Below are 54760 nucleotides of genomic sequence, written 5' to 3'. Positions count from 1 at the left end.
GCCCCGCACGGTGCTCGGCGTCCTGGTCGGGATGGCGCTCGCGGTGGCGGGCTCGCTCATGCAGGCGATCACCCGCAACCCGGTCGCGGAACCCGGCCTGCTCGGCATCAACCACGGCGCCGCCGTCGCGATCGTGCTCGGCTCCGCGGTGTTCTCGGTGACTTCGCCCGGCGAGTACGTCTGGTTCGCCTTCGCCGGGGCGCTCGCGGGAACCGCGCTGGTCTCGGTGATCGGCGGGACGCGCGGCGCCACGAGCCCGCTGCGGCTGGTGCTGGCAGGCGTCGCCGTCCAGGCGGTGTTCGTCGGGATCAACCAGGGCATGCAGATGGTCAACACGCACAACCTGCAGGCCATGCGGTTCTGGCTGGTCGGCTCGCTGGTGAACCGGAACGCCGACCAGCTGACCGTGCTGCTGCCGTTCTTCGTCGCGGGAGTCGTGATCGCGATCGTGCTGGCCCGCGCGCTGAACGCGCTGGCGCTGGGCGAGGACACGGCTCGCGGCCTCGGCGCGAATCCGGCGCTCGTCCGCGTCGCCGGGATGGTCGCCGTCGGGCTGCTGTCGGCGTCGGCGACCGCGGCCTGCGGACCGATCGCCTTCGTCGGCCTGATGATCCCGCATGTCGTCCGGACGCTGATCGGCCAGGACGAACGCTGGGTGATGCCGATTTCGGCGTTGCTCGGGCCGGTGCTGCTGCTCGGCTGCGACGTCCTCGGCCGTCTGCTCGGCTCGCCGGGGGAGATCCAGGTCGGCGTGATGACCGACGTCGTCGGCGGGATCGCGTTCGTGATCGTGGCAAGGAAACTCAGGGCGGTGCGCCGATGACCGCGCTCGTCCGTCGTGAGTCCGGTTTGGACAGACGATCGCTGGTCGTCGTCGCCGCGCTCGCCCTGGTGACACTGACGCTCGTCGTGCTTTCGGTCGGCACCGGCGACTACGAGATGAGCCCCGGCGAAGTGCTCACCACCCTGGCCGGCCAGGGTACGAAAGCGCAGTACCTGGTGGTCATGGGGCGGCTTCCGCGCGTGCTGGTCGCGATCCTCGTCGGTGCCGCGCTGGCGCTGGCGGGGGCGGTGTTCCAGACGATCACCCGCAATCCGCTCGGCAGTCCGGACATCATCGGCTTCACCACCGGTTCGGCGACCGGCGGTATCGCGACCCTGCTGCTCATCGGCTCCGGCCCTGGCCTCGTCTCGCTCGGCGCGCTGGCGGGCGGGCTGCTGACCGCGCTGGTCGTGATGGCGTTGTGCGCGCCGCACGGCCTGCTGAGTTCGCGGCTGGTGCTGCTCGGGATAGCCGTCAGCGCGGTGCTGGTCGGCGTGAACTCGTACCTGCTGGTGAAGGCGAACCTCGAAGCCGCCTCACAGGCCGTCGGCTGGCTGGTCGGTGACCTTTCCGGGCGCGACTGGGCTTACTTCGTGCCGCTGGCGGTCGCGATGGCGGTGTTCGTCCCGATCATGTTCGCGCACGGCCGCGCGCTGCGCATGCTGGAGATGGGCGACGACACCGCCACGGGTATCGGCGTCGACGTCCACCGGGTGCGGCTGACCCTGGTGCTGGTCGCGGTCGCGCTGGTCGCCGCCGCCACCGCCGCGACCGGGCCGCTGCCGTTCATCGCCCTCGCCGCGCCCCAGCTGGCGCGCCGGATGACGCGCCTGCCGGGGCCCAACCTGCTCGCGTCGGCGTTCGTCGGGGCGACGCTGGTCGTCGCTGCGGACTATCTCGGCCAGCGTCTGCTGGAGTCGTCGCTGCTGCCCGCGGGCGTCGTCGCGGCGGCCCTCGGCGGCGCGTACCTGCTCTGGCTGTTGCTCCGGCGACGCGCCTAGGTGAGCCGGGTCAGCTGCACCGAAACGTCCAAAGTGGACTGACCGCCACCGGTGAAGATGCCCTTGAGCGGCGGCACGTCGGCGTAGTCGCGGCCGTACGCGACCCAGACGTGCCGCGGCCCGACCGGGATCGCGTTCGTCGGGTCGTAGGCCCACCAGCCGCCGGTCCAGACGTCGACCCAGGCGTGGCTCTCGCCCTCGACCGTCTCGCCGAGCTTCGCCTCCGGTTTCGTGTGCAGATACCCGGAGACGTAGCGCGCCGGGACGCCGATCGCGCGCAGCATCACCAGCGTGACATGCGCGAAGTCCTGGCAGACCCCTTCGCGCGCACGCCACGCGTCGGTCGCCGTGCTGTGCACGCCGGTCGTCCCCGGCTGGTACTTGAGCTGCTGGTTGACCCATTCGCAGATCGCGAGCACGGCCTCCGCCGGTTCGAGCCCCTTCCGCAGTTCGCGCGCGACCTTCGTCAGCTCCGGATCACGCGGTGTGTACGGCGTCGGCGTCAGGTACTCGGTGCGGTGGTCGACGACGGTGTCGCCGCGCAGGTCCTTCCACGTCGCCGAGCGGACCGGCTCGCCTTCGTCGGCGGTCTCGACCACCGACGTCGCGAGCACGGTGAACTCCGTGTGCGGCGCGTGAAGGTCGAACGAGGTCACGACGGTGCCCCAGTAATCCGTGTACCGGTAAGCCCGGGTCGCCGGCGTCGTCTCGACCCGGTTCACGACCGTGGTCTGCCGCCGGTCGGAGCGCGGGGTCAGCCGCGCCTCATTGTACGACTGCGTGGCCGGCGTCGCGTACCGGTATCCGGTCCGGTGTGCCACCCGAAGCTGCCAGGTCACAGCGAAACCTCCGCACCGCTCCAGGCCACCCAAGGCGACGAATGGAAGTACTGCACCGAAACCGCGTCGCCGATGTCCTTGATCGAAGTCTGCAGGGCGCCGAGCCGTTTCGGCAGGTCCTCCAGCAGATCCGACGGCCGCAGGAACTCCAGCTCGCTGCGCGCGCGGCCGAGCTGCCGCAGCGCCTCGGACTTCTCGTTGGCACGCGAGTTGACGCCGGGGTCCAGCCGCTCCAGGCATTCCTCCGCCTGCCGCAGCGCGTGGAACACCGAACGCGGGAAGAGCGTGTCCCGCAACAAGAACTGCACGACGCGGCCGGCGTCGAGCGCGCCGCGATAGGTCCGCAGGTAGGTGTCCTGCGCACCCGCCGACCGGAGCACCGTGATCCAGCCGGGTGACGAGGCGCTGTCCTGTACCCGCGAGAGCAGCAGCCGCACCACCATGTCCGCGCGTTCGACCGACCGGCCGAGCACCATGAACAGCCAGCCGTCGTCGCGGCTCATCGTCGAATCGGCGAGCCCGGCGAACATCGCCGCCCGTTCCTCCACAAAGGACAGGAAGGCGTGCGGACCGGCGCGGCGCGCGTACCGCTGCCGGTCCGGCACCGCGTTCCAGGTCGCGTTCAGGCATTCCCACAGCTCGGTCGAGACGACCTCGCGGGCGCCGCGCGTGTTCTCGCGGGCGGAGTTGATCGAACCGACGATCGACGCCGGGTTGTCCTTGGCGTAGGCGACAAGTTCGGTCAGCTTCCACACGTCGAGGGTGTCCATGCCCTCGGGCGTGATGCCGAGGACGGCGAGCAGCTGGCGGCTCGCGTGGTCCGGGTCGACGCTCGCGTCTTCGAGCAGCTGATGCACGGAGACGTTGAGGATCCGGGAGGTGTCATCGGCGCGTTCTACGTACCGGCCGATCCAGTACAGCGATTCCGCGTTGCGGGCGAGCACATCAACCTCCCTTATGCCTGTTGCTGCTGTTGTTGCTGGGTGGTGGTCAGCTCGGGGCCCTGCTCGGCGACCAGGCCGTCCACTTGGGACAGTGCGCCGAGCGCGGGCCGTTCCAGTTCCCGTTCCGCCGTCGAGGATCGTGGCGCCAGCACCCAGGTGTCCTTGGAACCGCCGCCCTGCGACGAGTTGACGACCAGGCTGCCCTCCGGGAGCGCGACCCGGGTCAGCCCGCCCGGCAGGACGAAGATCTCCTTGCCGTCGTTGACCGCGAACGGCCGGAGGTCCACGTGCCGCGGCGCCAGCCGATCGTCTACTTTGGACGGAACGGTGGACAGCTGGACCACCGGCTGCGCGATCCAGCCGCGTTTGTTGGCCCGGACCTTGCGTTTGAGCGCGGTCAGCTCGGCCTGTGTCGCCTCCGGGCCGAACACGATGCCGTAGCCACCAGAGCCTTCGACGGGTTTGATCACCAGCTCGTCCATCTTCCGCATGACGTGGTCGAACTCGTCCGGCAGCCAGCACCGGAAGGTGTCAACGTTGGGCAGCAGCGGCTTCTCGTTGAGGTAGTACTTCACCATCTCGGGCACGTAGGTGTACACGAGCTTGTCGTCGCCGACGCCGTTGCCGACCGCGTTCGCGATCACCACGTTGCCCGCGCGTGCCGCGTTCAGGATCCCGGCCACGCCGAGCACGGAATCCGGCCGGTAGTGCACCGGATCGAGGAACTCGTCGTCGATCCGCCGGTAGATGACGTCGACCTGCCGCTCGCCCTCGGTGGTGCGCAGGTAGACGACGTTGTCACGGCAGAACATGTCGCGGCCTTCGACCAGCTCGACGCCCATCAGCCTGGCCAGCAGCGAATGCTCGAAGTACGCGGAGTTGTGCACGCCGGGCGTGAGCACGACGACCATCGGGTCGGCGACGTTCGCCGCGGCCGCCGCCCGCAGCGCGCGCAGCAGATGCGAGGCGTAATCGCCGACCGGGCGCACCCGATGCTGGGCGAACAGGTCCGGGAACACGCGCGCCATCGTGCGGCGGTTCTCCATCACGTACGACACGCCGGACGGGTTGCGGAGGTTGTCCTCCAGCACCCGGAAGGTGCCCTCCTCGTCACGCACCAGGTCCACACCGGACACATGGATGCGGACGCCGTTGGGCGGGTTGATCCCGAACGCCTCGCGCTGGAAATGCTCGCACGAGGTGATCAGCCGTCGCGGGAGAACGCCGTCACGCAGGATCTGCCGATCGCCGTACACGTCGGCGAGGAAGGCTTCGAGCGCACGGACCCGTTGCGCCACACCGCGTTCGAGTTTGCCCCATTCGGCGGTGGTGATCACGCGCGGCACCAGGTCCAGCGGGAACGGGCGTTCCTGGCCGGACAGTGAGAACGTGATGCCCTGGTCGACCATGGCCCGGTCGATCGCCGCCGACCGGGACGAGAGGTCTCCCGACGTCAGCGCGGAGATCGATTCGTACAGCGCCCGGTACGGCTGACGGACCGTGCCGTCGGCGGTGAACATCTCGTCGTACGCGCCCGCGTGCGGCCGCGACGGCGAGAGATACCCGTCGAACTGCGCCCCGGGTTTCGCCGCGCGCCTCGCCGACGTCGTCGTCCGCGGGCGGCGACCCGCAGGTGGGAGCCGGGGCGCCGAGTTGTTGTTCATGGAGGTCATCGTGACTCATGGACCCCGTCCGGCGCGAGATGCCCGGGTTGGCTTGTTGGAATGATCAGCCTGATGCTAGCCTCGCCGAACGTATTCAAACCTGACTGGGGAAGGTTGGATTCTGTTCGGCGTTTCGCCGTGTATAGAACTCGATAAATCGCGCATTACCTGCTGGATAAGCAGGATCTGAATTTCACACGCAATTTTCAAGGGGAATTGTGAAGAATCTTGTGAAGACGTTCGTCGTGGCCGGTGCCGCGGTGACGGCCTTGGCCGTTCCGGGTGTCGCGATGGCAGCTCAGGACGGTGCCGCGGCGCCGTCGACCAGCGTCGGCGCAGCGGATGTCAAGAGTCGTTGGTGCGGCCATAACTATGACAGCTGTGTCCGTGAGCGGAGCGAATTCGCCCGATATTACAACGTCGGGCCGCTCCAGTACTTTCCTGTCGACCCCAGTTGTGCGGGTATCTGCTACAACGGCTACGTGTTCGATTATTGGCCCAAGTAAGTAAGGCGGCGGTGGGGCGCTTCGGCGCCCCACCGTGTTTCACGTGCCGGGCCAGTTGAACCCTGTCGAGACCCACCGGACCGAGGTCGGCTCGATCCCGTCGTCGTCGGGACGATCTTCGCTAGAAACAGCGCTGTAACGTCGCGGTGCTGTGCTTGCCGCCGGATGAGTGGCAATATGCGTGCTCTCGACACATGGGAACTACAAGGAGTGACGACGTGGCTCGATTCAAAGCGCTCGCCCTGATCCCGGCGCTCGCCCTGACCGCGGGTGCGCTGTCCGCGTGCGGCGAGGAAGGCGGAACCGCGGCCGGCGGCGTCCAGCTCGTCGCGTCCGGCAAGGTCACCACCTGCACGCACCTGCCCTACCAGCCCTTCCAGGTCAAGCAGGGCGACAAGATCGTCGGCTTCGACGTCGACCTGGTCGACCTGGTCGGCAAGAAGCTGGGTGTCGAGCAGAGCATCGTCGACATCGCCTTCGAGACCATCGAGTCCGGCGAAGCGATGAACACCGGGCAGTGCGATCTCGCCGCCGCGGGCATGACGATCACCGACAAGCGCAAGGAGAAGTTCGACTTCTCCGACCCGTACTTCGAGGCGACCCAGGCGCTGCTGGTCAAGACCGGTTCGCCGATCAAGGACCTCTCCAACGTGGCGGGCAAGAAGATCGGTGTCCAGTCGGCCACCACCGGCGCCGACTACGCCAAGGAGAAGGCGAAGGGCGCCGAGATCGTCACCTTCGACGACCTCGCGCTGCTGGAGCAGGCCGTCAAGAACGGCACGGTCGACGCGGGCGTCAACGACAACGGCGTGCTCTACGACTTCGCGAAGACGAACCCGGACACGACGGTCGTCACCGAGTTCAAGACGAACGAGTTCTACGGCATCGGCGTGAAGAAGGGCAACAGCGCCCTCCTCGGCAAGATCAACGAGGTGCTCAAGGCGTCCGCGGCGGACGGCTCGTACGCGCAGATCTACCAGAAGTGGTTCGGCAAGGCGCCGACCTGGCAGCCTGGATCGGCGTCGAACTAGTTTGAAGCCGCCTTGTGGCCGGTGCCCAGCGCACCGGCCACAGGCTTGTCGCCACCTGTTTGAGGAGAAACATGGCTTTGAGCCGCCGCCAGCGACGTTCGGCGTTCCGGACCGGGCAATACGTCCTGCTGCTGGTGATCGTCATCGTGCTCGCGCTGCTGGCCGATTGGAGCAGGATCGGCAAGGCGTTCTTCGATCTCGAAGTCGCCGCCAAGCAGTTCCCGGACGTCATCACCGTCGCACTGAAGAACACCATCGTCTTCACCGCGCTGGGCTTCGCGCTCGGCCTCGGGCTGGGCCTTCTGCTCGCCCTGATGAGACTTTCCTCGGTCGGCCCGTACCGCTGGTTCGCGCGCGGGTACATCGAGTTCTTCCGCGGTCTGCCCGCGCTGCTGATCTTCCTCGCCGTCGGCATCGGCGTGCCGACCGCGTTCGACACGACCCTGCCGCGCAACGTCGCGATCATGCTGGCGCTGGGCATCGTGTCGTCGGCTTACATGGCGGAGACCATCCGCGCCGGTATCCAGGCGGTGCCACGCGGGCAGGTCGAGGCCGCGCGTTCGCTCGGCATGTCGCCCGCCCGCACGATGATCACCGTCGTGATCCCGCAGGCCTTCCGGATCATCCTGCCGCCGCTGGCCAACGAGCTGATCATGCTGACCAAGGACTCGTCACTGGCGTTCCTGCTCGGCACCACCCCGGCGCAGCAGGAACTCGCACAGTTCAGCCGTCAGGCGCTGCTGGAGGCCAAGGGCCTGACGCCGATCGTCGTCGCCGGTCTGTGCTACCTGGTCATCACCATTCCGCTGTCGATCCTGCAGCAGCGGCTAGAGAAGAAATACGGAGCCGGAGTGCCCGGCGGAGGAACGGTATGAGCGCCCAGACGATCGTCGAAGTTTCGGGACTGCACAAGGCGTTCGGCGAGCTCGAAGTGCTCAAGGGCATCGACCTGGAGGTCCAGCGCGGCCAGGTCGTCTGCATCATCGGCCCGTCGGGATCCGGCAAGTCGACGCTGCTGCGCTGCGTCAACCTCCTCGAGGAACCGCAGCAGGGCAAGATCGTGGTCAACGGCAGCGAGATCACCGACCCGGACGTCGACATCGACGGCGCCCGCACGAAGATCGGCATGGTCTTCCAGTCGTTCAACCTCTTCTCGCACCTGAGCGTGCTCGAAAACCTCACCGTCGCGCAGCGCAAGGTGTTGAAGCGCGGTAAGGAAGAGGCGGAACGCGTCGCGCGGGAGAACCTGGCGAAGGTCGGGCTGGCGGAGAAGGAGACTTCGCTGCCGACTCAGCTTTCCGGCGGGCAGCAGCAGCGCGTCGCGATCGCGAGGGCGCTGTCGATGAACCCGGACGTCATGCTTTTCGACGAGCCGACGTCGGCGCTGGACCCGGAACTGGTCGGCGACGTTCTCGCGGTCATGCGGCAACTCGCGCAAGAGGGTATGACGATGCTCGTCGTCACGCACGAGATGCAGTTCGCCCGCGAGGTGGCCGACATCGTGCTGTTCATGGACGGCGGTGTGGTCGTCGAGCAGGGCTCGCCCGACCAGGTGATCGGGGACCCGCAGGAGGAGCGCACGAAGACGTTCCTCTCGCGGGTCCTGAACCCGAACCACCAGGGCTAACGTCCTCGCAGCTGCGACTCCAGCTGGACGACCTTCGCGACGATTTCGTGCGGCCCGGCGCCCATGAGGCTCACCCAGCCCTTGGCGTCCGGGCCGAACACGACACGGCCGTGTTCGGTGTCCATCCAGCCCGGTGGCCTTTCGACGCGTTTCCGGTTGCCGCCGCCGTCACGGATTGCGACGTAAAGCCGTCCGAAGAAGGTGTGCGGCGACCGGATCCACTGGAGGATCTTCTTGGCGTCGCGGATGCTCGGGCTGGTGCCGGTGAGCATTTCGCCCTTCATCAGGACCTGCAGATCGGCTTCCGAACAGTTCAACGACGGTGTGCGCGCCGGAGCGGCCTCGGGGAGGAGACCGGTGAAGTCCTGCGCCAGCGTGTCCGGTCGCGTCGGCGTCAGGTAGACGACCTTGTCGACCAAAACGACGTTGACCGCTTCGCGGCCACTACCCGCGGCGCGAACTGTCCGTTCACGCCCCTCGGACTTCACCCACGAGTAGTACTCCACCGCCGGCCGTTGCAGGAACCGAAGTGTGTCGAGGAATTCGTCGTCGATCCGGCCGCGTCTGAGCAGTCCTTGTCTGTCCAATTCGGACTGTGCGGTGGCGGCGAGCTCGCGACGCTCCTCGGGCAGATACCACTGGGCGCCGCGGACGAGCGTCGGATGGATGTCGCCGAGATTGTGTTGATCCAGTAGGGTTTCGTAGGTCTGGAGCGTCAGTTCGACGGGTTTCTGCAGCACGTTACGCGCCGATCACCGGCGGAACCGGCTTGTCACCGTCGTAGCCGCCGAAGAGGGAATCGCCGTCCTCTTCCTGCAGCGTGATCTTGCGCTGGTGCTCTTCGTCCTCGCCGCCCTTGCCCTTGCCGGCGCCGCCACCCATCCCGCCGCCGCCCATCCCCGGCGCGCCGGGACGTCCCGCCGCCGCGGGGCCTCCTGCCGGCGTGCCGCGCATCGCGCTTTCGCCGGGCATTGCGGCGCCGACGCCGCGACCGGGCCCCATGCTCCCCGGCCCGCCCGTCGACCCGCCGGGCCCGAAACCGCCGCCGGGCCCGAAACCACCGCTGAATCCGCCCGACCCCGGGCCGAATCCGCTGCCGCCACCAGGTCCACCGGTGCCCGGCCCTCCCGGCCCGAAGTTGGGCGGCGGGAAGCCACCTGGGCGCCCCTGCACCTTGTCGTCCGTCCTGGAAAGGTCGGTCTGGTCGTTCGGCCGCGGAGACGGCAGCGGCCGTGGCATCTGCGGCACCCTCGGCGGCTGCGGAACCCGCGGCGGCCTCGGCGCCTGATACCCCTCGGCCCCCGGAGGCGCGCTGTACGAACTCGGCCCGCCGGTGTACCCACCGGGAGCACTGTGCCGCCCGGAGTCGCCGGGCCCGCCGCTGAACCCGCTGACCTTGGTCTGCCCGGGATCGATCGCATCCGGCGTGATCGGCGCGGGCGAAACGTTCGGATCATGCGCGGCCGGATAAGCCGGTGCGAGCGATTGCTGGCGCGGCTGGGTGCTCTGGTAGTACGGCTCGTAGATCTCGACGTTGTGCTTCGTGTCCGCGTCGAACTTCGCCGCCGCGATCTCGTCGTCACTCGCGCCGATGGACAAGACGTCCTCGGGCCCGCTGTCCCCCGCGCGCTCCTTCTCGACCGGGCGGACATTGCCGCGCGTGTAATGGAAAGAAGCGTTCTGGTCGAACATCGACTGGCGGGCGCGGTCCATGTTCTCGCCCGCGAGCTTGGAAGTCGCGATGAGCGGGGCCAGACCGGCTGTTCCACTGTCGGCGGCTTTGCCCTTCCAGAACGTGCTGAGCGCGGTCTGGCTCTTCTCCAGCGTCTGGCTCATTTCCTGATGGGCGACCATCAGGTGATGGGAAGCGACCTGCGCCGCGTCCAACCGTTTCGTGTGGTTCGGGTTGGCGTTGAGTTTGGTGAAGATTTCCCAACCGCTGTAGGTCATTGGGCCGCCTTCAAACGTTGAATTGCCAGCTCAGCCAGCTTCACGCTGGTACCGCAGGGGTCGTTGTAGGCAGGGCTGTCGTCGAACAGAGCGGTGACCACGGTGTACATCATGTCGTCGCGGAGTCCGACAGCCAGATTGCAGTTGCCCGCACCTTCACCGCCGTTCGCGAAGACGACGGCCGGATATCCGGCGATGTCAGGCACGGGCTTGAACGTCGTGACGCCGCTGCCCTGTTGTTTGAGAGCGTAGAGATGGCTCAAGCCTTCGGGCTGGCTGACGTTCAGGCCCCCGTTGATCGAGCCCGCGAGGTCGGCGAGGATCCACGAGCAGGTCGGGCCGCCCGCGACCTGCTCCACCTTCGAGCTTTTCACCTTCCCGGCGATGCCTTCGATCTCTGTATCGGTCGCGGCGCTGCAAGGTTCGGTCGTGAACTTTTCCGTCTTCAGCGGGGTTGTCACTTTGGGAGCTCCCGCGCGTGGGAGGGCCGTGGCGTCAGGCTTGGGTGTCGACGGCTCGGCCTTACCGCCGGTTTCCCCGTTGCATCCCGCCGTGAGCACGGCAGCCACAGCGAGAACGGAGAGGAGTCGAGCACGCATTCAGAGAGCCTTTCCAACGGAACGGAGAGCGTCGATCGCTGCCTGGTCTTGCTTTTCGTACGCGGCCTTGATTTCCACCAGCTTGTCGGCGTAGGCCCTGGTGAATTTGCGTGCGCCGTCCAGGAACGTCTGGTAGGAAGCTCCTGACTCGTTCGCGATCTTGACGTAGCCTTGGCTGGCGACCTCGTCACCCATCGCGTCGATACCGGTCAGGTGCGCGGCCTCCCTCATGGCGCTGCTGAAATTGTTTTCGATGCAGTCCTCTAGCGACTCGATGACCTTGCTCATGGCCTCGGAGTCGAATTCCCAGCCACCGTTCGAGGACGCTGCGGCGAAGTCCGCCTGGGCTTGGTTGGCACCTAGGTTGGTGTAGTCCGGCGCGGGTGCCTGCGCCGGTGCTGCGGTGGCGCCCTGAATCAGCCCCGAGCCTGAAGGCGCTGCCTGTGGCGTCGTCGTGTTCAGCTGGTTGTAGACCCCCTGGGGGCCGGCTCCCGGTCCTGTCATGTCGTGCCTCCCCGCACGGGCCGCGAAGGGGTGCGGCCTACCCGTAGTTCACCGTTGACTCCAATCGGTGACGATAGCAGCAGGTAAACCGTTGATCAGCCCCTTTGTGGAAGATCACCGTCGAAAGATGGGATTTCAGCGCGATCTGGTCTGATAGAGGGCGCTTGTCCGGTTTGAGCAGGTGTCCTCTGCCCTGCCGTCAGCGGAAGAGGGGTTCTGGTCGTGCCTCGACCGGCGGGCGCGCCCAGGCTCTCGCCTGCGATCTTGGAGGTCGCGATGAGGGCACGGGGCGGATCCTGATCGAGGACTCCCGCCTTCCAGCCGCTGCAGGTCATTGGGCCGCCTTCAGATGCTGGACAGCGAACTCTGCGAGCTTGACGGTCAAGCCGCACGGGTCCTCCAGGTAGGCACTGCCGCGCCGTAGTTGTGTGACCAGGACGTATGTCACGTCGTCACGGAGTCCGACCGCGAGCTGGCAGGCGCCCCGGCCTTCTCCGCCATTCGCGTACTCGACTGCTGGGTATCCGGCGATGTTCGGTAGGGGCTTGAACGTCGTGAGACCGCTACCTTGTGCTGTGAGGGCGTAGAGATGACTGAGGCCGTCGGGCTGACTGACGTTCAAGGCGCCGCTGATATTTCCGGCGGAGTTCGCGAAAATCTAGGCGCAACCTCGCCCGTTCGCGATGTCCTCGGCCGCTGCGCTTTTGAGTGTTCCCCCCACGGCTTCGACTTCGGCCTTGGTGGCGGCACCGCAGGGATCCGTGGCCAACAGGTCGGTCTTCAGCGGACTTGTACGGCCGGGGCACCGGCTCGCGGTAGACCTGTTGACGAGGCGGGCGCGGGGGTGGGACTCGCTGAGGTCGAGGTGCCGTTGCAGCCCGTCGCGAGTAGCAATGTTGTGCAGGTGATCGCCGCGGCGATGATGAGCCGTCGCATTTCAGCGGGCCTTCCTGTTCGCATTTCTGGACGCCGCACCGTTCGGTCCGGTCAGGACTTGTTGAGATTCTTGATCGCTGCGGCTGCCACCTTGGTCGCCATTCCGCAGGGATCGGACAGCATCGGGTTCCCAGTGGTCAGCAGCGGAGTCACTGTGTAAGTGAGGTCGTCTCGAATGCCGACTGCGAGCACGCAGCGCCCTTTCCCTTCGCCGCCGTTGTCATAAATCACGCCAGGGTGGCCTTCGATCGAGTCGACAGGCTTGAAGGTCGAGAGGTCACCCTGCGCGTGCTTGGCGTACAGGCTGCTCAAACCGTCCTTGTTTCCAGGGATGAGGCCGGCGGTCACGCTGCTGGGGCCGGGTTCGAAGATCCAACCGCAACTCTTGCCCATGGCTCCGTCGTCGGTCATGGTCCGTTTGACCTTGCCGCCGATAGCCTCGATCTCGGCCGTGGGGATGGCACTGCACGGGTCCGCCTCGATGGCTGCGGTGGCGGTGATCGGGTTCGGCACCGCCGGCGCTCCATCGGACGGAAGCCGTGCCGCGGGTGGTGCACTCGTCGTCGCCGTGCCGGTTACCTGTGTGCCGCAGCCACCGACCAAGAGCGATATCGCAGCCAAGAGCAAATAACGCTTCATGTCGTGCCTCCCCGCACGGGCCGCGAAGGGCGCGACCTACCAGTAGTCCACCATTGACTCCGGTGAGTGACCGTAGCAGCGAACCGCCGCCCCGGCGGCGAATCCGGTCAAGATCACCGCCGCGGACGCAAACGACCTGTTCCAGCACCCGAGGCGGCCGTTCTGCCGTCGTGATCTCGTGGCAGGTTGCGGTCTACTTTCCCGGGCCACTTGCGAACCCCGTGCGTGATCGGCTTCGCTGGGGGCCGGGAAACGACGGGGGAGGGAAGCGAAACGATGCCGGGTTTTCGGCGCAACAACGGGCCGCGCGATCCGGGGGAAGGTGACCAGAACGGCGACACGTCCCTGCCGCCGCTCGACCCGTTCGACCCGAACCCCGACAAGCGGTACGAGGTCCCGGCGTCCGAGTTGATGAAGCCGGGGACGACGGGGCTGCTCCGGTGGCGTCGTCAGGCGACCAATGCGCCGATCGTGCAGGTCGAGGACGCGTACATCACCGGGACGCTCGATCTGCGCGCCGCCGACATCAAGTATCTGTTCCGCTTCGAGCGGTGCCGGTTCGAGCATCCGCCGGACGTCCGCGAGGCGCATCTGCTCGGGCTCGTGTTCCGCAAATGCTGGCTGCCCGGGCTCAAGGCGCGCAATCTCCGCACCCGCAACGACGTTCGCCTCATCCGCAGTGTCGTGCACGTCGACGCCGAGCACGAGATCGAGGAGACCACGGTCCAGCGCGGCGACGATCGCGAGCGCGGGATGCCGAACGCGGCGGTCAATCTCACCGACGCGGTCATCGAGGGTTCGGTCGTGCTGACCCGCACGGTGATCACTCATCCTCGCGGCAAGGCGATCCAGGCCGACCGGGTCAACATCGTCGGCGCGCTGCTGGCGTATCGGTTGGTGGCCAACGGAGAAGTCCGCATCCCGGGTATGCGCGCCGGCGGTAACGTCAACTTCTCCGGCGCGACGCTGAACAACCGGGACGGCTTCGCGCTCAACGGCAACGGGATCCACATCGGCGGCAGCCTGTTGTGCGAGGTGGACAACTACGGGCCCGCCGCGCAGCGGAAACGCTTCTCCGCCAGTGGGATCATGTACCTGCCGAGCGCCACTGTGGACAGTGACATCATCTTCCGCGAGGCCAAGCTTTCGGTGAACCAGTCCGGGCCGATCGTCGTCGACGCGTGGAAGTCGAACGATCCGTACATCGATCCGCGGCCGGCGTTGGTCGCGGATCGTTCGACGGTCAACGGAAACCTCGAGCTGAGCGACGGTATGCAGGCCACCGGGACGCTGCGGATGGTCAACGCCCGCATCGGCGGTTCGCTGCGGCTGGCGGGCGCCGAGGTCCAGGTCGTCCGCGGGCAGAGCATTCCCTACTACGACCGCGCGATCCATCTCGACGGGACCACCATCGGCGGCGATCTGGAGGCGACGAGCCTGCGGGTGCCGTCCGGGCAGCTGCGCATGGCCGACATCACCGTCGGCGGCAACGTGCTGGCGTGGAACTCGATGTTCCTGCACCCGCGCCGCGACGTCTTTTCCGCGCGGCGCGCGAAGGTCGCGGGCAACTTCCAGCTCACGGACGCGACCGTCCAGGGCACTTTGCGGTTACAGGGCGCCGAGATCGGCGGAAGCGTCAACCTCTTCGGCACGAGCCTGACCGAACCCGGGGCGCGCACGCGGACCAGCTACTCGCTGGACGTCCGCACCGCACGGATCGGCCGGGATCTGATCCTGACGGAGAACAAGGAACGTCCGTTCGTCGCGCAGGGCGGGGTCAACCTCGACGGCGCGCAGGTCGCGCGACGCGTCGACTTCCGCGGTGCGCGGCTCGGTTCCCTGCCACAGCACGGGATCGCGCTCGACGGCAGTGACGTGTCGGCCGACGAATTCCTGCTCACACCCGCCGTTCCGCCCGACGGCCGGATCGTGCTGCGCCGCGCGCATTGCGGGACGCTGGGCGACAACGAGGCGTTCTGGGCGTCGGCGACGGGCATCGAGCTGGAGGATTTCCGTTACGACGCACTGCAGGAGGACATCGCGCTCGACGACGACCGGGCGATCGACCATCGCATCGTGTTGCTGCGCAAGGCGATGGACGGTTACCGCCCCGGCCCCTACGACCAGTTGGCGGCGACGCTGCGCGCGTCCGGTAATGAAGAGCACGCCTCCACGGTGCTGCTGAAGAAGCAGCAATTCCGGTACGAGGCGCTGGCGAAGGGCTTCAAGTTCTTCGGGCCCGGTGTGCATGTGTGGAGCTGGCTGCAGCGGTCGATGGTCGGCTACGGCTTCCGTCCCGTGCGTGCGCTCGGCTGGCTGTTGACGTTGCTCGTGCTGGGGAGCCTGTGGTTCGGGTTCGGGGTCGACGATTGCGTCACCAAGCCCAATCTCACGGTGAGCGGGCCGCGCTGCCTGGTCAACCAGGACGACACCGGGCTGCAGTGGAACCCGGTGCTGTACACGATCGACCTGCTGGTCCCGATCGTCGACTTCGGCAACAAGTCACGCTGGTACATGCACGGCGTGGACAACTGGGTCGCGGCCGGGTTCACCGCGTCGGGCTGGGTGCTGGCGACGACGGTCGCGGCCGGGATCAGTCGCATGCTCCGCCGCGACAACTGAGGGTATTTCACATACCATCAGTACGGAGGTATGTCATGACGGAGCCCAGCGCCACCGGAAAGATCGCGATCGCCGCCCCGCCCGAGAAGGTGTATTCCCTGGTCAGTGACCCGGGTGTGCTCGCGGGCATGGCCGAGGAATACGAGGGGCACCGCTGGGTCGGTGCCGCGGGGGCCGTCGTCGGCGCCAAGTTCCGTGGCCGGAACCGCCGCATGCTCCGTCGCTGGAGCACGCTCTCGACGATCACCGACGCCGACGAGGGCAAGCGGTTCGCTTTCGAGGTGACCACCTTCGCCGGTCTTCCGGTCGCGCGCTGGCAGTACGACATCGAGGCTTCGGGAGACGGTTGCGTGGCCGTCGAGAGCACGTGGGACCGGCGGCCGGGCTGGCTGCGAGGGCCGACGTCGCTGTTCACCGGGGTCTGGAAACGGGACGACGCCAACCGGGCGAACATCGCCGCGACGCTGGCCCGGCTGAAGGCCGCCGCCGAGTCCTGACCCCATAGCACGGCAGGTCCCGGATCACCGAAAAGAGCAAGGGACCTTTGCTACCACTTGGGGTACATGTGGTGACGAATCACGCCCAAAGCAACCACATGTAGCGGTCCCAACCCAAAAACTCAAGCCATGAACGGGCCGTTCATTCCACGAACCGCGACCAGAACTCGACGTGCCGCGGCCCGCCCTCCGGAGGCGGCCCCAGTGGCTGGCCGCAGAAGTCGTGCCGCAGGTATCCCCGCAGGTCGTAGCCGTAGTAGACGATGTCGGTCTGATACACCGACAGCACCGGATATCCCGTGCTCCCGGCGATCCCGGGCAGATATCGGTGCCCGCAGACGGGCACCAGCTGCGGGGCGAGCGCCAGATGCGATCGGGCCCGCGAGAGCGCGTCGGCGACGTCGATCGGGCGCATGCCCCAGTCCGGCAGCCAGAAGCCGTTGTGTTCGACGTCGTAAAGCACCCCGTCGACCGGCCAGTCCAGGCGTTTTCGCAGCTGGTCGGGGTTACCGCAGCGCCAGTCCGGCCAGCGGTCGCCGATCGGCACCCCGGCGGACAGGAATGTCCGGTGGTCGGCGGCGAACCGGAAGCCGAAGCGGGCTTCGACGTCGTCGAGCTCGGCCTCGCTCAACCCGGGACGCACGGGTTCGGCCAAGCTCGCCTGGAGGTCGTGTGCCTCCTCGATGGTGAAGGCGTGCTCAACAGTGGACATGTGTTCGAGCCTAAATTGCGCAACGCGAAGGCGCCTTCCCTTTTAACACCACTCCCTCATCACCCACATGAGGCTCCTCCCCTGGGGTGAGCTCGCCCTCTCAACGCCTGGACCTCGGAACAGCACGGCCGAGCGTGTAGTTCACTCATGTCGTGACTTCCCCACGAACGCAGTCCCGCGTACGGGCACCCGAGCTCGACGGCGACGTGTGGCTCAACACCGGCGGCGAGCGGATCACGCTCGCCGGGCTGCGCGGCCGCGTCGTCCTGCTGGACTTCTGGACCAGTGGCTGCATCAACTGCCTGCACGTGCTGGACGAGCTCCGCCCGCTGGAGGCCGAGTTCGCCGACGTCCTGGTGACCATCGGCGTGCATTCGCCGAAGTTCCTGCACGAGGGCGAGGCGGCCGCGATCGAGGCCGCCGTGCGGCGCTACGAGGTGCACCACCCGGTCCTCAACGACCCGAAGATGGCCACCTGGTCGCAGTACGCGGTCAAGGCGTGGCCGACGCTGGTCGTCGTCGACCCCGAGGGTTACGTCGTCCACGTCGCCGCCGGCGAGGGGCACGCCGAGGCGCTGCGCCGGGTGATCGCCGATCTCGTCGCGACCCACGAGGCCAAGGGCACGCTGCGCCGCGGCGGCAGCCCGTACGTCCCGGCCGAGGAGCAGCGCACCGAGCTGCGGTTCCCGAGCAAGGCCGTCACCACCGCCGAAGGCCGCATCCTGGTCGCCGACACCGGCAACCACTCCATCGTCGAGTTCGCGTCCGACAGCGAGACGATCATCCGCCGCTTCGGCAGCGGTGAGCGCGGCGCGCAGGACGGCCCCTTCGATCTGGCGAGCTTCACCGAGCCGTCCGGGATCACCCTGTTGCCGTACGAGGTCGCCGAGCGCGCGGGCTATCACGCCGTCGTCGCCGATACGGCCGGGCATCGCCTGCGCGGGATCGACCTGATCACCGGCGAGGTTTCCACGGTCGCCGGCACCGGCCGCCAGTGGCGCGACGGCGTCGACACCGGCAAGGCGCTCGACATCGACCTCACCAGCCCCTGGGACGTCGCCTGGTGGGGTCCCGCTGGCGGCGTCGTGGTCGCCATGGCGGGCAACCACACGCTGAGCGTGTTCGAGCCGGTCTCGGGCAGCATCCGCCGCTTCGCCGGCACGACCGTCGAAGGCCTGCGTGACGGCGACGTTCACGAAGCGTTCTTCGCGCAGACGTCCGGCCTCACACCCGACGGGCAGAAGCTCTGGCTCGCGGACGCGGAGACGTCGGCGCTGCGCTGGATCGAGCCCGAGGGCGAGACGTTCACCGTGCACACCGCCGTCGGCGTCGACTTGTTCTCCTTCGGCCACGTCGACGGACCTGCCGACAAGGCACTCCTGCAGCATCCGCTCGGCCTCGCCGTGCTTCCCGGCGACACCGTCGCGATCGCCGACACCTACAACGGCGCCATCCGCCGCTACGACCCGCTCACCCGCCAGGTGACCACACTCGCGACCGGGCTCGCGGAGCCGTCCGGTCTGCTGGTGCACGACGGCGAACTGCTGGTCGTCGAGTCGGCGGCCGGCCGGATCGGGCCGGTGCCGCTCGGCGAGCAGGCCGTGGCGGGCGACGCGCACGCGGTCCGTCGTCCGCCGACCGTGCTCGCGCCGGGTGAGTTGGAGTTCTCCGTCGTCTTCACCCCGCCGCCCGGTGAGAAGCTCGACGACCGGTTCGGCCCGTCGACGCGGCTGGAGATCAGCGCGTCGCCGCCGGAACTGCTCGCCGACGGCGCCGGGGTGGGCACCGACCTGTTCCGCAAGCTCCGTTTCGCGGAGGGCGTCTCCGGAGGGGTTCTGCAGGTCGTCGCGCAGGCCGCGAGCTGTGACGACGGTGGCGAGCATCCCGCCTGCCGCATCACCCGCCAGGACTGGGGTGTGCCGGTGCGGTTCGAAAAGGGTGGAGAAAGCGTGCTGAGCCTGGTCATGGCGGGCGACCCGGGTAAGTAAAGTCGTACTCGTGTCAGATCGGCCGAAACTCGAGATTCAGATGCTGCAGGACAGGGTGCTCGTGAAGCTGTCCCCCGAGGACGGGGAGCGCCGAAGTTCCGGCGGCATCGTCATCCCAGCCACCGCGCAGGTGGCGCGGCGGCTCGCCTGGGGTGATGTACTGGGCGTGGGCAACAGTGTGCGGAACGTCAAGACCGGTGACCGTGTGCTGTTCAACCCGGACGACCAGCACGAGGTCGAGATCCAGGGCGAGGGGCACCTGGTGATGCGGGAACGCGACATCCACGCCGTGGCGACCGAACGGACCGAACACGGCACGGGGTTGTACCTGTAACTCGAGCCACGGGAGGGGTGGTGAGGGGCGGTGCGCGAAGACCATGACGAACCGGGCGCCGACCTGTTCACCGAAGACATCCTCTCGGCCCCCGAAACGGACGAGGGCCTGGTAGACGAGCTCTTCGAGGGCGACAGGGTGGTGCATCCGCCGCCGACGCCCGCGTCGAAGTTCCGCAAGGGACTCGGCAAGGTCCTCATGGCCACAGGCGTGCTCATGGGCCTGTTCGTGCTCCTGTACGCGGTCGATCTGATCGTCAGCGCCGGGGACGTCCCGCGCGGCGTCACGGTCGTGGGGATCGACGTCGGCGGTCTCACGCACAAGGAGGCCGAGGCGAAGCTCCGCCGTGAGCTGGAGCCGCGCCTGATCGAGCCGGTCCGGGTACGCGCGGGCGACGTTCGCACCGTGCTGTACCCGACGTCGTCCGGTCTCGGCCTGGACTGGCCGCAGACGCTGGGCCGCGCCGGGCATCAGCCGCTGAGCCCGTACACGCGGCTCATGTCGTTCTTCACCAGCCGTGAGGTCGGCGTCGTCACCTGGACCGACGCGCCGAAGCTCGAAAAGGCCGTCTCGGACCTCGCCGCCACGCAGCTCAACCGTCCGCCGGTCGAAGGGAACATCACCTTCCAGCCGATCGCGGGCACCGACGGCGGGGTCGTCCCGGCCGCGGTCGAGCCGCGGAACGGGCAGACCCTCGCCGACGTCAAGGAAGCGGTCACCGCTGTCACCGACGGCTGGCTGAGCGACGACGGTGTCGAGCTGAAGGTGAACGTCTCGCCGGTGAAGGCGACTTCGGCCGGTGTGCACGCGGCGCTCGTCAAGATCGTCGTCCCCGCCGTCGCGAAGCCGCTGATCATCCGCGGCGAAGGCAAGGACGCGACGCTGAAACCGGACGCGATCGCGGGGTCCTTCCAGTTCGCCGCGCGCGACGACGGCAACCTCGAAGTGCGTATCGACCAGGGCAAACTGCGGGCGGTGGCGCAGCCGCAGCTCAAGGAGACCGAGACCGACGGGGCGGACGCGCAGATCGTCTTCGTCGGCGACCGGCCGGCGGTCCAGCCGTCGAAGGACGCGCGGAAGGTCAACTGGGATCTCACGTTCTCCTCGCTCACCACGACGCTCGCCAAGAGCGAAGAGCGAGAGCTGAAGGCGGTCTACGACGCCAGCAGCCCCGCCGTCAGCACCGAGGCGGCGAACGTCCTCGGCATCAACGAGGTCATCGGCGAGTTCACCACGTCGGGGTTGAGCGGGCCGGCGATGACGAACGTGCAGGCGCTGGCCGCCAGGGTCTCGGGCACCATCGTGAAGCCGAACGAGCGGTTCAGCCTCGGCGCGCGGTCCGGGCCGAGGACGGCGGAGGCCGGCTACGTGCCCGCCCCGGTGAACGAGGACGGCACCGGGCCGGTCGTGGTCGGCGGCGGGGTCTCGCAGCTCGCGACGACGCTCTACAACGCCGCGTACCTGGCAGGCCTCGCCGACGGCGGTCATCTCGAACACGACAACTACCTGGACCGATATCCGGTCGCGCGCGACGCCAAAGCGATCAACGCCGACGGATCGCCGGTCGATCTGCAGATCGTCAACGACGCCCCGACCGGGATCGCGATCCAGGCGATCCCCGCCAACGGCTCGGTGACCGTGCGGATCTGGGGTACCAAACGGTTTTCGGTGCAGAGCATCGGCGGCGAGCGGCACTCTTACGTCCCTCAGCCGGTGCAGATGGGCTCGGGGCCGGGCTGCGTCCCGGATCCCGGCGCCGCCGGATTCGGCACCTCGGACACCCGCGTGCTCATCGATGTCGTCACCGGTACGGAGGTCCGCCGGGAGACCCGCAACGCCACCTACTCGCCGAGGACGGCGATCATCTGCGCCTGAGCTTCACCGCAGCACCATGCAGCCCCGCGCTTCGAACTCCGCGAGCCACGACGGCTCGCGCAGTTCCTTGTTCCACCGCAGATCCAGTTTGTCCAATTTGGACAGCCGGGTGATGGACTCCGGCAGCGAGGTGAGCCCGTTCTCCCGCAGGTCCAGCTGACGCAGCTCGCTCAGGTCCCCGATGGAGGACGGCAAGGACGTCAGCCGGTTCTTCCGCAGATGCAGTTCGCGTAACGCGGAAAGCGTCCCCATCGATTCCGGAATCGCGGTCAGCCCGTTGCCGTACAAGCGGAATTCGCGCAACGAGGCCAGCCCGGAGAGATCTTCCGGAAGGGTGGGAATGCGATTGTCCGTGCATCCCAGATACTTCAGCCGTCCGAGCGAACACAGCGCGGCGGGGAACTCGGTCAACCGGTTGTCGCTCACGTAGAGGTATTCCGTCAGCCCGGAAAGCTCGCCGAGTTCGTCCGGCAGGACGGAAAGTTCGTTGTGCCCCAGGTCCAGCGTGTGCAGATTCCGCAACGCGCCGATCGAGGGCGACACGGCGGTCAGCCGGTTGGCGGCCAGATTCAGCACGCGGAGCCCGGAAAGCGACCACAGCTCGTCGGGAACGGACGTCAGCCGGTTGTCGTACAGATCCAGGTACTCCAGCGCCGGCGGGAGGGGGATTCCGGACAGGGAGGTCAGCCCCTGGCCACCGAGTTCGAGTCGAGTGGTCACAGGGGCCGACCGTAGTCCTCGGTCAGGTCGCGGCGCGATGCCCGCCCTTGATCTTCGCGTAGATCGCGGCCGCGGCGATGACGCCGACGATGGCCGCGCCGACCTGGAAGGCGTGCCGGATCCAGTCGATGCCCGCGGTGTCACGGACGCCGAACACGCCGGCCAGCCAGTTGCCGATGAACGCGGCGACGATGCCGACGACGATCGTCAGCCACATCGGGATCTTCTGATCGCCGGGCGCGATCATCCGGCCGATGACGCCGAGGATCAGCCCGACCACGATCGTGGTGATGATGCCCCAAAGGCCACCCAACATGGTTCCTCCTTCGCTGGAGAATCGAGTGAACCCACGGTGACACCGAAACCGGCTCGTCGCGCCTCAAGACCCCTTACCGGGTGACACTGCGGCGTCCGTAGAGGTTCGCGGCCAGCGTGACCCCGATACCGGCGATGACGATCTGGGTGATGAGTTCGAGCCAGTCGAAGCCCTTCGTGTCCGCGTAGCCGAGCCCACGGGCGATCGCGGTGCCGATGAAGGCGGCGACGATACCGACGACGATGGTCAGCCAGATCGGGATGGACTGCTTGCCGGGGGCGAAGAACCTGCCGAGCACCCCGAGGACCAAACCGACCACGATCGCCGTGATGATGCCGGTGACTGCCATTGAGACTCCTTTGCCGAGGTCTCCGCCGACGGGCGGACTCAGCACGGAAATTCCCCCGGAAATCCCCCTCGAAACCACGAAGAGCCCCCTCCGGACCGGAGAGGGCTCTTCGTCACGAAACCGTTTAGAACGCGGCCTCGGGGATGTCCATGAGGCTGTTGTCCGCGGCCTCGACGATCGCGCGGCGCGACGTCAGCTCCGGCAGCACGTTCTTCGCGAAGAACGACGCCACGGCGAGCTTGCCCTCGTAGAACGGGACGTCCTTCGCCGACGCGCCCGCGTCGAGCTTGCCGATGGCGACCTCGGCGTGCTTGATGAGCTGCCAGCCGATGAGCAGGTCGCCGACCGACATCAGCAGGCGGACCGTGTGCTGGCCGACCTTGTTGATGTTCTGCGGGTCTTCCTGCGACGAGGTCAGGTAGCCGATCAGGGAGCCGAGCATGCCCTGGGTGTCCTCGAGCGCCTGCTTGAGCAGCCCGCGCTCGTTCTTGAGCCGCCCGTTGCCGATCTCCGACTCGATGGTCTTCGTGATCTCCCCGGCGACGTAGGCCAGCGAAGCGCCCTTGTCGCGCACGATCTTGCGGAAGAAGAAGTCCAGCGACTGGATGGCCGTGGTGCCTTCGTACAGCGAGTCGATCTTCGCGTCACGGATGTACTGCTCGATCGGGTAGTCCTGCAGGAAGCCGGACCCGCCGAGGGTCTGCAGCGACTGCACGAGCTGCTCGGTCGCGCGCTCGGAGCCGACGCCCTTGACGATCGGCAGCAGCAGGTCGTTGACGCCGTGCGCGATCTTCTGCGAAGCCTCGTCGCCCTCGCCGGTCCACACCTGGTCCTGGAAGGTCGCGGTGTAGAGGTACACCGCGCGCAGGCCCTCGGCGTACGCCTTCTGCAGCATCAGCGAGCGGCGGACGTCCGGGTGGTGGGTGATGGTGACGCGCGGCGCGGCCTTGTTCAGCATGTTCGGCAGGTCGGCGCCCTGGACGCGCTCCTTGGCGTACTCGAGCGCGTTGAGGTAGCCGGTCGACAGCGTCGCGATGGCCTTCGTGCCGACCATCATACGGGCGTACTCGATGACCTGGAACATCTGCGCGATGCCGTCGTGCACCTCGCCGAGCAGCCAGCCCTTGGCGGGGGTGCCGTGCTGGCCGAAGGTCAGCTCGCAGGTGGTGGAGGCCTTGATGCCCATCTTGTGCTCGACGTTGGTGACGAAGGCGCCGTTGCGCTCGCCAAGCTCACCGGTCTCGCCGTCGAAGTGGAACTTCGGCACGAGGAAGAGCGAAAGGCCCTTGGTGCCCGGCTTGGTCTCGATGCCGGGGCCCTCGGGACGGGCCAGCACCAGGTGCATGATGTTCTCGACCATGTCGTTCTCGGCCGAGGTGATGAACCGCTTCACGCCGTCGATGTGCCAGGAGCCGTCCTCCTGCTTGACGGCCTTGGCGCGGCCGGCGCCGACGTCGGAACCGGCGTCGGGCTCGGTGAGCACCATGGTGGCGCCCCAGCCGCGGTCGATCATGATCTGCGCCCAGCGCTTCTGCTCGTCGGTGCCGTTCTTGTCGACGATGCCGGCGAAGTTCGGGCCCGCCATGTACATGAACAGCGGCGCGTTGGCACCGAGGATCAGCTCGGCCGCGGCCCACTGCACGGTCGGGGGCAGGCCGAAACCGCCAAGCTCGTTCGGCAGGCCCAGCCGCCACCATTCGCCGTCCATCAGCGCCTGGTAGCTCTTCTTGAACGACTCGGGGATCTTCACCGAGAAGGTCTTCGGGTCGTACACCGGCGGGTTGCGGTCCGCGTCGGCGTACGAGTCGGCGAGGGGACCGGAAGCGAGCTTGTTCAGCTCGGTCAGCACGCCGCGGGCGGTCTCCTCGTCGGATTCCGCGAGGACGCCCTTGCCGAGGCGGTCCTGCACGCCGAGGACCTCGAAGAGGTTGAACTCCAGGTCTCGGACGTTGCTCTTGTAGTGGCCCATTTCGTCACTCCAATGTGTTCGGCTCCCCGGCCGGGCACACGTCCCCTACTCGCCGGTAACTTCAGGATATTACCTGTGGGTAACCGGCGGCAAGTGAATGGCCACTGTTGTGATGTGTAAATCAGCAATACGGGGGGTCTCGGTGCCGGTTCAGCGGGGCGACGGCGCGATCGATGTGGCCGCGGGCGCCTCGGCCGGGGTGTGCGCGTCGTCCGGATTCGCGACCAGGATGCCGGAGCGGAACGCGATGGTCACCGCATGTGTGCGGTCGCGGGCCGAAAGCTTGCGCAGGATGCTCTTGACGTGCGTCCGCACGGTTTCCACGGACAGGAACAGGATCTTCGCGATCCCGGAGTTCTCCAGCCCCTCGGCCACCAGTTGCAGGACCTGGTACTCGCGGCGCGACAGCGGCATCAGGCCGCGCGCGGTCGCCGGCTTGGGAGCCTCGCCCGGCTTCGGGAGCACAGGCTGGCGCTTCGGCCGCGCCGTCAGCGCCGCCAGCGTCGGGTCGATGTAACGGCGATCGCTGTGCGCGCGCCGGATCGCCTCGGCCAGGTGCCGTCCGTCGGTCGCCCGCGGCACGATCGCGTGCACGCCCGCCGCGATCGCCGCGGCGAGGTACTGCTGGGTGCGATTGGTGTCTCTGATCATCGTGATGATGACCAGCGCCGGGTCGCCGCCGCTGAGCAGCCGGGACAGATGGCAGTTCGGGTCGAGCGCCGAATCCAGCACGATGACGTCCGGTTTGAGCTGCTCGCACAGCTGGAGTGCGGCGTGATGGCTCGCCGCGTGGCCGAGCCACTGCAGTCCCGGCGTGCGGTGGACCAGCGAACTCAATCCCTCGCAGAAGATCGGGATCGGATCGACGGCGGCCACGCCGAGTCCGCGGCCGCCTGGCGACAGTCCGCCAGGCCTGCCGGCCTGCGTTCGGTTCGGCTCGATGCTTCGCATCACGGACCCCTCCGTTTTTCTGCCCGCCATCTCCGGACGAGAGGACTCGGAAGTCCATTCGGTGACCACTGCCCCCCGGCGTGGTCACCCTCGTCAACCGGTCCCCCCTGCGGGACCGGACAGAGATGACACCTCGTAACTATTACGAGTCAGTAGCCCGGGGCACGTGACGCGATATCCCCCTCATAGATGTATCGCCTCGTCGCGGCAAACTCTGTGTATCAGCTGGTTGTGGATCTCTTGCTCGAATGAGCGCGCGAGCGGGAGATCCTGACCAGTTCACTACTCAGAGTGGACTTCGGCGCGGAGGCGCCCGAACTCGTCTCCGAGCGCCGCTGGCGTCCAATGCGCGTTCAGCCCGCTCGGATTCGGCAGTACCCAGACCCGTGCTCCGCCGATCTCGGTGTCCTGCGGGCCGATCTTCGCCTTCGGCAGGCCGAACGCCGTCCGGTAGGCCGTGATCCCGACCACCGCGAGCCAGTGTGGCCGGAATTCGGCGACCCTCGCCGTGAGCAGACGGCCGCCTTCCCGGAATTCGTCCGCCGTCAGCTCGTCGGCCCGCGCCGTCGTCCGCGCGACGACGTTCGTGATGCCGAGACCGAGGCCGAGCAGTTCGTCCTGTTCGCCGGGGTCGAGCAGACGCGGGGTGAAGCCGCCGCGGTACAGCGCGGGCCAGAACCGATTCCCCGGCCGGGCGAAGTGCAGGCCGAGCGCGCCCGAGTAGAGGCCGGGGTTGATCCCGCAGAACAGCACGTCCAGATCGGGCGCGATGACGTCGTCGATGGTCTTGCCGTAGGCGGCGGCCAGCTCGTCCTTGGTCGGTTTCGTCCTCACCGGGCCAGTTTCCGGCACGCTGGCGGGTATGGAGCAGGGGGCGTTCACGGCGGACGGCTGTTCGGTGGAGGTGTACCGGCTGCTGCCGCCTGGCGACGAGCCGGAGATCGTGCACGCGGCGGTCCCGGCGGGGGCTTCGATCCTGGAGCTCGGCAGCGGCGCCGGGCGGATCACGCACGCGTTGCTGGAGCTCGGGCATCCGGTGGTCGCGGTGGACGACTCGCCGGAGATGCTCGCCCACGTCCGTGCCGAGACGGTGTGCTCGAAGATCGAAGACCTGCGGCTCGGCCGGGTCTTCGACGTGGTGCTGCTCGGCAGCCACCTGGTCAACACCGCTTCGGAAGCCGATCGGGCGGCCTTCCTGGCCACCGCCCACGCGCATGTCGCGTCCGGCGGGCGGGTGCTCGTCGAATGGCATCCGCCGGAGTGGTTCGACTCGGTCCGCGACGGTCAGGGTGGCGCGCTCGGCGAGGTGGACGTCCGGCTCGGCCAGATCGCTCGTGACGGAGATCTGCTGTCGGCCGTCGTGCGGTATTCGGCTGGCGTCCGGTGGTGGAGCCAGGCGTTCACCTGCCGCCGGCTCGACTCGAAGGCCCTCGACGCCGCCCTGACCAGCGCGGGCCTGGTCTTCGACCGCTGGTGCACCGAGGACCGGACGTGGTTCTCGGCAAACCCCGAGTGACCTGCGACACCCACTTTCGTCTCAAGGGGTGGTCAACTCAGCACGATATGCGTACTGTTTGTGATCTCGCACACAAGGTCGTTCCGAGGAGGCGTTTTGCAGCTCTCGCTCATCCTCGGCCTGGTCGCGTTGGTCTTCGTGGTGGCCACCGTGCTGGTGATCGCGGAAGACCGGCGGGCCGCGCGGCGCGCGGCCCAGCGGCGGCAGGCGAGGCTAGCGGATCTGGGCGAGGTCGACCCGCTCGCCGCGCGGAAGCTGAAGCTCGACCGTTGAGGGAGCGGGCTTCCGCACGAGGCTGAGCAGCAGGGCCCCGGCGATCCAGCCGAGCATCGCGCCACCGGTGTTGTTGAGCAGGTCGTCGACGTCGAAGATCCGGTAGACGTAGGGCGCGGTGCCGAAGTTCGCGGTCAGCTGCGTGATCTCGATCAGCAGTGAGGCGGCGAGGCCGATCAGCGTCGTGCCGGCGAGGCCGCGCTTCCAGAGCGTCCTGGCGAAGAAGCCGAGCGGGACGAACAGCAGCACGTTCATGGTGGCCTGCTGGAAGGTCTGCGTGGTGAACCAGTCGGCCATCGGCAGCCCGTGTTTGAGCAGTTCGGTGTGGATGTCGGCGACCCACTGGAACGGGTGCAGCTGCACGGTCTGGCTCAGCCGTTTGACGCCCGGACCTGGCAACGGCAGGAAGGTCACCGCCAGCGTCATCGTCGCGTAGAGCAACACGGCGGCCATGGTCAGGACGGGACGAAGCCGCACCCGGCCGTGCCGCGCGTGCAGCACGATCAGCTGCGGGATCAGCGCCGTCGCCCAGAGCGCGAAGAAGGCGATCAAGCCGTACTGCAGGGCGGTGACCTGTGCGTTCGTCATGACCACGACGTTATGGATCACCGGGGGCCCGCCACTTCGGTCGATGGGCCGCGGCGGCCGGGGCCGGATCGGCCGAGTGGCCGACCCCGATCTTGGCCGATCGGCGATATTCGCTCCGCGATCCACCGCTCGACGTGGGATTCTGCCCGGATGCTGATCGTTCGACGGCTCGTCCCCTCGGACCTCGACGTCTTCCGCGAGGTCCGCCTTCGTGCCCTGACGGACACCCCCGAGAACTACGGCTCGATCGCCGCCGCCGAAAGCGCGCAATCCGATGAGGAATGGCTCGCGAGGCTGACCGCCGACGCCTGGTTCGTCGCTTTCGACGATGGCCGCGCGGTGGGGCTCGTCGCCGGACGGGCGCGGGACGACGGCTGGATCGTCTACTCGATGTGGGTCGCGCCCGAAGCCCGAGGCCGGGGGCTGGGCGCCAGGCTGATGGACGAGGTGCGGTCGGCCGCCGAGGGCGACGGCGCGCGCGAGGTGTGGCTGCACGTCGCGGAGGACAACGACCGGGCGCGGCGGCTGTACCTGAAGCTCGGGTTCATCGCGACGGGTGAACTGGAGCCGATGCCGAACGACGTCACCCGGCGGCGTGAACGTCTTTATTTACCTGTTACCGCCGGTAGCAGTAAATAGCTTAACCTCGCGGGATGGACAACGTCGTCTTCGACCGCGCGGGCAAAGGCGAGCCCTTGGTGCTGATCCACGGGGTCGGCCATCGCCGTCAGGCCTGGTCGCCCGTGCTCGGCCTGCTCACCCCGCGCCGTGACGTCATCACCGTCGATCTGCCCGGTTTCGGCGAATCGGCGCCGCACTCCGGGGGTTACGGCGTCGAAGCGGCCATCGAGATGTTCGGGAAGTTCTTCGACGACCTCGGCCTCGGCAAACCGCATGTCGCGGGCAACTCGCTCGGCGGGCTGCTCTCGCTCGCGCTCGGGGAAGCCGGTCTCGTCCGCAGCGTGACGGCGTTGTCGCCGGCCGGGCTGTGGACGCCGCGGCAGCAGCGATACGCGCTGAGCATGTTGCGCACCCATCGCCTGCTCGCCGAGCGGATCCCCGAACGCACCGCGCGGCGGCTCGCCGCGACTCCGGCGGGCCGGTCGATGCTCACCGGGATGATCGTCGGCCGCCCGGACCGGCTCACCACGCAGGTCGTCATGGAGGACATCCGCGCGCTCGCCCGCTGCCCCGGTTTCCGGCCGACGCTGGAGCAGGCCCGCGGCGGTTTCCGGTTCGACGGCGTCGTCCGTGACGTGCCGGTGACCATCGCGTGGGCGGAACGCGACCGCATCCTCGCCCGCCCGAAGGCCGCCGAACTGCGCCGGATCGCGCCGGAGGCCGAGCTGCTGGTGCTGCGCGGCTGCGGGCACGTGCCGATGAACGACGAGCCCGAACTGGTCGCGCGGGTACTGCTCGACGGCAGCTCACGCGCCATGTGACGGTTGCCTATCGTCCTCCTTTTTCCTCTGGTGAAGGTCAAAGCCGCAAGGCAGACTCCTCCGCCGTGCACCCGACAATGAAGCTCTCGACCCGGCTGGCCGTCGTCACCGGTGCCGCGCTGACCGCGCTGGCCGCCGTCGCCGCGCCCGCGTCCGCCGCGCCGTCGACCACCGACGTCCGGCTGATCACGTTCAACGACCTGCACGGAAACCTCGAACCGCCGTCCGGTTCGAGCGGCCGTGTCACGCTGCCCGACGGCAAGACCGTCAACGCGGGCGGCGCCGCCTATCTCGCGACGCATCTGAAGAAGCTTCGCGGCGAAGCGCGCAACTCGGTCGTCCTGTCGGCCGGTGACAGCATCGGCGCGTCGCCGGTGATCTCGGCGCTGTTCCACGACGAGCCGACGGTCGAGCTGCTGAACCAGCTCGACGTCGAAGCCTCCGTCGTGGGCAACCACGAATTCGACGAGGGCCTCAAGGAACTCCGCCGGATGCAGCATGGCGGCTGCCACCCCACCGACGGCTGCCAGTTCCGCGAGTCCTTCAAGGGCGCGAACTTCCCCTTCCTCGGGTCCAATGTGTACTACGAGAACGGTGTCCCGGCGTTGCTGCCGTTCAGCATCGAGGTCTCCGGTGGCGTCCCGATCGGCGTCATCGGCGCGACACTGAAGGATCTGCCGCAGGTCGTCACCCCGGAGGCGATCAAGGGCCTCAAGTTCGGCGACGAGGTACAGGCCATCGACCGCACGGCCAAGCTGCTCGACAGGTTCGGCGTCAAGGCGCAGGTCGTGCTGCTGCACCAGGGCGACAACTCCGAGACCGCCGGTCCGGACGAATGCAAGGTCAAACCGGGCGCCGCGACCGCGATCGCGCGCCAGGTGACGTCCAAAGTGGACGCCATCTTCACCGGGCACAGCCACCAGCAGTACAACTGCGTGATCGACGATCCCGACGGCGCACCGCGTCCGGTGATCCAAGGCGCGTCGTTCGGCCGTCTGCTGTCGGTCGTGGACCTGAAGATCGACCGCCGGACCCGCGACGTCGTCCGCGGCGAGACCAAGGCGCACAACCAGATCGTCACCCGCGACGTCGTTCCGGACGCCGACGTGGTGAAGCTGATCGACGAGGCCAAGACGAAGGCCGCGCCGATCGCGAACAAGGCCGTCGGCACCATCACCGCGGACCTGGTCGCCAAGGGCGCGGCCTCCGGCGAGTCCCCGCTGGGCGACGTCATCGCCGACGCGCAGCTCGAAGCGACGAAGTCGAACGGCGCGCAGATCGCGATGACGAACCCGGGCGGCATCCGCACCGACTTCACCTTCCTGTCCTCGCCCGCCGGCGAGGGCGATGGCGTCGTGACCTACGGCGAGGCGTTCGCCGTGCAGCCGTTCGCGAACATCATGCAGACGATCACGCTCACCGGTGCGGATCTGAAGAACGTGCTCGAACAGCAGTGGCAGGCCAACGGGGTCGTGCGGATCCTGCAGATCTCGAAGTCGCTGAAGTACTCCTATTCGGCGTCGGCGGCCCAGGGTTCGCGCGTCTCGAACCTGACGCTCGACGGCACGCCGATCGACCCGGCGGCGTCGTACCGCGTTTCGGTGAACAACTTCCTCGCCGCCGGCGGGGACGGTTTCACCGAGTTCACGAAGGGGACCGACCTGTCGGGTGGTCCGGTGGACCTGGACGCGCTGATCGCGTACTTCGGCGCGCACCCGGGTATCGCGCCGCCGCCCCCGGACCGGATCACCGCGCTGCCGTAGCCCTCGCGAGTGAGCCATGAAAGGTCCCTTCCTTGCAAAATTTGCGAGGAAGGGACCTTTCCTTGCATTCACGGGGTGGTTTTGTCAGTGACCCAGGGCACAATGTCCGCCATGACGACCTGGGAAGAAGTCGTGGCTCTGGCGGGCAGGTTGCCGGAGGTCGAGGAGTCCACGTCGTACCGCACGCCGTCGCTCAAGGTCGCGGGCAAGAGCTTCGCCCGGCTGCGCACCGAGGCCGAGGGCGGATAGATGCTGCTGTGCGAGCACGCGGAGAAGGAGGCCCTGCTGGCCTCCGGTGACCCCGCGTACTTCACCACGCCGCATTACGACGGCTACGGCGCGATCCTCGTCGACCTCGAGAAGGTGGAGAAGGCGCAGTTGAGCGAACTCATCGAGGAGGCCTGGCGGATGAAGGCACCCGCCAGGCTCACGAAAGGACTGAACGACTAGCGGAGTTCCCCTTCGAGCAGGCTCATCAAGTACTCGTCGTGCCATTGGCCGTTCCGGCCGCGGAACGACTGCCGATGCCTGCCGTCCACCTGGAACCCGAGCTTCTTGTAGACGTGGATCGCGGCCTCGTTGTCGACCACGACCCACAGCGCGATCATGTGCAGCCGCATCATGTCGAAGCCGTAGCGGCAGAGCGTGCGCATGGCGTCGGTGCCGTAACCGCCGCCCCAGTGGTCCTTCTCGCCGAGGTAGATGTCGAGTTCCGCGCGGCCCTGCTCCGGGGTGGCGTCGCGCAGCGTGCAAGTGCCGATCAAGGTTCCGACGGCGAGACTCTCGATCGCGAAGTCCACCTGGCCGAAGCTGTTGGGCTTCCGCCGGGTGAAGCGTTCGCGGATCTGGGCGAGGGATTCCGGGTGGTCCGCGGGCAGCCAGCGCGTGACCTCCGGGTCGTTGTGCCAGCGCCACAGCGTGTCCGCGTCCTCGGGTTCCAGCGGGCGCAAGCGGATCAGTTCACCGGTCAGCATCGTCCATCCCAAGTCGGTATCGGACTTTCCAGACTATTGGGCGACGCCCTCGGGCAGCCACCGCTTAACGGGGACTTCCAGCAGCACCCTCGCGCCGAACGGGGCCGTCGTACTTCGCCGCCAGCGTCACGAGAATGCCTTCGGCGACGGCGTTGTCGCGTTCCCGCGCGAGACGTTCGATAAGCGATTGATCACGTTTCACCTGGTCAGCCTGCCCGAAAGCTAGGGTGCCGGGCGTATGAAGGTCCACCAGTACTGCTACTTCGCCTTGAAGAGCGAAACCGTGTCCGCCGGGGAGATCACCGCGCGGCTCGGCATGGAGCCCGACGAGGTCCTGGTACTGGGCTCACGGTCCGCCGAACACCGGTTGCCGCGGATGCACGCCTGGAAGGTGACGCATCGCGGTTCGGAACCGGTCGACGACCAGATCGAGAGCGTGATCGGCAGGCTCGCCCCGGTCCGCCCGGAAATCCGGCGGCTGGTGGACGAAGGTGCGAGCGCGGTGCTGCAGGTGGTGCGCTACTTCCATCACCGTGACGGCGGCGAGGAATTCGGCTGGCACCTCTCGCCCGCCGTGATCGCGTTCCTCACCGAAGCGGCCGCCGCGCTCGACGTCGACGAGTACGACCTCAGCGAATGACCTTCCGCCGGTCCGGTGCGCGACGGGAACGCCGGAGATGGTGGGATGGTGCCCCACAGCCGGACAACCCCGTTGGGAGCCCAGCATGTCGAGCGAGAACTGGCCGCTGAGTCAGGATCCCGAGTCGCCGGTGATCATCTCCCGGTCGCTGGTGGAAGACCCGTCGAACCTCGCGTTCGTCGTACTGGACGACGACGGCGACTGGTTCATCAGCGACGGCAACGAGTTCTCCGAGGACATGGAGGAGAACAAGGACGCGTTCGGCGCGCTGCCCCTGCGGGACGCGGTGGAGCTCATCCCGGAGATCGCCGCGCTGGCAGGCCTCCCCACCGGTATGGCCGCGGACTGGGATCCGGAACGGCGCACGTGGCTGCTGAGCTCGGTCGCCGACTCGGACGACGACGAGGAAGACCTCCTGGTGCGCGCCGCCCGCCTCGCCGCGTGGACACATCCCGGCTCGCCGCTGGAAGAAGTCCAGGTGAGCACCGAACTCGCCGAGATCCCCACCGATCCCGCCGCCCCCGTGCGCGCCGTGCGCCAGGTCGTCCGCGAGGCCGACGGAAGCTGGCTGCTCGTCGGCTTCCAGGTCCCGGAAAGCGAGGACTTCGAGGTCGAAGCCCTCGAGATGGAACACGCCGTCACGCTGTACCCGGACGTCGCGCTGGTGCTGAGCGCCGCGCCCGGCCAGGTGTACGACCGGCCGAGCGCCGACGCCCCTTGGGAACTCGTCGAAGGCTGACGCTCAGCCGCCGAAGTCGCAGTACATGACGTGCAACCCGATGCGGCCCAGCGTCGGATGCTCGAACGCGCCCGGCACCGTGCCGACGATCTCGAACCCGAGCCGCTCGTAGACCCGGATCCCGGCCACGTTCGACTCGGCGACCGCGTTGAACTGCATCCCCGCGAAACCCTGTTCCCTGGCCCATTCCAAAGCATCGGCACATAGCGCACTGCCGACACCCTTGCCGCGAATGTCCTTGTCCACCATGAAACTGGCCGTCGCCACATGGGAACCCGGCCCATCGCGATTCGGCCCCATCTTGGCCGTGCCGAGCACGCGGCCACCCTCGACCGCGACCACCGTCCGGCCCGGCGGCGCCTCGACCCAGGTGCCGTGGGCGTCGTCCTCGGTGAGGTTCGGGTCGTAGGTGTACGTGTCCGCCGCCCGCACGACTTCGCGCACGATGGGCCAGACCTGTGCCCAGTCGGCTTCGGTGAACTCCCGGATTTCCATACCTGGCACGGTAAATCAAAAACCCGCCCGGCGGTTCCGGTGCCACCGCCAGACGAAGCCGGAAAGCAGGAGCAGCCCGGCGCCGGTCAACGTCGCGCCGATCCAGATCCGTGTCGACCCGGACTCCCGCTCGACGCGGATCCCCGGCGGCAATCCGGCCGCGATCCCGTCGACCTTGGCCTGGACCGAACGATGGTCGAAGACGCTCAGCTCGCCGTCTTCCGCCAGCGTGGCCAGCCAGCGGCGAACCTCGTCGTTCTGCTCACGGGAGAAACCGGGGAATTCGAGCGAGGCGTCCCGCAGCACTCCCGGGCCCATGCACCTCAGCGGTTCCCCTGTGGACGAGTCGAGGTACTGCCCCGTCGCCCCGCATTCGTCACCCGCCTTGGCGAAAACGACCGTGTACGGCCCCGGGGTGCTGCCCGTGTTGAAGCCGACGATGAGGAAGATCCCGCCGACCAGGAGGAGCGGAAGGATCAGCGATCCGGCCAGCACGGTCAGCAAGGCCGCCGCCGTACTGTCGCTCGACATTTTCCGCACGGTGCGGAAGGTAGCCGCAGGGCACGGGGAGGAGTCCCCGGCCAGGTCGTGTTCACTGGAGGCGTGCATGGGGCTAAGGCGACCGACGGAAGCTCGGACTCGGCTACCGCTCGCGTGTCCGCTGTGTCGACACCGCTCCGGCGGTCGGTGGAAGCACAACCGGACGCTGAGCTGTCGCGCCGTCGCTTTCGCGTGGCAGGTCTGTTCGACGGTGAGCGTGACCTCGGCCGGCGTTCCAAGGAATTGGCCCGCCATGAACTCGGCGGCGGATCGAGTTGAACCGCTTGCCGACAGAGGTCGTCGAGCAGAGAGGAACCGTATGGACACGGCGGAAGCCTGCCGGCTAGCGCGACGGTCGAGGTGTGATTGCACGACCTGCTTCTACTGTGATCGTCAGATCGACGGACGGCATGAGCATGATCACTTCCCCGTCCCCAAGGTCGCACGCGGAACCGACGTGGTGACTGCTTGTCTTGACTGCCATGACCTCAAGGACCGATATACCCTCGAACGAGGTTGGCCACCAGACGGCTATGTTTTCGCCCTCAAAGGACTCCTGCAGGAGCTGTTCAGTTCTCTCGAAGAAGGGTCTTCGGGGCCTAGCCTCGCCGAACGGCTTCTGGACCACCCGTCCTTGAGCGACGAGGCCGTACTCGCGCGATGGAGCGAAATGCCGCCGTTGAGTCGCGTCCTTTACGGGAAAATGCGCAGTGCGCATGAAGAGGGCCTGTTCCGGCAGCGCTGTAATGGCGAGGAAGTCTTAGGCCTATCCGCCTTGGCCGCTGCAGTGAAACTTGGCTGGCGCGATCGATCTGTCACAGAAGCCGCTCTCTGAATCCAGCCTGAACCAAACGATCGTAAGCCTCGGCGACGCGGTTCGGGATGTCCTGCCGGATGGCGAAACCGCGCTCGGCGTAGACGGTGATCCGTTGTGTATCACCGACAAGCATGTTGATCACCCGGTCGACGTCGCCGATGCTCTCGACGTAGTCGTCCAGCGGCAACGGCTGGGAGGCGCAGCCGACATCGACCTCCGGCCACAGCTTCTTGCACGTCGCATAAGCGCGCCGCTGCTGATACGGCCGGGAGATGAGAACGACCGCTCCGACCTCGATGCCGCGAGACTCCAACAGCGCGCGGGTGAGCGTCACGTTCTCCCCGGTGTTCCGTGCCTTCGGCTCGACCAGGATCGCGTCATCCGGCACGCCCAGCTCGAGCGCGTGTTCGCGATAGTGCACCGCCTCCCCGCGCGGGAAGCGTCCGACGGTGGTCGGCGCGTTGGCCCCGGTGAAGACGACGCGCGGGAACATCCCGTTGTGGAACAGTTCCGCGGCGCGGGTGGCGACGCCGAGGTCGTGGCTGCCGAGTCCGATCCCGACGTCGGCGGGCCGGAGTTCATGGCGCATGTCGTGGTAGTCCCAGAGCGCCTGGACGTCATGGCGGAGGTCATCCGGCAAAGGCATAGGACTCCGAAGCGAAGCGAAAGCCCCAGGTCCTAAGTGGACATCCACTGACCTGGGGCTTTCGCGTGAGAGCGGATGACGGGAATCGAACCCGCGTATTCAGCTTGGGAAGCTGATGTTCTACCATTGAACTACATCCGCAGTGCTCGGCCAGCATACATGGTCCGGATCTCCCCTTGCCAAGACCCCGCCCCAGACCGGGCCGACCTTGACGTCGCCGCCGTAAGTGACAACACTTGTTGTCTACCTCGGAGGTGATCCGGATGGGCGAACGGCTGCCTGACCCCGAACTGTTCCGTCAAGGCGGGTTCCGGGTCGCGTCGAGGCTGTTCATCGAGGGCGACATCAGGGGTGACGAGCGGCAGGTGGCCCGGCTGCGGCAGTTCGCGCAGCGCGAGGATCCGGCGGCCGACGTGCTGGTGCCGTTGCTGCGCACGAGCCGGCCCAAGTTCGAACAGGCGCTGCGGCAAGGCATCGACAGCGTCGAGAGCCCGCCGGAAGAGCTCGAAGCCTTCTTCCGCAACGTCGAGGCGACGCCGTACTGGGTCGACCGAGACCGGCTGGAACGCGGGGCGCGGGCGATCACGCGTGCCGGGTTGCTCGGGTTGTTCCCGCTCGGCGACGTCTCGTTGATGGGCGGCTACCTCGCGTCGCGCGCCACGAAGTCGCTCGTCGGCACCGGCGAGATCGAGTACAAGGCGGCGCGGCGTCTCGTCGAGACGGCGACGTGGTGGATCCACGTGACGACACCGGGCGCGCTGGTGCCCGGCGGGCGCGGATACGAGTCCGCGTTGCGGGTGCGGATCGTGCACGCCCACGTCCGCGCGGCCATGAATCGCCGCAAGGACTGGGATTACGCGGCTTGGGACAGGCCGGTCAACCAGGTCCAGACCGCGGGCACGCTCCTGCTCTTCTCCCTCGTCTACGTCTTCGGCACCCAGCTGCTCGGGCTCCGCTACAGCGCCCGCGAGCGCGCCGACATCCTGCACCTGTGGCGGTACGTCGGCTGGCTGATGGGCGTCGACGAGGAACTCCTGCCCGCCGGCGAGGACGACGCCTGGCGGCTGCTGTGGCTGCTCGCGACCACCGAGTTCATTCCCGACGACGATTCCAAACGGCTCGCCGCGGCGCTCATGAAGGCCCACGCCGGGATCGGCGACGGCCGCGGCACGCTCGGCAAGGTCCTCGCGCACGTGTCGGTCGCGGGGCACGGGGCGATCAGCAGGCTCCTGCTCGGCAAGACCAACGCCGACTTCCTCGAGCTGCCCGACGATCCGATCGCCCAGGCGGCCGTGGTCGCGGCGGCCGGGGTCAACTTCGCCGCCGAGACGGTCCGGCGGGTGGTGCCCGGCGCGACGGCGCTCCAGGAGCTGATCGGGGCCGCCGGCCGGCGCCACTACCTGCGCCAGGTCACCAAGGTGTTCGGGCTCGACCCGACCTACGGCAGGCACATGAAGGCCGCTTGACTACGCTGATCGCGTGCTCCTCAGCGACCGTGACCTCCGTAAAGAGCTCGACGCCGGCCGTCTCGGCGTCGACCCGTTCGACCCGACGATGGTCCAGCCGTCGAGCATCGACGTGCGACTCGACCGCTACTTCCGCGTGTTCGACAACAGCAAGTACACGCATATCGACCCGCAGCTGCAGCAGGACGAGCTGACTTCGCTGGTCGAGAAGGAGGGCGAAGACCCCTTCGTCCTCCACCCCGGCGAGTTCGTCCTCGGCTCCACCTACGAGACCGTCACGCTCGCCGACGACCTCGCCGGCCGCCTGGAGGGCAAATCCTCCCTCGGCCGCCTCGGCCTGCTGACGCACTCCACCGCGGGCTTCATCGACCCCGGCTTCTCGGGCCACATCACCCTCGAGCTGTCGAACGTGGCGAATCTGCCCATCACGCTCTGGCCGGGGATGAAGATCGGCCAGCTCTGCATCTTCCGCCTGTCCAGCGCGGCGGAGTTCCCGTACGGCTCGAACGAGGCCGGTTCGCGTTACCAGGGGCAGCGGGGGCCGACCCCGAGCCGCGCGTACAAGAACTTCCACCGCGTCGACACCTGGCGCTAAGAAGCCACTGGCGCTTCCCAGTCGATCCGGTGCCGCCACATGAAGGCGTTCGGATCCTCCTCCGGCGGGTTCTTGAACGCCCGCGTGAGGAAGAAGTCCCGGATCACCCGCCCGACGGGCCCGGCCGCCTTGTCGTCGCCGTTGCGCTTGCCGCGTTCGACGACGGCCTCGACGCGCTCGCGCCGCAGTCCTTCGTAGACGGCGAGCGCCTTCGGGATCGAGGACACGTCACGCAGGCATCGCGCCAGCGTGACGGCGTCCTCGATGGCCATCGCGGCGCCTTGTCCCGCCGCGGGTGAGGTCGCGTGCGCGGCGTCGCCGATGATGACCATCCGGTCCGTCCGCCAGGTCGGCACGCTCGGGAAGTCGTAGGTCGGCCACGGCCGGTAAATCTCCCGCGTCGCGCGCACGATCTCGACGGCCGGGGTGCGGTCCACCGCCAGTTGCCGGATCAGGTCCTCTCGCCAGGTGGCCGTCACGGCGGGGTCGGCCGGAGACGGCTCACGCTTGCGGGGGACGTTCGCGAACCACCAGACGCCACCGTCCGGGTGGACGACGTGGGCGAAGAACAGCCGCTTGCCGAACGTCATGTGCATGACGCCGGGTTCGTCGTCCAACCGTAGGCCTTCGGCCAGCCCGCCCGTGTTCAGCAGCGGCACGTAGCGCGGTGATGGCGCCCGCGGATCGATGATCGTCCGCACCCGCGAGCGGAGCCCGTCCGCGCCGATCAGCAGGTCGCCCTCGGCCGACGAGCCGTCCTCGAAGGTCGCGAGGACGCCGTCGCCGGTCTCGTGCGCGTCGGCCAGACGCTTGCCGTAGCGGATCTCGATGCCGCGTCTGACGGCTTCGTCGCGTAGGCCCATGTACAGATCGGAGCGGAGCACGGTCTGGCTCACGGTGCCGTCCTCCAGCTGCCCGCCGAGCGCGAAATCCGCCAGCTCGCGCCCGTTCCCCAGGTGCATCTTGATCCGTGGCGTGTCGAATCCCAGGCCCTTGACCAGGCCTTTCAGTCTCAACGGCCCCAGCGCGTCGAGGCCGTTCACCGCGAGGGTCAGGAACGCGCCGACCCCTTCCGCCGTCCGGTCGTACGCCTCGTGGATCACCGGCTCGTGGCCCGTCTCGTGCAGTGCGATCGCCGTGATCGTGCCCGCGATACCCCCGCCGGCGATCAGTACCTTCGCCATGTCTTTCACTCCATCGAATCTCTTAGTAACTAATTCGTTCTATCGAACTAAAGACTCCGCTAGGCTGGCCGATGTGTCAAGCGAGCGAGCGGAACTGGTCGAGCGGATCCTCAGCGGGTCGCGGGCGCTGTCGACGGAGACGGTCATGTTCCACACGGCCATCGCCGAGCTGAGCGGCCTTTCGGCCGTCGAAAGCAAGGTCACCGACTACCTCGCCCGCTTCGGGCCACAGACGCCGAAGGCTCTTTCGCAGCTCTCGGGGCTCGCACCGGCATCGATCACCGCACTCATCGACAGGCTCGAAGGCAAAGGGATCGTCGCCCGGAAGCCGCATCCCCAAGACCGGCGGAAGGTCCTCATCGAGATCGACGCGGCGAGGATGGCCTCCGCCGCGCCCCTGTGGGATCACCTGGTGAAGTCGGTCCGCGAGGCCTGCGAGAACTACACGGACGATGAACTGGAGACCGTGATCCGGTTCCTCGCCGACGCGACGGCGATCACGCACGAGTCCACGGGTCGCCTCAGCCGCTGACCGGTATTACTACTTTCGGGGGTATTGCCGTAACCAGTTCGTGATAGTTTTCGGCCCCGTGTCCCCCAATAGAACGCGAAGCCGGTTACTGCTTGTCACGCTCAGTGTCCTGCTGGGCGGGGTGATCGCCAGTGCGAGCTACCTGATGGTGACCGATCGGTTCCAGGGCACCGCGCTGAGCAATCTCTCACTCAGCGTCCCCGACACCAAGGGCAGACCCGGCGACGCCCTCGCGAAGCCGCCCGCCTACTTCGGCCAGACGTCCTCCCCGGCGCCGGAGGGCTCGGCACCCGGTTCGGCCGCTCCGACGCCGTCTTCGGCGGCTCCCACGTCTTCCTCCGCGCCGCCCAGCTCGTCGTCCGCCCCGGCCGAGCCGGCTCAGCCTTCCGAGGCTCCCAAGCCGACACCGAGCAAGGCCCCGGAGCCGCCCCGTTCGCAGGACAGCTCGCTCGCCGGGCAGGTCATCGACCTCGTCAACGCCGAGCGCGCCGACGCGGGCTGCTCGCCGGTGAGCAACGAGTCGCATCTCGCCGCCGCCGCGCAGGGCCACAGCGACGACATGTCCGCGCGGAACTACTTCTCGCACACCACGCCGGAAGGCGTCACGTTCGACCAGCGCATCCGCGCCGCCGGCTACGACAAGCCCGGCGCCGAGAACATCGCGAAGGGGCAGTCGAACGCCGCCAAGGTGATGGACGCCTGGATGAACTCCGCAGGCCACCGCGCGAACATCCTCAACTGCGACCTGAAGAAGATCGGCGTCGGCGTCAACACGAAGGGCATGTACTGGACGCAGAACTTCGGCTACTGATCCTTCGCCCAGCGTTCGGCGATGTCGCCGTAGCGGGCCAGCACGGCCGCGCGCAGTTCGGCGTCCGTGCGCGGAACCGGTTCGATGAACACCTCGGTGACGTCGCCGAACGTCCCGGTCAGCTCGGTCGCCATCCGGACGCAGGCGCGTTCGACCTCCGCGGCCCCGAGCGAATCGTCGAAGTCGACGCGTGCGCAGACGAGTACCTGATCGGTGCCCATCAACATGGTCTGGAGGTCGACGACGGCCTCGATCTCCGGTGCGTTCCTCAGGTGGTCCCGCACCCCGCGCACCAGCTTGGGATCCGCCTGCCTGCCGATCAGCAGGCCGCGGTTGGTCCGCCCGAGCATGTAGGCGACCAGCGCCAGCAGGACCCCGATCGCGATCGAGGCCGCGCCGTCCCAGATATGCGAGCCGGTGAGCTGGTGCAGCCCGATCCCGGCGAACGCGAGCAGGAGGCCGATCAGCGCGGCCGAGTCTTCGAACAGGACGGTCTTCGGCGCCGGGTCGTCGATCATCCGGAGGTAGACCGAGACCTTCTGGCCGGATTCGGCGGCGTCGCGGCGCACCTGCCGTACGGCCTGGAACCACGAGACGGATTCGAGGGCGAACGCGATCGCGAGGACGACGTAGCCGACGATCGGATCGGTCTGCTCGGTCTCCTCGCCGAAAACCGTCGAGAAGCCTTCGTAGAGCGCGAACATCGCGCCGGAGGCGAAGATCGACACCGCCGCGAGCAGCGACCAGAAGTACCGCTCCTTGCCGTAGCCGAAGGGATGGACGCGGTCGGCGGGACGGCCCGAACGTTTCAGCGCGGTCAGCAGGAGGACCTCGGTGATCGTGTCGGCCACCGAGTGCGCGGCTTCCGACAGCATCGCGCCGGAGCCGGTGATGAGCCCGGCGATCAGTTTCAGCACGGCGATGGCGAGGTTGACCCCACCCGCCAGCACCACGGTCAGGGTGCTTTCGTCACCGGATTCTTCACTCACCTCGCGTAGCGTAGTGCGGGTGCGGCGATCTCACAGGCGACGCAATCCCTGCAGGACACGTTCCATCAAGGCGAGTGCCGGATGACCGTCGAATTCAGCCTGCGTTTCATGAACGGTGACCAAACCGAGTTCCGCCATATCACCCAAAAGGACCTTTGCAACGCCGAGTGGAACGCATAAGGACGCGGCTACTTCGGCGACGGAAGTGGGACGACGGCACAGTGATCTCACAGAATGGAATTCGACGCTGAATCCCGGCGCGGTCCACGGTGCGTCGTGCCGGACGGAAATCATCGCTTCGATCGCGAAGTTCCGCTTGGACTGGGTTCGCCCGCCCGTGCGGACGTACGGGCGGACGCGTGTGCGTTTCCGTTCCTGGCGCGGCGGTCGCCGGGCGGCCGGGATGCTGGGGATGGTCGCTTCCTGTGCCATCCTGGCGAAGGCCGCGGACGAGGGGACCCTGGCGGGCGGGCGAACGGTCGGCGATCCCGGTGTGGCGAGCCGGTGCTCCCTTGCCGAGCGGAGTTCGTGACGGTTGCCCATTGATTCCTCGCCCCTTTTTTACGGATCCGCTGCAGCCTATCGCCACGGTGTACCGCCGAACGGGTAATGGAACGAATGGCCCGCACCCGGATAAAACAAGAGGGGACATTCTCTCGCATTATGTGCGAGAGAATGTCCCCTCCGGATGTGACGTTCTACTTGTCTTCCTCGGGCAGCGGGGTTCCGGTGGCCGTTTCGTCGGTCGGCACGTCGGCCTTTCCGTCGAGTTCGGCGTCCGAGACGGCGTCCAAAGAGGGCGCTCCCGCCGGGACCAGTTGCGGCTCCGGCTTCCGCTTGACGGCGGTCAGCAGCAGCTGGGCGACGTCGACGACCTCGACCTTCTCGCTCGCCTGTCCGTCGCTCTGGCGCGCGGTGACGCCGTCGGTGAGCATCACGCGGCAGAACGGGCAACCGGTCGCGATCTTCGAGGGTGCGGTGCCGAGCGCTTCGTCGACGCGCTCGACGTTGATCCGCTTGCCGATCTTCTCTTCCATCCACATCCGCGCGCCACCGGCGCCACAGCACATCGAGCGGTCGCCGTGCCGCGGCATCTCGCGCAGCTGCGCGCCCGAAGCGCCGACGAGCTCACGGGGAGCGTCGTAGACCTTGTTGTGGCGGCCCAGGTAGCACGGGTCGTGGTAGGTGACGTCCTCGGCGACCGGGGCCACCGGGGTCAGGTGCTTCTCCCGCACCAGGCGGTTGAGCAACTGCGTGTGGTGCACGACGTCGAACTGGCCGCCCAGCTCCGGGTACTCGTTCGCGAGAGTGTTGAAACAGTGGGCACAGGTGACGACCACCTTGCGCGCCTTGCGTTCGCGGCCCTCGAACACCGAGTTCAGGATCTCGACGTTCTGCTGCGCCAGCATCTGGAACAGGAACTCGTTGCCCGCACGGCGGGCCGGGTCACCGGTGCAGGACTCCTCCGAGCCGAGCACGGTGTACTTGACGCCCGCGATGTGCAGCAGCTCCGCGACGGCCCGCGTGGTCTTCTTCGCGCGGTCCTCGAACGCGCCGGCGCAGCCGACCCAGAAGAGGTACTCGGTGTCGCCGAGGTCGCCGTCGAACACCGGCACCTCGAAGTCCAGGTCCTCGGTCCAGGCGAGCCGGTCCTTGGCGTTCTGGCCCCACGGGTTGCCCTTGTTCTCCAGGTTCTTGAACATCCCGTTGAGCTCGCTCGGGAACGCGGACTCGATCATCACCTGGTAGCGGCGCATGTCGACGATGTGGTCGACGTGTTCGATGTCCACCGGGCACTGCTCGACGCAGGCGCCGCAGGAGGTGCAGGACCACAGCACCTCGGGGTCGATGACGCCGCCGTCGTCGCCGACGAGCGCCTTCTGCGACTCCGCGATCGCGAGGACGTCGATACCCGCGTACATGTTGTCGCCGGACAAGCCGATCTCGTCGCCGGCCATGTCGCGCTTGCCGCCCGCGAGCAGGTACGGCGCCTTCGCGTAGGCGTGGTCGCGAAGCTGCGTGATGACGAGCTTCGGCGACAGCGGCTTACCGGTGTTCCACGCGGGGCACTGCGACTGGCAGCGGCCGCATTCGGTGCAGGTGGAGAAGTCCAGCCAGCCCTTCCAGCTGAAGTCCTCGATCTTGCCGACCCCGAAGGTGTCCTCGTCCGGGTCCGCCTCTTCGAGGTCGAGCACCTTGCCCTTGCTCATCATCGGCTTGAGCGCGCCCAGCGCGACGCCGCCCTCGGCCTCGCGCTTGAAGTAGATGTTGAAGAAGGCGCTGAAGCGGTGCCAGGCGATGCCCATGGTCATCGTGCGCGCGATGACGATCAGCCAGATCGTGGCGCTCATCAGCTTGACGAAGGCGAACACCGAGACCAGGTCCGGGCTGGCGGGCAGCAGCTCACCGATCGGATGCGAGACGAACGCGGCCCAGATCGGGGTTTCGTGCACGTTCAGCGCGGACTTCGCGGCGCGGACGCCGATGATGCCGATGCCCTCGATGAGCACGACGGCCTCGATGAAGTACGCCCACTTGAAGTTGGAGCCCTGGAAGCGGGACTGCCGGTCGGCGCGGCGCGGGTGGTTCTTCTGGCGGACCCAGATCAGCACCAGGATGCCGACGATGGTGCCGACCCCGAGCAGCTCCATGAGCAGCTGGAACAGCGACCAGTCGTCGAGGATGGGCCAGCCCCACGTCGGGACGAAGACCTCGCCGTACGCCTCGAACAGCGCGAGCGACCCGATCAGGAAGCCCCACATGACCAGCCAGTGCGCCGGGCCGACGCTTTTGACCTTGTTCATCCTGGTGTGCGCGGCGAATTCCTTGATCAGGGTCTTCATGCGCGGGATGAACGGGCCGTTGCGGGTCGAGTCCGGCTGACCGAGGCGGATCACCCGCACGAAGCGGGCGATGGTCGCGAAGAACATTCCCCAGGCGACGACGCCGAGCAGGACCGCGATCCCGCCGAGCGTCAGCTGTACAGCGCCCATCGTCGGGTGCCTTTCGTCCGAGTGAAGCGTGTGGTGGTTCGGGCAGACTAATGCTTCTTACTGATGGGTAACCCACTGACCGCGCCCAAGTCCCACCGATGTGGTGTACGCCTCTCTTGGTTTTAAGACGATCGTCCAGGTAGTTTTTGTGACATGGGTGCGTACCTTCTCCTCGCTTTGGCCATCGCCGCAGAGGTATCCGCGACGGTGTCGTTGAAACTTTCCGAAGGTTTCAGCAAGGTGGGCCCGTCGATCGTCGTGGTCGCCGGGTACGCCGTCGCGTTCGTCGCGCTCGCGTATGTGCTGAAAGCGGGCGTGCCGGTGAGCGTCGCGTACGCGATCTGGGCCGCGGCCGGGGTCGCGCTGGTGGCGGCCGTCGGGATGGTGTTCTTCAAGGAGCCGGTCAACCTCTCCGTGATCGCCGGTCTGGTACTGGTGGTCGGCGGTGTCGTGTTGATCGAGGCAGGGAGCGCGCACTAAGTGAAGATCCAGGTCGACGGCCGGAAGGCCAGGGGCGAGAAGCGCCGCGAGGAGATCATCGCGGCCGCGTTGCGCGTGATCGAACGGGACGGCGTCGCCGGCGTCACCCATCGGACGGTCGCCGCCGAGGCGGGCGTGCCGACGGCTTCGACGACCTATCACTTCTCGAGCCTCGACGATCTGCTGATCGCCACCCTCATCTCGTGCGCGAGGGATATGGCGACCGAGGTCTACTGGATGATCGACCGCGCCCGCTCACGCGGCAGCCGCGGCGCGGAAGAGGTCGCCGGTCTGCTCGCGGAGGCGCTGGGCCCCAGCCGTGGGCGGACGATGGCGGAGTACGAGCTGTACCTGCTGGCCGCGCGCAAACCCGAGCTGCGGCCCGCGGCCCGGCGGTGGCTGGACGTGCTCACGTCGATGGTGCGGCACGACGACGAGGTCGCGTTCCGGGTGTTCCTCGCCGGGATCGACGGCCTGCTCATCCAGGGCCTCATCGACGACGAGCCGCCGTCCGCCGAGGAGCTGCGGCCGGTGGTGGACTATCTGCTGAAACCTCGTTGACCTGCTGGGTAGCGTTCGGATCATGAGGATCGTCGGCGCGTACGAACTGGATGACGACCCGGAACGGGTGGACCTCGACGTGGTGTGGAAGCACCTGTCCACCGAGGTCTACTGGGGGAAGTGGCGAGACCGCGAGCAGGTCGAGAAGGTCTTCAGGAACGCTTGGCGCGTCGTGGGCGCGTACGAGACTTCGAGCGGTCGGCTGGTCGGCTTCGCGCGGGCGTTCTCGGACACCATCGGCAGTGCTTATCTCGCGGACGTCTTCGTCGTCGACGAGGCGCGCGGCGCGGGGCTCGGCAAGGAACTGGTCCGGGAGATGATCGACAACGGGCCGGGCGCGGAGTTCCGGTGGATGCTGCACACCGCGGACGCGCACGGGCTGTACCGGCAGTTCGGCTTCGGGGACCCGCCCGAAGGGCAGTACATGGAGCGGACGCGGGCGAACGGGCAGGCCTAGCGGTCCACTCCGCCGAAGTCTCGCACCAGCCCGCCGGCGTTGCGAAAGCCACTTTCGCAACCTTCAACGTTGCGAAAGTGGCTTTCGCAACATCACCTCGGCCCGGTCCGGCGGCGAGCGTCGCGTCGGCCCGGTGTGAGACGAGCGGCCAAGTCCGTGAGGGCCTCCTTCCCTACCCTGAGAGTAGGGAAGGAGGCCCTCACGGAAAGCGTCCTTCAGCCCTTGTTCTCGTGCAGGGCCGTGAGCGACGCCCGGGCGATGGCGTGGCCGAAGAGGTTGAAGCCGAGGAAAGCAGGCGTAGCGTCTTCGCCGACGTCCAGTTTTTCGACGTCGACAGCGTGCACCGTGAAGATGTACCGGTGCGGCCCGTGTCCGGGCGGCGGGGCCGCGCCGAGGAACTGCTTCACCCCGCCGTCCCCCTTCAGGGTGACAGCGCCCTCCGGCAGACCGGAGCCCGTTTCGTCGCCCGCGTTCGCGGCCAGCGCCGTCACCGACGCCGGGATGTCGAAAACCGCCCAGTGCCAGAACCCGCTCGCCGTCGGGGCGTCGGGGTCGTAGCAGGTCACGGCGAAACTCTTGGTCTCCGCGGGGAAACCCTCCCAGGACAGCTGCGGGGAACGGTCCTCGCCACCCGCGCCGAAGATCCCGGAAAGCTGGGGCGTCGGCAGGAAGCCGCCTTCCTCGATGTCGGTGCTGCTCAGGGTGAAGGCAGGCAGATCGGGCAGGAAGTCGTACGGATCGGGTGCCTGCGGCATGCGTCCTCCTGGTCGTTGAACAGATGACGGAGCCAGGCTAGGCGCTGTCCGGCAAGTCTGTTCGATGGGCCGCCTGGGCGCGAAGACCGCGAACATGACTTGCCGGACAGCGCCTGCGACCCCGAGGACCCCGGCGCGGGTTCAGGGACGAATCCGGGGGTTACCCCTATGTCCAACCCGCCGCGCTGCCCTTAGCGTCGAGCTACACGAAAACCTGCTCTGGAGGGACTCAAGACCATGGCGCGCCCACTCCTCGCGATCGGAGGCATCGCGTTGATCGGCGTCGGTGTCCTCACCGGCCTCGGCTGGTGGTGGCCGTCCGACGCGGAGGCAACCTCGGAGGTCACCCAGCCGATCCGCAGCGTGCGGATCGACAACGACGAGGGCGCCGTCAAGATCCGCGCCGGCGAGGGGCCGGTCCGGGTCCACCAGGAGTTCGAGTACCGCTGGAGCAAGCCGGGCGACTCGTTCCGCGTGGAAGGCGACACGCTCGTCCTCGCCGGGTGCGGCACCACCTGCGAGGTCCGCTACGACGTGGTGGTCCCCGCGGGCATCCCGGTCTCCGGCAAGCTGGACTCGGGGGCGCTCGACATCGCCGGAGTGTCCACTGTGGACGTCATGGTCGATTCCGGCGCCGTTTCCGTTGCGGACGTGCCGGGCACGGTGAAGGTGCGGTCCGACGCCGGCCGCGTCGAGCTGGCGAACATCGGCCAGGCCGTCACCGTGCAGGCGGCTTCCGGTGCCATCAAGGGGGAACGGCTCGGCGGCAACGTCGAGGCGCGCACCGACAGCGGCCGCATCGAACTCGAACTCCTCAAGGGCGCCGACGTCACCGCGCGGACCGACAGCGGTTCGGTCGAGGTCACCGTCCCGCCCGGCGAGTACAACGTCACCGGCGACTCCGGCAGCGGCCACCGCGACATCGACGTGAACCAGTCCGGTTCGGCCCAGCACAAGCTCGATCTCAACACCGACAGCGGAAGCGTCAAGGTCAAAGCGGCCTGACCGACTTTATCGGGGGAATACTTTCTCATGGGGAACAAGGAGAAGCGCGTCCTCGGCGCGCTCGCTCTCGGCGCGCTGACCGCGTTCGGGATCGTCGGCTGCACAGGGGAAAGCCAGCACAAGCTGAGCGACGGTGCGCCCGTCACCGAGCAGATCACCGCGATCAGGGTGGACGTCCCGGTCGGCGCGGTCGTGCTCCGGGTCGAGGACGGCGCGCCCGTCTCACTGCGCCGCGAAGTGACGTACACCGGCAAGAATCCCGGAAAGACGTACAGCGTCGAGAACGGCACGCTGGTCCTCGGCGGCTGCCAGCAGTGCGGCGTGGACTACGACGTCGTGGTGCCGCGCGAACTGGCGATCTCCGGGTCGATCGGCACCGGCAAGATCACCCTCGCCGGCGCCGCCTCGGTCGATCTGAAGGGCGACGTCGGCGACTTCGAGGTGATGAACACGTCCGGGCCGGTCAACCTGCGCACCGGCACCGGCGACATCGAGGTCGGTCTCGCGAAGCCGGGCGCGGTCACCGCGAACGCGGAGGTCGGCAAGGTCGTCGTCACCGTTCCCGACGGCGCGTACCAGGTGCGCGCGAAGGCGGAGGTCGGCAAGGTCGAGACCGGCGGTGTCCGGCAGGACCAGGCTTCGGCGAACGTCCTGGACCTCCAGTCCGGCACCGGTTCGATCACGGTGAAGCCCGCATGAAGGCCCTCGCCACCGTCGCCGCGTTGACCCTGCTGCCGCTCACCGCGCTGCCGGCGTCCGCCGCGTCCGGGATCGACTGGAAGCCGTGCGCGACCGAGTACGCGCCGACGCTGAAATGCGCGAGCCTCCGGGTGAGCGGTGGTCTTTCGATCGCGCTGGCGAAACTGCCCGCGACCGACCCCGACCGTCGGATCGGTTCGCTGCTGACGAATCCGGGCGGGCCCGGTGGCGCCGGGGTCACCGTGCTCAAATACGGCGGCCGCGGTTTCGCGCTGGACAAGCCGGAAATGGCCGAGGTGCGGCAGCGGTTCGACGTCATCGGCTTCGATCCGCGCGGCGTCGGTGAGAGCACGCCCGCGATCGCCTGCGGGCCGGATCTGCACGATCCGTCGATCAGCCGGTTTCCGCGGAGCCGCGCCGATTACGACAAGCTGCTCGCGCACAATCGCGCGTCGGGCGAGGAATGCCTGAAGCGGACCGGCCCCAAACTGTCCTCTGTGGACACTTGGCACGCCGCGGACGACATCGAAGCGATCCGGGGCGCTCTCGGCGAGCCGAAGGTGAACTGGCTCGGCGTCTCCTACGGTTCCGAACTCGGCGCCGTGTACGCGGAGAAGTACCCGAACCGCATCCGGACGATGGTGCTCGACGGCGCCGTCGACCACTCCCGGCCGACCAGGCAGGCGGTCCTCGAAGAAGCCGTCGCGACCGAAAGCGCCCTCAAGGACTTCGCGAACTGGTGCACGACGTCGGCCGACTGCGCGCTTCGCGGCAAGGACGTCCTCGCCACTTACGACGCCTTGATGCGGACGCCCGGTGGTGTGCCGTCGAAACAGCTCGGACGGAACGTGACCGCCGAGGAGTTGGCGGCCGGTGTCTACGGCAGCCTCATCCTTCCCGCGTTCTGGCCGGACCTGGCGAAGGCGATCAACGCCGCCACAGCGGGCGATGCGGACGGGCTGCTGCCGTACTCGCAGCTGGACCCCTCTTACGGTGCGTACCGCTCGATCGGCTGTCACGACTTCGGCTCGCCGTTCACCTCCTACGCCGACATGAGGGCGATGCAGGGACTGGTGAAGACGCTCTCGCCGCACGGTTGGCGGTATTCGGAGTTCTGGGACATGGCGAGCGGGTGCGCGGGCTGGCCGGTGCCGTCGGCGTACCTGCCGCGGCCGCAGAAGGTGACCGGCGCCGCGCCGATCCTCGTGGTCGGCGGCGAACACGATCCGGCGACACCGCTCGTTTGGGCGAAGGGGCTCGCGAGGAACATCGAGAACTCGACGTTGCTCGTCGACGCCGGGTACGGGCACACGGGGCTGCTGAACTCGGCCTGCGTGCGCACCCAAGAGGTGAAGTACCTGGTGAGCGGCGTCACACCCGCTCCGGGCACGGTCTGCCGGTAGTCCGGGAACAAGGCGGCCGCGCCGCTCGTTGAGCCGGATACAAGGTTGAGTGAGGGTGACTCAAGTCCGGCTTGACGGAAGCCCTTCCATCCCGATACAACTTGCGTTGAGCCCACTCAAGGTGGGCGAGAACGTGCAGGTCACGAACTAGCAGGAGGATCACACCATGGCGCGAGCGGTCGGCATCGACCTCGGCACGACCAACTCGGTCGTCGCTGTCCTTGAGGGCGGCGAGCCGACGGTCATCGCCAACTCGGAAGGTTCACGCACCACCCCGTCCATCGTCGCCTTCGCCAAGAACGGCGAAGTGCTGACCGGCCAGCCGGCGAAGAACCAGGCCGTGACGAACGTCGACCGGACCATCCGGTCGGTCAAGCGGCACATCGGTACCGACTGGAAGACCGAGATCGACGGCAAGGCCTACACCTCGCAGGAGATCAGCGCCCGCGTGCTGATGAAGCTCAAGCGCGACGCCGAGGCGTACCTGGGCGAGACCATCACCGACGCGGTCATCACCGTCCCCGCGTACTTCGAGGACGCGCAGCGGCAGGCCACGAAGGAAGCCGGGCAGATCGCCGGCCTGAACGTGCTCCGCATCGTCAACGAGCCCACCGCGGCGGCGCTGGCGTACGGCCTCGACAAGGGCGAGAAGGAACAGACCATCCTGGTCTTCGACCTCGGTGGCGGTACGTTCGACGTCTCGCTGCTGGAGATCGGCGAGGGCGTCGTCGAGGTCCGCGCGACCTCCGGTGACAACCACCTCGGCGGTGACGACTGGGACGAGCGCATCGTCACCTGGCTGGTCGACAAGTTCAAGTCGTCCAACGGCATCGACCTCACCAAGGACAAGATGGCGCTCCAGCGCATCCGTGAGGCCGCCGAGAAGGCGAAGATCGAGCTCTCCAGCTCGAACTCGGCCAGCATCAACCTGCCGTACATCACCGTGGACGCGGACAAGAACCCGCTGTTCCTCGACGAGCAGCTTTCCCGCGCCGAGTTCCAGAAGATCACCTCGGACCTGCTCGAGCGCACCCGCAAGCCGTTCAACAACGTCATCCGTGACGCCGGTGTCGCCGTCGGCGACATCGACCACGTCGTCCTCGTGGGTGGTTCCACCCGCATGCCGGCCGTGTCGGACCTGGTCAAGGAGCTGACCGGCGGCCGCGAGCCGAACAAGGGCGTGAACCCGGACGAGGTCGTCGCGGTCGGCGCGGCGCTGCAGGCCGGTGTGCTCAAGGGCGAGGTCAAGGACGTCCTGCTGCTCGACGTGACCCCGCTTTCGCTGGGCATCGAGACCAAGGGCGGCGTGTTCACCAAGCTCATCGAGCGCAACACCACGATCCCGACCAAGCGTTCGGAGATCTTCTCCACCGCGGACGACAACCAGCCGTCGGTGCAGATCCAGGTGTTCCAGGGTGAGCGCGAGATCGCGGCGCACAACAAGAAGCTCGGCATGTTCGAGCTGACCGGTCTCCCGCCCGCCCCGCGTGGCGTGCCGCAGATCGAGGTCACCTTCGACATCGACGCCAACGGCATCGTGCACGTCCTCGCGAAGGACCTCGGCACGAACAAGGAGCAGTCGATGACGATCACCGGTGGCTCCGCGCTGCCGAAGGACGACATCGAGCGCATGGTCAAGGACGCCGAGGCGCACGCCGAGGAGGACAAGCAGCGCCGCGAGGAGGCGGAGACCCGCAACCAGGCGGAGACGCTGGTCTACCAGACCGAGAAGTTCGTCAAGGACAACGAGGACAAGCTGCCCGACGAACTCAAGGGCAAGGTGAAGTCCGCGATCGACGAGGCCAACGAGGCGCTCAAGGGCACCGACTCGGCGAAGATCCGCGAGTCCATCGAGAAGCTGAACACCGCTTCGCAGGAGCTGGGCACCGCGCTCTACGCCAACGCCACCCCTGGCGCCGAAGGTGCCGCCGGTGAAGGCGCCGCCGGCGCGGCGGGCGCGGGCACCGGTTCGCAGGCCAAGGCGGACGACGTCGTCGACGCCGAGATCGTCGAAGAGGACGAGAAGGACAAGAAGTGACGGGACGCTACGACGAAACCGAGGGCCGGGGCCCGGAGGAACCGGTGGTCGTGCGGGACCGTAGGCGGATCGACCCGCTGACCGGCGAGATCCGCCCGGCCGCCCCGGCCGCCGAACCCCAGGACGGCCCGAAGCACGCCGCCCCGGCCGAAGAGGCCACCGAGCCGGAGCCCGCGGCACACGCGGGCCCCGGCCTCGGGGAGTCCATTGTGGACGACTCGGTGTCGGTGGCCTCCGGGCTGGAGAAGGAGCTGGCGGAACGCACCGCCGACCTCCAACGGCTCCAGGCGGAGTACGCCAACTACCGCAAGCGCGTCGACCGCGACCGCGAGCAGGTCGTCGCCGGCGCGAAGGCGTCGGTCGTCAACGACCTGCTCCCGCTGCTCGACGACCTCGAGCGCGCGGAGCAGCACGGCGATCTGACCGGTGCCTTCAAGGCGGTCGGCGAGAAGCTGGTCGGCAGCCTGCAGCGGTCGGGCCTCGAACCGTTCGGCACCGAGGGTGAGCCCTTCGACCCGAGCGTGCACGAGGCGGTGCAGCACAGCACTTCGCCGGACGTCGCCGGGCCGACGGTCACCATGGTCATGCGCCGCGGTTACCGCTTCGGTGAGCGAGTGCTGCGTCCGGCGATGGTCGGGGTCACCGACCACGAGCCGGGTGGTGACGCCCCGGTGGACCCGCCGGTGGGTGGCGAACTGCCGCTCGAGGGCGAACTTTTCGATGAGAACAACCGCTGATCGGCGATACGGCGTGAAAGGAGGAGACGTTCGGTGAGTGCACGGGAATGGATCGGTAAGGACTTCTACCGTGAGCTGGGCGTCTCCTCCGACGCCACCGCGGACGAGATCAAGAAGGCGTACCGCAAGCTCGCCAAGGAGAACCACCCCGACGCCAACGCGGGCAACGCGGAGGCCGAGAAGAAGTTCAAGGCGGTCTCCGAGGCGTACGGCGTGCTTTCCGACACGTCCAAGCGCAAGGAGTACGACGAGGCTCGCCGCCTCTTCGGCTCCGGCGGTCCCGGTGGTTTCGGCTTCCCGGGCGGCGGTGGCGGCGGCGGTTTCGACGTCGGCGACATCTTCGGCCAGGCGGGTCAGCAGCAGGGCGGCTTCGGCGGTCTCGGCGACATCCTCGGCGGGCTGTTCGGCCGCCGCGGCGCCGCGGCCGGTGCCACGGCGAACCGGCCGCAACGCGGCGCGGACGTGGAGACCGACGTCCGGATCGATTTCGCCGAGGCGGTCAAGGGCGCGACCCTGCCGCTGCGGCTGTCGAGCCCGGCGACCTGTTCCACCTGCGGTGGCAACGGCGCGAAACCGGGGACTTCCCCGAGGACGTGCGCGACCTGCCAGGGCAGCGGGCTGGTCAGCCGCAGCCAGGGCGCGTTCGCGTTCTCCGAGCCGTGCCGTGACTGCCGCGGCCGCGGGAAGATCATCGACGACCCGTGCCCGGAATGCGCGGGCGAGGGCATCAGCACCCGCACCCGAACCCTGACCGTGCGGATCCCGCCGGGCGTCGCCGACGACCAGCGGATCCGCTTGGCGGGCCAGGGCGAGCCGGGCCGTGGCGGCGCGCAGCCGGGCGATCTGTACGTCCGCGTGCACGTCGCCCCGCACACGCTGTTCGGGCGCAAGGACCTCGACCTGACGATCACCGTGCCGGTGTCCTTCACGGAGCTGGCCCTCGGCGGCACGATCACCGTGCCGACGCTCGAGGGCAAGGTCTCGCTGAAGGTGCCGCAAGGCACGGCGAGCGGTCGCGTGCTTCGCGTGCGCGGCAAGGGAATCGCGAAACGTGACGGCTCGCAGGGCGATCTGCTGGTCACCCTGCAGGCGGCCATCCCGGCCAAACTGGACGACAAGGCCCGTGAGGCGCTGGAGGCCTACGCGGAGGCCATGGCCGATCACGACCCGCGACCGGAGATCACCGAACTTCTCGAAGGCAGGTGAGCACGATGTTCGGCGGGTTGCCGCACGGTGCGGACGAGGACACGCCGGTGTTCGTCATTTCGGTGGCGGCGCAGCTGTCCGGCCTGCACGCGCAGACCCTGCGGTCCTACGACCGCCAGGGTCTCGTGTCGCCGGGCCGGACCTCCGGTGGTGGACGGCGTTACTCGATGCGGGACATCGCGTTGCTGCGCGAAGTGCAGCGACTGTCCCAAGAGGACGGTGTCAACCTCGCGGGCATCAAGCGGATCATCGAGCTGGAGAACCAGGTCGACGCGCTCCGCTCGCGCATCGCCGAACTGACCGAAGAGCTCACCGCGGCGTACCTCGCCGCCGAACAGACGGCCGCGGCCGTGCACGCCTCGTACCGCAAGGATCTCGTTCCCCTGCGGCAACAGACGGCCCTCGTGGTCTGGAAACCCAAAAAGCGCACTTAGTCCTCTAAATGCTGCAGGTGGCCAGCCCGCGAGAGTACGTGAAGGCCCCCTTCACTGCGTTAGACGCCAGGGTCCCGGCGAGCGTCGAGATAGCGCAGGTCTGGGTTCCGAACGTCGACAGGGCAGACATGGGCATCGAGTGTCCACACGGGACACTTTCGGGTAAACGAATGTCCCATTTATGCACTTATGTACGGTTATTCGTGGGGTCGTGAGTGGTAAAGAGGGTTAGAACGACCAAAAGCACTCACGACCCCCACGCCAATACCCGCAAAACGCCCGAATCGGGCACCTGGTCTCGATTCGTGTCCCTTGTGGACAGTCGAGATCCAGGTGTCCTGCTCCTGCGAACGCCCCTGTGCTTCATGGCAGTGGCACAGACCAGCGGCTATACGACTTCGCCGGGACCCTGGCGCTAGACGCAATGAAGGGGGCCTTCACGTACTTCCCGCGAGAACGCCGCAGGTCGTAAGGCGAAGAGGCGGAGCCTGACACGGGCACCGGCGGTTCACGTCCTTCACCGGCGTGGGGGGGGGGCACGAGAACAACAACAAAAAAGAATGTTATAATATTGTGAGAGAACACC

59 protein-coding genes, 1 tRNA gene and 1 pseudogene (1 of these 61 cut by a window edge) are annotated in these 54760 nt (G+C 67.7%); 34 read left to right on the top strand and 27 right to left on the bottom strand.

Going from position 1 to position 54760, the window contains the following annotated elements:
* On the top strand, positions 1-823 hold the 3' portion of the coding sequence (locus tag ACFWIW_RS00755) for a FecCD family ABC transporter permease (protein WP_378366482.1). The gene continues 143 nt to the left of window position 1, outside the view; 823 of the gene's 966 nt are visible here — the last part of the coding sequence; the start codon falls outside the window, past its left edge; its stop codon occupies positions 821-823.
* Complete coding sequence (locus ACFWIW_RS00750) at positions 820-1824, top strand: FecCD family ABC transporter permease (RefSeq protein ID WP_378366481.1); 1005 nt, start codon at positions 820-822, stop codon at positions 1822-1824. Before ACFWIW_RS00755 ends, ACFWIW_RS00750 begins: the two co-directional genes overlap by 4 nt.
* On the opposite strand, the gene ACFWIW_RS00745 is transcribed toward ACFWIW_RS00750, so the two are convergent.
* Genes ACFWIW_RS00745 through ACFWIW_RS00735 form a run of 3 tightly spaced genes read right to left on the bottom strand, consistent with a single transcriptional unit; the run spans position 1821 to position 5280 of the window.
* Positions 1821-2663: a transglutaminase domain-containing protein gene (locus ACFWIW_RS00745; RefSeq protein ID WP_378366480.1), complete on the bottom strand. Its 843-nt coding sequence runs from the start codon at positions 2661-2663 to the stop codon at positions 1821-1823. The genes ACFWIW_RS00750 and ACFWIW_RS00745 overlap by 4 nt on opposite strands.
* A complete protein-coding gene (locus tag ACFWIW_RS00740; RefSeq protein WP_378366479.1) occupies positions 2660-3607 on the bottom strand; it encodes an alpha-E domain-containing protein in 948 nt (315 codons plus the stop codon). Before ACFWIW_RS00740 ends, ACFWIW_RS00745 begins: the two co-directional genes overlap by 4 nt.
* 11 nt (positions 3608-3618) lie before the next feature.
* Positions 3619-5280 carry a circularly permuted type 2 ATP-grasp protein gene (locus ACFWIW_RS00735; protein WP_378366478.1) on the bottom strand — a complete coding sequence of 554 codons (1662 nt, stop codon included), beginning with the start codon at positions 5278-5280 and terminating at the stop codon, positions 3619-3621.
* Positions 5281-5489: 209 nt separating this feature from the next.
* Here ACFWIW_RS00735 and ACFWIW_RS00730 point away from each other — a divergent pair, with 209 nt between their 5' ends.
* From ACFWIW_RS00730 to ACFWIW_RS00715, 4 genes are all read left to right on the top strand, one after another.
* Positions 5490-5777, top strand: a complete 288-nt coding sequence (locus ACFWIW_RS00730; RefSeq protein ID WP_378366477.1) for a hypothetical protein — start codon at positions 5490-5492, stop codon at positions 5775-5777.
* A 218-nt stretch (positions 5778-5995) separates the two neighbouring features.
* Positions 5996-6808, top strand: coding sequence for a basic amino acid ABC transporter substrate-binding protein (locus ACFWIW_RS00725; protein ID WP_378366476.1), 813 nt, complete (start codon positions 5996-5998; stop codon positions 6806-6808).
* Positions 6809-6879: 71 nt separating this feature from the next.
* Complete coding sequence (locus tag ACFWIW_RS00720; protein ID WP_016338198.1) at positions 6880-7683, top strand: amino acid ABC transporter permease; 804 nt, start codon at positions 6880-6882, stop codon at positions 7681-7683.
* Entirely contained in the window at positions 7680-8435 is a 756-nt protein-coding gene (locus tag ACFWIW_RS00715; RefSeq protein ID WP_378366475.1) for an amino acid ABC transporter ATP-binding protein, read from the top strand. Before ACFWIW_RS00720 ends, ACFWIW_RS00715 begins: the two co-directional genes overlap by 4 nt.
* Here ACFWIW_RS00715 and ACFWIW_RS00710 read toward each other — a convergent pair.
* The 6 genes from ACFWIW_RS00710 to ACFWIW_RS00685 all read right to left on the bottom strand — a co-directional run bounded on the left by ACFWIW_RS00710 (position 8432) and on the right by ACFWIW_RS00685 (position 13063).
* Entirely contained in the window at positions 8432-9175 is a 744-nt protein-coding gene (locus ACFWIW_RS00710; RefSeq protein ID WP_378366474.1) for an ESX secretion-associated protein EspG, read from the bottom strand. The genes ACFWIW_RS00715 and ACFWIW_RS00710 overlap by 4 nt on opposite strands.
* 1 nt (position 9176) lies before the next feature.
* Positions 9177-10385: a hypothetical protein gene (locus ACFWIW_RS00705; protein ID WP_378366473.1), complete on the bottom strand. Its 1209-nt coding sequence runs from the start codon at positions 10383-10385 to the stop codon at positions 9177-9179.
* Complete coding sequence (locus ACFWIW_RS00700) at positions 10382-10984, bottom strand: DUF3558 domain-containing protein (protein ID WP_378366472.1); 603 nt, start codon at positions 10982-10984, stop codon at positions 10382-10384. The genes ACFWIW_RS00705 and ACFWIW_RS00700 overlap by 4 nt, the downstream gene beginning before the upstream one ends.
* Positions 10985-11488: a hypothetical protein gene (locus tag ACFWIW_RS00695; RefSeq protein ID WP_378366471.1), complete on the bottom strand. Its 504-nt coding sequence runs from the start codon at positions 11486-11488 to the stop codon at positions 10985-10987.
* A gap of 331 nt (positions 11489-11819) precedes the next feature.
* Positions 11820-12110 carry a DUF3558 family protein gene (locus ACFWIW_RS00690; protein ID WP_378366470.1) on the bottom strand — a complete coding sequence of 97 codons (291 nt, stop codon included), beginning with the start codon at positions 12108-12110 and terminating at the stop codon, positions 11820-11822.
* Positions 12111-12475: 365 nt separating this feature from the next.
* Complete coding sequence (locus ACFWIW_RS00685) at positions 12476-13063, bottom strand: DUF3558 domain-containing protein (RefSeq protein WP_378366469.1); 588 nt, start codon at positions 13061-13063, stop codon at positions 12476-12478.
* Between the two features lie 276 nt (positions 13064-13339).
* Between ACFWIW_RS00685 and ACFWIW_RS00680 the strand changes: the two genes are divergently transcribed.
* Entirely contained in the window at positions 13340-15685 is a 2346-nt protein-coding gene (locus tag ACFWIW_RS00680; protein WP_378366468.1) for an oxidoreductase, read from the top strand.
* Between the two features lie 35 nt (positions 15686-15720).
* Positions 15721-16182 (top strand): SRPBCC family protein, encoded by a 462-nt coding sequence (locus ACFWIW_RS00675; RefSeq protein ID WP_378366467.1) that lies wholly within the window; start codon positions 15721-15723, stop codon positions 16180-16182.
* Positions 16183-16324: 142 nt separating this feature from the next.
* Here the strand turns inward: ACFWIW_RS00675 and ACFWIW_RS00670 are convergent, their stop codons facing one another.
* On the bottom strand, positions 16325-16894 hold the full coding sequence (locus ACFWIW_RS00670) for a hypothetical protein (protein WP_378366466.1): 570 nt from the start codon (positions 16892-16894) through the stop codon (positions 16325-16327).
* A 152-nt stretch (positions 16895-17046) separates the two neighbouring features.
* Between ACFWIW_RS00670 and ACFWIW_RS00665 the strand changes: the two genes are divergently transcribed.
* From ACFWIW_RS00665 to ACFWIW_RS00655, 3 genes are read left to right on the top strand one after another with little or no spacing between them, the layout of a single operon-like run.
* Positions 17047-18882 carry an NHL domain-containing thioredoxin family protein gene (locus ACFWIW_RS00665; protein ID WP_378366465.1) on the top strand — a complete coding sequence of 612 codons (1836 nt, stop codon included), beginning with the start codon at positions 17047-17049 and terminating at the stop codon, positions 18880-18882.
* Positions 18883-18922: 40 nt separating this feature from the next.
* Complete coding sequence (locus ACFWIW_RS00660) at positions 18923-19216, top strand: co-chaperone GroES (RefSeq protein ID WP_007032412.1); 294 nt, start codon at positions 18923-18925, stop codon at positions 19214-19216.
* A gap of 30 nt (positions 19217-19246) precedes the next feature.
* Positions 19247-21091: a VanW family protein gene (locus tag ACFWIW_RS00655; RefSeq protein ID WP_378366464.1), complete on the top strand. Its 1845-nt coding sequence runs from the start codon at positions 19247-19249 to the stop codon at positions 21089-21091.
* 3 nt (positions 21092-21094) lie between these two features.
* On the opposite strand, the gene ACFWIW_RS00650 is transcribed toward ACFWIW_RS00655, so the two are convergent.
* From ACFWIW_RS00650 to mug, 6 genes are all read right to left on the bottom strand, one after another.
* The gene (locus ACFWIW_RS00650) at positions 21095-21811 is read right to left on the bottom strand and encodes a leucine-rich repeat domain-containing protein (RefSeq protein WP_378366463.1); all 717 of its coding nucleotides are present in this window, start codon (positions 21809-21811) and stop codon (positions 21095-21097) included.
* 22 nt (positions 21812-21833) lie between these two features.
* Positions 21834-22127, bottom strand: a complete 294-nt coding sequence (locus tag ACFWIW_RS00645; RefSeq protein ID WP_038521684.1) for a GlsB/YeaQ/YmgE family stress response membrane protein — start codon at positions 22125-22127, stop codon at positions 21834-21836.
* 73 nt (positions 22128-22200) lie between these two features.
* Complete coding sequence (locus ACFWIW_RS00640; protein ID WP_378366462.1) at positions 22201-22476, bottom strand: GlsB/YeaQ/YmgE family stress response membrane protein; 276 nt, start codon at positions 22474-22476, stop codon at positions 22201-22203.
* A 124-nt stretch (positions 22477-22600) separates the two neighbouring features.
* The gene (locus ACFWIW_RS00635; RefSeq protein ID WP_360957068.1) at positions 22601-24445 is read right to left on the bottom strand and encodes an acyl-CoA dehydrogenase; all 1845 of its coding nucleotides are present in this window, start codon (positions 24443-24445) and stop codon (positions 22601-22603) included.
* Between the two features lie 150 nt (positions 24446-24595).
* Positions 24596-25396: a response regulator transcription factor gene (locus ACFWIW_RS00630; protein WP_378366461.1), complete on the bottom strand. Its 801-nt coding sequence runs from the start codon at positions 25394-25396 to the stop codon at positions 24596-24598.
* A gap of 282 nt (positions 25397-25678) precedes the next feature.
* Positions 25679-26230 carry a G/U mismatch-specific DNA glycosylase gene (gene mug / locus ACFWIW_RS00625; RefSeq protein ID WP_378366460.1) on the bottom strand — a complete coding sequence of 184 codons (552 nt, stop codon included), beginning with the start codon at positions 26228-26230 and terminating at the stop codon, positions 25679-25681.
* 28 nt (positions 26231-26258) lie between these two features.
* On the opposite strand from mug, the gene ACFWIW_RS00620 reads away from it, so the two are divergent.
* Positions 26259-26912 (top strand): class I SAM-dependent methyltransferase, encoded by a 654-nt coding sequence (locus tag ACFWIW_RS00620; protein ID WP_378366459.1) that lies wholly within the window; start codon positions 26259-26261, stop codon positions 26910-26912.
* Between the two features lie 96 nt (positions 26913-27008).
* Positions 27009-27185: a hypothetical protein gene (locus ACFWIW_RS00615; RefSeq protein WP_378366458.1), complete on the top strand. Its 177-nt coding sequence runs from the start codon at positions 27009-27011 to the stop codon at positions 27183-27185.
* Here the strand turns inward: ACFWIW_RS00615 and ACFWIW_RS00610 are convergent.
* Entirely contained in the window at positions 27126-27773 is a 648-nt protein-coding gene (locus ACFWIW_RS00610; protein WP_378366457.1) for a VanZ family protein, read from the bottom strand. The two genes, ACFWIW_RS00615 and ACFWIW_RS00610, sit on opposite strands and share 60 nt — an antisense overlap.
* Before the next feature lie 150 nt (positions 27774-27923).
* On the opposite strand from ACFWIW_RS00610, the gene ACFWIW_RS00605 reads away from it, so the two are divergent.
* From ACFWIW_RS00605 to ACFWIW_RS00590, 4 genes and pseudogenes are all read left to right on the top strand, one after another.
* Positions 27924-28412 (top strand): GNAT family N-acetyltransferase, encoded by a 489-nt coding sequence (locus ACFWIW_RS00605; RefSeq protein WP_378366456.1) that lies wholly within the window; start codon positions 27924-27926, stop codon positions 28410-28412.
* A gap of 14 nt (positions 28413-28426) precedes the next feature.
* A complete protein-coding gene (locus tag ACFWIW_RS00600) occupies positions 28427-29215 on the top strand; it encodes an alpha/beta fold hydrolase (RefSeq protein ID WP_378366455.1) in 789 nt (262 codons plus the stop codon).
* Positions 29216-29292: 77 nt separating this feature from the next.
* Entirely contained in the window at positions 29293-30978 is a 1686-nt protein-coding gene (locus tag ACFWIW_RS00595) for a bifunctional metallophosphatase/5'-nucleotidase (protein ID WP_378366900.1), read from the top strand.
* 111 nt (positions 30979-31089) lie between these two features.
* Positions 31090-31428 (top strand): annotated as a pseudogene (locus tag ACFWIW_RS00590) (MmcQ/YjbR family DNA-binding protein).
* On the opposite strand, the gene ACFWIW_RS00585 reads toward ACFWIW_RS00590, so the two are convergent.
* Positions 31425-31952: a GNAT family N-acetyltransferase gene (locus ACFWIW_RS00585; protein ID WP_378366454.1), complete on the bottom strand. Its 528-nt coding sequence runs from the start codon at positions 31950-31952 to the stop codon at positions 31425-31427. The pseudogene ACFWIW_RS00590 and the gene ACFWIW_RS00585 overlap by 4 nt on opposite strands.
* Before the next feature lie 238 nt (positions 31953-32190).
* Between ACFWIW_RS00585 and ACFWIW_RS00580 the strand changes: the two genes are divergently transcribed.
* Together ACFWIW_RS00580 and ACFWIW_RS00575 are read left to right on the top strand one after the other, a co-directional pair.
* Positions 32191-32592 carry a DUF4279 domain-containing protein gene (locus tag ACFWIW_RS00580; RefSeq protein ID WP_378366453.1) on the top strand — a complete coding sequence of 134 codons (402 nt, stop codon included), beginning with the start codon at positions 32191-32193 and terminating at the stop codon, positions 32590-32592.
* 85 nt (positions 32593-32677) lie between these two features.
* A complete protein-coding gene (locus tag ACFWIW_RS00575; protein WP_378366452.1) occupies positions 32678-33331 on the top strand; it encodes a hypothetical protein in 654 nt (217 codons plus the stop codon).
* Positions 33332-33334: 3 nt separating this feature from the next.
* On the opposite strand, the gene ACFWIW_RS00570 is transcribed toward ACFWIW_RS00575, so the two are convergent.
* The 4 genes from ACFWIW_RS00570 to ACFWIW_RS00555 form a co-directional block, all read right to left on the bottom strand.
* The gene (locus ACFWIW_RS00570) at positions 33335-33826 is read right to left on the bottom strand and encodes a GNAT family N-acetyltransferase (RefSeq protein ID WP_378366451.1); all 492 of its coding nucleotides are present in this window, start codon (positions 33824-33826) and stop codon (positions 33335-33337) included.
* Positions 33827-33841: 15 nt separating this feature from the next.
* On the bottom strand, positions 33842-34357 hold the full coding sequence (locus ACFWIW_RS00565; RefSeq protein WP_378366450.1) for a hypothetical protein: 516 nt from the start codon (positions 34355-34357) through the stop codon (positions 33842-33844).
* A gap of 824 nt (positions 34358-35181) precedes the next feature.
* Positions 35182-35829, bottom strand: coding sequence for a YdcF family protein (locus ACFWIW_RS00560; protein WP_378366449.1), 648 nt, complete (start codon positions 35827-35829; stop codon positions 35182-35184).
* Between the two features lie 70 nt (positions 35830-35899).
* Positions 35900-35970 (bottom strand) — tRNA-Gly (locus ACFWIW_RS00555).
* 122 nt (positions 35971-36092) lie between these two features.
* Here ACFWIW_RS00555 and ACFWIW_RS00550 point away from each other — a divergent pair.
* Both ACFWIW_RS00550 and dcd read left to right on the top strand, forming a co-directional pair.
* Positions 36093-37295: an oxygenase MpaB family protein gene (locus ACFWIW_RS00550; protein ID WP_378366448.1), complete on the top strand. Its 1203-nt coding sequence runs from the start codon at positions 36093-36095 to the stop codon at positions 37293-37295.
* A 13-nt stretch (positions 37296-37308) separates the two neighbouring features.
* Complete coding sequence (gene dcd, locus ACFWIW_RS00545) at positions 37309-37890, top strand: dCTP deaminase (protein ID WP_125679521.1); 582 nt, start codon at positions 37309-37311, stop codon at positions 37888-37890.
* On the opposite strand, the gene ACFWIW_RS00540 is transcribed toward dcd, so the two are convergent.
* Positions 37887-39074, bottom strand: a complete 1188-nt coding sequence (locus ACFWIW_RS00540; RefSeq protein ID WP_378366447.1) for an FAD-dependent oxidoreductase — start codon at positions 39072-39074, stop codon at positions 37887-37889. The two genes, dcd and ACFWIW_RS00540, sit on opposite strands and share 4 nt — an antisense overlap.
* A 73-nt stretch (positions 39075-39147) precedes the next feature.
* Here ACFWIW_RS00540 and ACFWIW_RS00535 point away from each other — a divergent pair, with 73 nt between their 5' ends.
* Positions 39148-39606 carry a MarR family winged helix-turn-helix transcriptional regulator gene (locus ACFWIW_RS00535; protein ID WP_378366446.1) on the top strand — a complete coding sequence of 153 codons (459 nt, stop codon included), beginning with the start codon at positions 39148-39150 and terminating at the stop codon, positions 39604-39606.
* Between the two features lie 121 nt (positions 39607-39727).
* Positions 39728-40417, top strand: a complete 690-nt coding sequence (locus ACFWIW_RS00530) for a CAP domain-containing protein (RefSeq protein WP_378366899.1) — start codon at positions 39728-39730, stop codon at positions 40415-40417.
* Here ACFWIW_RS00530 and ACFWIW_RS00525 read toward each other — a convergent pair.
* Entirely contained in the window at positions 40411-41406 is a 996-nt protein-coding gene (locus tag ACFWIW_RS00525) for a cation diffusion facilitator family transporter (RefSeq protein WP_378366445.1), read from the bottom strand. The genes ACFWIW_RS00530 and ACFWIW_RS00525 overlap by 7 nt on opposite strands.
* Before the next feature lie 30 nt (positions 41407-41436).
* A complete protein-coding gene (locus tag ACFWIW_RS00520) occupies positions 41437-41838 on the bottom strand; it encodes a DUF742 domain-containing protein (RefSeq protein ID WP_240596540.1) in 402 nt (133 codons plus the stop codon).
* On the opposite strand from ACFWIW_RS00520, the gene ACFWIW_RS00515 reads away from it, so the two are divergent.
* On the top strand, positions 41768-41938 hold the full coding sequence (locus tag ACFWIW_RS00515; protein ID WP_378366919.1) for a hypothetical protein: 171 nt from the start codon (positions 41768-41770) through the stop codon (positions 41936-41938). The genes ACFWIW_RS00520 and ACFWIW_RS00515 overlap by 71 nt on opposite strands.
* Before the next feature lie 166 nt (positions 41939-42104).
* On the opposite strand, the gene ACFWIW_RS00510 is transcribed toward ACFWIW_RS00515, so the two are convergent.
* Positions 42105-44399, bottom strand: coding sequence for a (Fe-S)-binding protein (locus ACFWIW_RS00510; protein WP_378366444.1), 2295 nt, complete (start codon positions 44397-44399; stop codon positions 42105-42107).
* A gap of 153 nt (positions 44400-44552) precedes the next feature.
* Between ACFWIW_RS00510 and ACFWIW_RS00505 the strand changes: the two genes are divergently transcribed.
* Genes ACFWIW_RS00505 through ACFWIW_RS00495 form a run of 3 tightly spaced genes read left to right on the top strand, consistent with a single transcriptional unit; the run spans position 44553 to position 45897 of the window.
* Positions 44553-44879, top strand: a complete 327-nt coding sequence (locus ACFWIW_RS00505; RefSeq protein WP_378366443.1) for a DMT family transporter — start codon at positions 44553-44555, stop codon at positions 44877-44879.
* Complete coding sequence (locus ACFWIW_RS00500; RefSeq protein ID WP_038521642.1) at positions 44880-45440, top strand: TetR/AcrR family transcriptional regulator; 561 nt, start codon at positions 44880-44882, stop codon at positions 45438-45440.
* A gap of 22 nt (positions 45441-45462) precedes the next feature.
* Positions 45463-45897 carry a GNAT family N-acetyltransferase gene (locus ACFWIW_RS00495; RefSeq protein WP_378366442.1) on the top strand — a complete coding sequence of 145 codons (435 nt, stop codon included), beginning with the start codon at positions 45463-45465 and terminating at the stop codon, positions 45895-45897.
* Positions 45898-46112: 215 nt separating this feature from the next.
* On the opposite strand, the gene ACFWIW_RS00490 is transcribed toward ACFWIW_RS00495, so the two are convergent.
* Positions 46113-46652: a YbhB/YbcL family Raf kinase inhibitor-like protein gene (locus ACFWIW_RS00490; protein WP_378366441.1), complete on the bottom strand. Its 540-nt coding sequence runs from the start codon at positions 46650-46652 to the stop codon at positions 46113-46115.
* Between the two features lie 237 nt (positions 46653-46889).
* Here ACFWIW_RS00490 and ACFWIW_RS00485 point away from each other — a divergent pair, with 237 nt between their 5' ends.
* From ACFWIW_RS00485 to ACFWIW_RS00455, 7 genes are all read left to right on the top strand, one after another.
* A complete protein-coding gene (locus ACFWIW_RS00485; RefSeq protein ID WP_378366440.1) occupies positions 46890-47657 on the top strand; it encodes a DUF4097 family beta strand repeat-containing protein in 768 nt (255 codons plus the stop codon).
* A 27-nt stretch (positions 47658-47684) separates the two neighbouring features.
* Positions 47685-48356 carry a DUF4097 family beta strand repeat-containing protein gene (locus ACFWIW_RS00480; RefSeq protein WP_378366439.1) on the top strand — a complete coding sequence of 224 codons (672 nt, stop codon included), beginning with the start codon at positions 47685-47687 and terminating at the stop codon, positions 48354-48356.
* Entirely contained in the window at positions 48353-49759 is a 1407-nt protein-coding gene (locus ACFWIW_RS00475) for an alpha/beta hydrolase (protein WP_378366438.1), read from the top strand. Before ACFWIW_RS00480 ends, ACFWIW_RS00475 begins: the two co-directional genes overlap by 4 nt.
* A gap of 166 nt (positions 49760-49925) precedes the next feature.
* A complete protein-coding gene (gene dnaK, locus ACFWIW_RS00470; RefSeq protein ID WP_378366437.1) occupies positions 49926-51797 on the top strand; it encodes a molecular chaperone DnaK in 1872 nt (623 codons plus the stop codon).
* Positions 51794-52534 (top strand): nucleotide exchange factor GrpE, encoded by a 741-nt coding sequence (gene grpE, locus ACFWIW_RS00465; RefSeq protein ID WP_378366436.1) that lies wholly within the window; start codon positions 51794-51796, stop codon positions 52532-52534. Before dnaK ends, grpE begins: the two co-directional genes overlap by 4 nt.
* 33 nt (positions 52535-52567) lie before the next feature.
* Positions 52568-53740, top strand: coding sequence for a molecular chaperone DnaJ (gene dnaJ / locus ACFWIW_RS00460; protein WP_378366435.1), 1173 nt, complete (start codon positions 52568-52570; stop codon positions 53738-53740).
* 5 nt (positions 53741-53745) lie between these two features.
* Positions 53746-54174, top strand: a complete 429-nt coding sequence (locus ACFWIW_RS00455; protein ID WP_125687058.1) for a heat shock protein transcriptional repressor HspR — start codon at positions 53746-53748, stop codon at positions 54172-54174.
* Positions 54175-54760 lie beyond the last annotated feature (586 nt).

The organism is Amycolatopsis sp. NPDC058340 (genome assembly GCF_042723975.1).
Classification (GTDB): Bacteria; Actinomycetota; Actinomycetes; order Mycobacteriales; family Pseudonocardiaceae; genus Amycolatopsis.
The sequence above is the reverse complement of the archived record's forward strand: the minus strand, read 5'-3'. Positions and strand labels throughout refer to the sequence as shown.

What these genes read in the sequence shown, in the direction of transcription:
- ACFWIW_RS00605 (WP_378366456.1), top strand. Translation starts at nt 27,924, where the DNA reads ATGCTGATCGTTCGACGGCTCGTCCCCTCGGACCTCGACGTCTTCCGC.
- ACFWIW_RS00635 (WP_360957068.1), bottom strand. Translation starts at nt 24,445, where the DNA reads ATGGGCCACTACAAGAGCAACGTCCGAGACCTGGAGTTCAACCTCTTC.
- ACFWIW_RS00580 (WP_378366453.1), top strand. Translation starts at nt 32,191, where the DNA reads ATGAAGGTCCACCAGTACTGCTACTTCGCCTTGAAGAGCGAAACCGTG.
- ACFWIW_RS00700 (WP_378366472.1), bottom strand. Translation starts at nt 10,984, where the DNA reads ATGCGTGCTCGACTCCTCTCCGTTCTCGCTGTGGCTGCCGTGCTCACG.
- ACFWIW_RS00610 (WP_378366457.1), bottom strand. Translation starts at nt 27,773, where the DNA reads ATGACGAACGCACAGGTCACCGCCCTGCAGTACGGCTTGATCGCCTTC.
- ACFWIW_RS00560 (WP_378366449.1), bottom strand. Translation starts at nt 35,829, where the DNA reads ATGCCTTTGCCGGATGACCTCCGCCATGACGTCCAGGCGCTCTGGGAC.
- ACFWIW_RS00575 (WP_378366452.1), top strand. Translation starts at nt 32,678, where the DNA reads ATGTCGAGCGAGAACTGGCCGCTGAGTCAGGATCCCGAGTCGCCGGTG.
- ACFWIW_RS00630 (WP_378366461.1), bottom strand. Translation starts at nt 25,396, where the DNA reads ATGCGAAGCATCGAGCCGAACCGAACGCAGGCCGGCAGGCCTGGCGGA.
- ACFWIW_RS00705 (WP_378366473.1), bottom strand. Translation starts at nt 10,385, where the DNA reads ATGACCTACAGCGGTTGGGAAATCTTCACCAAACTCAACGCCAACCCG.
- ACFWIW_RS00455 (WP_125687058.1), top strand. Translation starts at nt 53,746, where the DNA reads ATGTTCGGCGGGTTGCCGCACGGTGCGGACGAGGACACGCCGGTGTTC.
- ACFWIW_RS00480 (WP_378366439.1), top strand. Translation starts at nt 47,685, where the DNA reads ATGGGGAACAAGGAGAAGCGCGTCCTCGGCGCGCTCGCTCTCGGCGCG.
- dnaK (WP_378366437.1), top strand. Translation starts at nt 49,926, where the DNA reads ATGGCGCGAGCGGTCGGCATCGACCTCGGCACGACCAACTCGGTCGTC.
- ACFWIW_RS00620 (WP_378366459.1), top strand. Translation starts at nt 26,259, where the DNA reads ATGGAGCAGGGGGCGTTCACGGCGGACGGCTGTTCGGTGGAGGTGTAC.
- ACFWIW_RS00510 (WP_378366444.1), bottom strand. Translation starts at nt 44,399, where the DNA reads ATGGGCGCTGTACAGCTGACGCTCGGCGGGATCGCGGTCCTGCTCGGC.
- ACFWIW_RS00675 (WP_378366467.1), top strand. Translation starts at nt 15,721, where the DNA reads ATGACGGAGCCCAGCGCCACCGGAAAGATCGCGATCGCCGCCCCGCCC.
- ACFWIW_RS00565 (WP_378366450.1), bottom strand. Translation starts at nt 34,357, where the DNA reads ATGTCGAGCGACAGTACGGCGGCGGCCTTGCTGACCGTGCTGGCCGGA.
- ACFWIW_RS00570 (WP_378366451.1), bottom strand. Translation starts at nt 33,826, where the DNA reads ATGGAAATCCGGGAGTTCACCGAAGCCGACTGGGCACAGGTCTGGCCC.
- ACFWIW_RS00715 (WP_378366475.1), top strand. Translation starts at nt 7,680, where the DNA reads ATGAGCGCCCAGACGATCGTCGAAGTTTCGGGACTGCACAAGGCGTTC.
- ACFWIW_RS00475 (WP_378366438.1), top strand. Translation starts at nt 48,353, where the DNA reads ATGAAGGCCCTCGCCACCGTCGCCGCGTTGACCCTGCTGCCGCTCACC.
- ACFWIW_RS00520 (WP_240596540.1), bottom strand. Translation starts at nt 41,838, where the DNA reads ATGGCACAGGAAGCGACCATCCCCAGCATCCCGGCCGCCCGGCGACCG.
- ACFWIW_RS00540 (WP_378366447.1), bottom strand. Translation starts at nt 39,074, where the DNA reads ATGGCGAAGGTACTGATCGCCGGCGGGGGTATCGCGGGCACGATCACG.
- ACFWIW_RS00485 (WP_378366440.1), top strand. Translation starts at nt 46,890, where the DNA reads ATGGCGCGCCCACTCCTCGCGATCGGAGGCATCGCGTTGATCGGCGTC.
- ACFWIW_RS00640 (WP_378366462.1), bottom strand. Translation starts at nt 22,476, where the DNA reads ATGGCAGTCACCGGCATCATCACGGCGATCGTGGTCGGTTTGGTCCTC.
- ACFWIW_RS00595 (WP_378366900.1), top strand. Translation starts at nt 29,293, where the DNA reads ATGAAGCTCTCGACCCGGCTGGCCGTCGTCACCGGTGCCGCGCTGACC.
- ACFWIW_RS00490 (WP_378366441.1), bottom strand. Translation starts at nt 46,652, where the DNA reads ATGCCGCAGGCACCCGATCCGTACGACTTCCTGCCCGATCTGCCTGCC.
- ACFWIW_RS00495 (WP_378366442.1), top strand. Translation starts at nt 45,463, where the DNA reads ATGAGGATCGTCGGCGCGTACGAACTGGATGACGACCCGGAACGGGTG.
- ACFWIW_RS00660 (WP_007032412.1), top strand. Translation starts at nt 18,923, where the DNA reads ATGCTGCAGGACAGGGTGCTCGTGAAGCTGTCCCCCGAGGACGGGGAG.
- ACFWIW_RS00600 (WP_378366455.1), top strand. Translation starts at nt 28,427, where the DNA reads ATGGACAACGTCGTCTTCGACCGCGCGGGCAAAGGCGAGCCCTTGGTG.
- ACFWIW_RS00680 (WP_378366468.1), top strand. Translation starts at nt 13,340, where the DNA reads ATGCCGGGTTTTCGGCGCAACAACGGGCCGCGCGATCCGGGGGAAGGT.
- ACFWIW_RS00685 (WP_378366469.1), bottom strand. Translation starts at nt 13,063, where the DNA reads ATGAAGCGTTATTTGCTCTTGGCTGCGATATCGCTCTTGGTCGGTGGC.
- ACFWIW_RS00670 (WP_378366466.1), bottom strand. Translation starts at nt 16,894, where the DNA reads ATGTCCACTGTTGAGCACGCCTTCACCATCGAGGAGGCACACGACCTC.
- ACFWIW_RS00695 (WP_378366471.1), bottom strand. Translation starts at nt 11,488, where the DNA reads ATGACAGGACCGGGAGCCGGCCCCCAGGGGGTCTACAACCAGCTGAAC.
- ACFWIW_RS00585 (WP_378366454.1), bottom strand. Translation starts at nt 31,952, where the DNA reads ATGCTGACCGGTGAACTGATCCGCTTGCGCCCGCTGGAACCCGAGGAC.
- ACFWIW_RS00505 (WP_378366443.1), top strand. Translation starts at nt 44,553, where the DNA reads ATGGGTGCGTACCTTCTCCTCGCTTTGGCCATCGCCGCAGAGGTATCC.
- ACFWIW_RS00720 (WP_016338198.1), top strand. Translation starts at nt 6,880, where the DNA reads ATGGCTTTGAGCCGCCGCCAGCGACGTTCGGCGTTCCGGACCGGGCAA.
- ACFWIW_RS00550 (WP_378366448.1), top strand. Translation starts at nt 36,093, where the DNA reads ATGGGCGAACGGCTGCCTGACCCCGAACTGTTCCGTCAAGGCGGGTTC.
- ACFWIW_RS00735 (WP_378366478.1), bottom strand. Translation starts at nt 5,280, where the DNA reads ATGACCTCCATGAACAACAACTCGGCGCCCCGGCTCCCACCTGCGGGT.
- ACFWIW_RS00645 (WP_038521684.1), bottom strand. Translation starts at nt 22,127, where the DNA reads ATGTTGGGTGGCCTTTGGGGCATCATCACCACGATCGTGGTCGGGCTG.
- ACFWIW_RS00750 (WP_378366481.1), top strand. Translation starts at nt 820, where the DNA reads ATGACCGCGCTCGTCCGTCGTGAGTCCGGTTTGGACAGACGATCGCTG.